This window comes from Bacillus cereus group sp. BfR-BA-01453 (assembly GCF_022662915.1).
GTDB classification, from domain to species: Bacteria; Bacillota; Bacilli; order Bacillales; family Bacillaceae_G; genus Bacillus_A; species Bacillus_A paranthracis.
In genome coordinates, this window is record NZ_JAKUEN010000012.1 from 1 (window position 1) to 57,671 (window position 57,671).

Below are 57,671 nucleotides of genomic sequence, written 5' to 3' on the forward strand. Positions count from 1 at the left end.
TTATTAGGCATGAGGCAAAGTCTCCTTTCATTTTAGGTTCTGGATAAACCTAGGGGGTACTTTGCCTTATTTTTTGCCTAAAAATGTTTACACATACTTTTATACATCATCATATATCGACCGTAACTCGAATTATATCAGCGATTTTTCAAATATATCGACTTACCGACACAAATCGACAAAACAAGGGCCCCTTATTCATATAGGGGCCCTTGTTTTATCCAGCTACAGCAGCTAGAATCTCCGGCCATTTCACACTCTCGGTCGAGCGTTCCAATGACCTGCGATTCTGAGCGAGCCGCTTCCGCTTTTACTACTATCCAGTTACGCCTCCTAGACCCTTGCGTCTAAGAACCTTCCCTGCCAAAAGGTAAAAAGCACCTTTTGCAGGAAAGAACCTTAGTCACCGGGTCTAAACAGTCGGCTTCCGCTTTTATTTCACCCAACCGAGCAGCATTTCCCGCACGAATTTGCTTGCTGCGACTGGTGTTTGATCACTATGGTCGTAGACAGGAGCTACTTCTACTAAGTCTGCTCCAACTACATTTATATTTGAATTTGCAATTGCTACGATGGAATCTAATAATTCTTTAGATGTGATACCACCAGCTTCTAACGTTCCTGTTCCTGGAGCGTGAGCTGGGTCTAATACATCAATGTCGATTGTGACATAGACTGGGCGTCCTGCAAGTTTCGGTAATACTTCTTTTAACGGTTCTAATACGTCAAATTTATATAAGTTCATACCTACTTCTTTCGCCCATTCAAATTCTTCCTTCATTCCAGAACGAATTCCGAAAGAATATACGTTTTCCGGACCAATTAAATCACACACTTTACGAATTGGTGTAGAGTGGGATAAAGGCTCCCCTTCATACGATTCACGTAAATCAGTATGAGCATCCATATGGATGATTGCTAAATCCGGATATTTTTTTGCCATTGCCTTAAAAATTGGCCAAGACACTAAGTGCTCACCCCCGAGACCTAGTGGAAACTTATCGGCATCTAAAAGTTTTGATACATATTCTTCAATCATGTCTAAGCTGCGCTGTGCGTTTCCGAATGGTAATGGGATATCACCCGCATCAAAATATTTTACCTCTTCTAGTTCACGATCTAAATACGGACTATATTCTTCAAGACCGATTGATACTTCACGAATACGTGCAGGGCCAAAACGAGATCCCGGACGGTAACTTACTGTCCAATCCATAGGCATCCCATAAATAACTACCTTTGACTCTTCAAAACTTGGATGACTTTTAATAAATACTTTACCTGAATAAGCTTCATCAAAACGCATATTCTTTTCCTCCTTATGTGGAACTTAAGGTATCCCAACCTTTCATTATTTCTCAAATTTGGAGCGAGTTGCTCCTCTTTCTCGATTTACCGGGTCTTCTATTTCATACAAAGAAGACAATTTTCTTTACAGAAGTGTAAATAGCTAGCATGTTCAAGTCTTCTGGACAAACACCTTAAATGAGCTATTTACACTTTATTTGTTCCGTGCGATTCTCTTACTTAATTAAATCGCCAACAAATTTCGGTAATGCGAATGCTGCATTGTGTAATTCTTTTGTGTAGTATTTCGTTTCAATTTCGTGGAAACGCTCTTCACTTACTTGTAATGGATCATGTTTTTTAGATCCGATTGTGAACGTCCAAAGACCGCTTGGGTAAGTTGGAATGTTCGCTGTGTATAAACGAGTAATTGGGAAAATCTCTTTTACATCTTTAAACACAGTTGTAATTAGTTCTGGCGTAAACCAAGGGTTGTCCGTTTGTGCAACGAAAATACCATCTTCTTTTAACGCTTTTGAAATTCCAGCGTAGAAGCCTTTTGTAAATAGGTTTACTGCTGGTCCTACTGGCTCAGTAGAATCTACCATAATTACGTCATATTCATTTTCGCTTTCTGCGATATGTAGGAAACCATCTCCTACTTTTACTTCTACACGCTCATTATCTAATGCACCTGCAATTGATGGTAAGTACTGTTTAGAGTACTCAATTACTTTTCCATCGATTTCAACAAGAGTTGCTTTCTTTACGCTTGGGTGTTTTAACACTTCACGAATAACACCGCCATCGCCGCCACCTACAACTAATACGTTTTCAGGGTTTGGGTGTGTAAATAAAGGTACGTGCGCTACCATTTCATGATAAACGAACTCATCTTTTTCTGTTGTCATAACCATGCCATCTAAAATAAGCATGTTTCCGAACTCTTCCGTTTCGACCATATCTAGTTTTTGGAATTCTGTTTGCTCCGTATGTAATGTGCGGTTAATACGCGCCGTAATCCCAAAATGTTTTGTTTGTTTTTCAGTGAACCATAGTTCCATCGTACAATCACGCCTTTCAATGCAAATTTATAATAGGGACATCATTAATGTCCCCTAACAAAAATAAAACAAAACATCCAAAATGTATAGTTAAAAGTACAAAAATACCGAAAATATATTTTAGTCAGAGGGTTCTAACATATGTGCAGGAAGGGTTTGCACCGTAAAAGGAAAGAAAACCCTTTCTTAAGAAAGGGCCTTTGTCTCTATTTCTACTGGTTTACGAATTGGAATTAGGATCATAATACAACCAACTAACACCACGATTCCACCTACTAAAAACGGACTTTGTGGTGAAACAGTATGACCGATAATTCCTGATAAAATCGGAGCAATTGCGCCACCTAACCAACGAACGAAGTTATAAACACCAGATGTAACAGATCTTTCATAAGGTGAAATATCCATTACATAACTTGTAAATAATGCATTATTTAATCCTGATGCTAATCCTGATAGAACAATTAATACAATTTGTAACCACATAATTTTCACGAAGAATAGTGCAATTAAGAACAGCGCAAATACGAGTAAACTGCCTTTCAACAATGCTTTCGGCTCATATTTCCCTTCTAGCTTATGTGCTAAAATTGCAGAACCGTAAGCTAACGCGAGTCCCCATCCACAAAATACAAAACCTAATTGAATAGCAGATAAATGCATAATAAGTGGTGAATATGCTAACACAACGAAAAATCCGTAGTAGTATAACATTCCTGAAATGGCGCCTTGCATAAACGGCTTATACTTCACCAGGTTAAGCAATTCCCCTACGCCTGCCGCTTTACGCTTCACTTTTCGCTCTGGTTCTTTCACAAAGAAGAAAACTAAAATAAATGCTAAGAAAATTAAAATACTCGTCGCAAAAAATGGGTAACGCCAAGAATGTCCACCTAATATCCCGCCTAATAATGGTCCACCTGCCATTCCTAAACCGATAGCTGCTTCATATAACCCTACTGCTTCATGAACTTCTTTACTTAATGCAATCAATAAAGTCATCGCCGTTGCGAAGAACATCGCATTCCCTAATCCCCATCCAGCGCGGAAAAGAGATAACTGAGCAATCGTTTGCGATATACCGCATATAAACGCAAATACAGTCACGATCGCAAGACCGATTGTCATCATTCGTTTATCACCAAATCTCGATGCAAATATTCCAGCTGGTAACATCATAATTGCCATCGTCAAAATATACGCTGTAAATAACATCTCTACTTGCCAATGCGATGCACCAATCTTTTCAGCAATAATTGGCAAAATTGGATCGACTACCCCTATACCTGAAAAGGCAAGGAAAGTAGCCAACACTGTAATCAATCTCCCTAGTTTTTGTTTGCTCTCCATTTTGATTACTCTCCTTTTGTATTCTCTAAAAATGTCACTGCACGATGTAAGCTGTCTTCAAGTTCTCCCTTTACACGCTGCATTTGCTCCATTTTCTCGTCTAGCGTTTGCACTTGTTTTTCAAGCATCTCTTTAATTTCTTGAATCACTTCACGATCACGGGGATTCTCACTATTTCTTCTTTGCTCCATTCTTTCTTTTAACGATAAAAAATGTTGCATTTCTTGAAGCGTAATCCCTAACACTTCTTTCGCTTCCACAATTCTTTTAATTCTAGCGATATCTTCATCTGTATACAGGCGAATGTTCCCCTCACTACGTTCTGGGGGATGAATTAAACCAATTTCCTCATAATAACGAAGTGTACGTTTTGTTAAACCAACTTGCTTTGTAACTTCATCAATCTTATACATGTTTATTCCTCCCTTCACTCGATTATTACATTTTACGTTAACGTTAACTTTTGTGCAACTGTTAGACTTTTGTAAATGTTTGTCATATTAAATTGTATTTTTTCAAAAGCAGTTTCATAATGAAAGAAAAGAAATGATAAGGAGAATTTCACATGAGTAAACCACTTATTTTCGCTCATCGCGGCGTAAAAGGAACACATCCAGAAAATACGATGATTGCCTTCCAAGAAGCTGAACGCATCGGCGCCCATGGCATTGAACTTGATGTCCACCTATCAAAAGATGGTGAACTTGTCGTAATTCACGATGAAACAGTCGATCGTACAACGAATGATGTAGGTCTTGTCTCTGAAAAAACGGTAGAAGAGTTACAAGCTTTAGATGCCGGCAGCCATAAAGATCCTTCTTTCCATGAAGCAAAAATCCCAACGTTACGCGAAGTATTCATTTGGTTATCTACAACAAAGTTACAGCTCAACATTGAGTTAAAGACAGATGTCATTCACTATCCAAACATTGAAGAAAAAGTTGTTGCTCTCGTTCGAGAATATCATCTTTCTAATCAAATTGTATTCTCTTCATTTAATCACGACTCTGTTTCATTATTAGCAGAAATTGCTCCTGAAATCCCAAGAGCAATTTTATATGATACACCACTTGCTGATCCTATCGCCGAAGCAAAAAATAGAGATGCGACTGGTTTACACCCAAACTTTCAACTACTAACAAAGGAATTTGTTCAACTCGCGCAAAAACAAGGGTATGTTTTCCGCCCTTATACAATTAACGAATACAAAGATTTACAAACTATGATTGATTATGGCGTAGATGTCATTATTACCGATTGGCCAGCACGTGCATTTGAGCTTCTTTCTTAATTGAAGGAGCTCTTTATTTTCGAAATTTCATTGTTTAAAATAATCAAAAACCCTCAATACTAATACAATAATGTTTGTATGAATGAGGGGCTGAAAAAGATGGATCAAACTATGAATCCAAAACTTAAAAAATATAAACGTCTTTTCTTCACCGTAATGTTTTCTTCTGTTCTTTTTTTCGTTTTTTCCTTTTTTGTTATTATTATAGTTGCAAAAATTATGGGACCTCCTCCTGTCGCTGTCCCGCAAACAAGTGTCTTTTATGCTAATGATGACACTGTTATAGGACAAAGTAATGAGATGCAAAAACGATACAATGTATCTCTCAATGAAATTTCTCCTTATGTAAAAGAGGCAACACTTTCTATCGAAGATCAAAGATTCTACAAACATCATGGCTTTGATATGAAGCGTATCGCTGGTGCCATTGTTGCTGATTTAAAAGCGATGGCAAAAGTCCAAGGCGCTAGTACGATTACACAACAGTATGCCCGTAACCTATACTTAGATCATGATAAAACGTGGAAACGTAAACTATTAGAAGCAATGTACACAATCCGTCTTGAAGTGAATTATAATAAAAATCATATTTTAGAAGGATATTTAAATACAATTTATTACGGGCATGGTGCTTATGGAATCGAAGCTGCGTCCCGTCTATATTTTGATAAAACAGCAAAAGAATTAACATTAGCGGAAGCTAGTATGCTCGCGGGTATACCAAAAGGACCTAGTGTCTACTCTCCCTTTTTAAAAAAAGAGCGTGCGAAAGAACGACAATCTCTTATATTAGATGAAATGGTAGAACAAGGCTATATTACGAAGAAACAAGCAGCTTCAGCAAAGAAAGAATCACTAACTTTCGCTTCATTAGATACGAAAAAAGTCGCAGAGGTTGCGCCTTATTTCCAAGATGCTGTACAAGCTTCTCTTCTTCGTGATATCGGATTAGATGAGCAAGCCTTACAAAAAGGCGGCTTGCGTATTTATACAACGCTAGACCCAAAATTACAATCAGTTGCAGAACAAGCTGTAAAAGACCACATACCTGACACGACAAACATACAAACTGCGCTCGTCTCTATGAATCCAAAGACAGGTGAAGTAGCTGCCCTTGTTGGTGGAACTGATTATAATACAAGTCAATTTAACAGGGCTACACAGGCCGCTCGCCAGCCTGGATCTACATTTAAGCCATTTCTATATTATGCGGCATTAGAACGAGGATTCACCCCTGCTACACGCTTAAAAAGCGAATACACCGTGTTCACTTTAGGTGACGGTGTTTCAAAGTATAAACCAAAAAACTATAAAGACTATTATGCAGACGATTTTGTAACAATGGCGCAAGCTCTTGCGGTCTCTGATAACGTATATGCCGTGAAGACCAATTTATTTTTAGGCGAAGACATTCTTACAAAAACGGCGAAGCAATTCGGCATTAAAAGTGCATTAAAAGATGTCCCTTCCCTCGCGCTCGGTACATCTCCTGTAAAACCAATTGAAATGGTTAACGCTTATAGCATGTTCGCAAACGGGGGAAAAGAAGTAAAACCTATTTTCATTCGCCGCATTATGGATCATGAAGGAAATATTTTATACGATGCTCATTTGGAGAGTAAACAAGTTCTTGATAAGAGCAAAGCATTTGTGATGGAAGAAATGATGACAGGCATGTTTAATAAAAAACTAAGCAGTTATGCTGCTGTAACTGGTCAATCAATATTATCTAAACTATCAAGAACCTATGCCGGAAAATCTGGTTCTACTGAAACAGATAGTTGGATGATTGGGTTTACCCCGCAACTCGTAACTGGCGTATGGGTTGGATATGATCAACCTAAATCAATTTCAAACGTAGCAGAACAAGGCTATGCGAAAAGAATATGGACTGATACGATGGAGAAAGGCTTAGATGGACAACCTAAAAAAGAGTTTAAACAACCAAGTGACGTCGTTGCAGTCGATATTAACCCTGAAAACGGGAAAATCGCTACAAAAAATTGTCCAATTTCAGTGAAAATGTATTTTGCAAAAGGTACAGAACCAACTGAATATTGTATGGATCACGTTGATGATAAAGAGGAATTTGAAAAGACAACTGAAGAAAAGAAAAAAACAAGTTGGTGGAAAAAATATCTTCCTTGGTAGAATATCCGGCTATTTCACTGAACGTGGAATAGCCTCCTTGTCGAATTGTTGATATATTTTCATACAACAAGCCAAAATAAAAAGGATGTCTCACTAGTCAACAATCGACTAGTGAGACATCCTTTTCTTTTATTCACTTAATAATGCACGGCGCAATTCTTCGCTAGACTCGTTCCAAATCGCTTCATTATGTTCTTTTAAGAATGTACCAAGTACTTTTTTAGATGATTCGTCCATATGTTCAACCATAATGTGACGCTTCAATGATTTATCCATTTTGTTTACGTGCTCTGGAAGTGACTTATATCCGCGGCGAATTTCACGGTCAACTGTCATTTCACAAGCTGTTACGCCTGCGTAATACGCACCTGTTGCTGTTCTTTCAATCGTTACCCATACAAGCCAGTATGGTTTTCCGTTTGGAACTTCATCTTTATTTGTTAAAAACTTAATACCTTTTTCTACTGTACTACGTGCATGCATCGCACCGATATCAACAAATGCTGTTTTCTCTAGTACATCGACAAATACAGGTGAAATGTTTTCTAGACTTAATGCCCCAACGCCAAAACCACCATGTCCATCTGTTGAATCATTTTTCACGATATTAAAACCGATTTTTTTCTTTTTCTCTGTCATATGTAAATTCCTCCTCACTTAATGATTATAAAAGGCCAAAGATAGGCGCAATAATACTGTTTAAAAATGCAAATACGTATGGAATGACAACATTAAAAATAGGTTGGATTGTGTAATTGCTAAGCGGTGTAATAACTAGAATTAATAAAGCAATTGCCCCATATTTTTCATACTGTGTCATTTTCGCACGAATATTTGTTGGTGCTAAATCCTCCACTACGCGATATCCATCAAGTGGCGGGATTGGTAATAAGTTAAAGACAAGTAAAACGATATTCAACATAATAAAAATCTGGAAAAATTGAGCTAGCGTATCTGCTACTGCAAATGGAATTGAGTCTAATACACCAAATGTTAATAAGCTATACCAAATAATTAAACCGATTGCGCTTAAAATTAAGTTACTAATCGGTCCTGCAATTGAAACTAATATACCTGCAAGACGAGGTCTTTTAAAGTTATATGGGTTAACAGGAACTGGTCTCGCCCAACCAAAACCAAGAATTAATACAGCAATCATCCCGATAGGATCTAAATGTGCCATCGGCGATAAAGTTAAGCGCCCTTGTCTCTTTGCTGTATCGTCTCCAAATTTATATGCTACATATGCATGCGCAAATTCATGCACTGATAATGCGATAATAATGGCCATTGCTACCAAAGGAATTTGGTGCAACGGGTATCTAAATAACTGATCCATATTTCATCTCCTCTTCCATATGTCAAAAAAGAAATTATTTGTTTTTTCGATTGTTCTTCCACATAATCCGCTATAATAAGAGTGTAACTTACATAAAAGGAGCGATTATATATGCCATACGTAACAGTGAAAATGCTAGAAGGACGCACAGAGGAACAAAAGAAAGCTCTTGCTGAGAAAGTAACAGCAGCAGTAAGCGAAACAACTGGTGCTCCTGAAGAAAACATCGTTGTTTTCATCGAAGAAATGTCTAAAAACCATTATGCAGTTGGCGGAAAACGCTTAAGCGACAAATAATTTCAAGTTTTTTCATAAGAAGCAGCCATTAGCTGCTTCTTATTTTTTTCCTTCTAGTAACTCGATGATTCTCTCTTTATATTTTCCTTTTCTTCCATCTTCATAGATTAAATCATGCGGGTAGAATAGCTTTTGATCCCTTCTCTTCTTACCAGTAATCGCCTCAACAATATCCGATTCCCGTGAGAGCTCTCTAAGCTCTCCATTTGGCATAAGAAGTAAGATTGGCAGACGTTCTTCTTCTTCACCAGCACGGTAAAAGTCGTACGGTAAGTCTGATGTTGAATCAACTACTAAATAGTATTCTGGATCGAGTCCAATCTTTTTAAATAAGCTACTTAATTCCATCCAATTATCTAAACCGTGCTTATCTGTAAACTCTACATATTTAAATAGGTTTCGATTCATAAAACGACGGCATAGATCGCTTAAAATTGGATCTTCTTCGTCTTGCCATACTTGGAAGTAATAATACATAACGTTCTCGTCTAACTTTAAATAATCCTCTACTGTTACTTCTTCTTCAAATAAAGAATAGAAATGAACAGGGTGATTTTTAAATGTATAGTACTTCTCGTGCAATGATTTTGCACGGTGTAAAATCTTCGTTAAAATAACTTCAGCACTGCGTGTTACTGGATGGAAATATACTTGCCAGTACATTTGATAACGACTCATAATATAATGTTCAACAGCATGCATACCACTATTTTTAATAACTACTTGATTTCCGTACGGACGCATAACGCGCAGTATACGTTCCATATCAAAGTTTCCATACTTTACGCCAGTGAAATACGCATCTCTTAATAAATAGTCCATGCGATCTGCATCAATCTGACTGGAAATCATGCTAATCGCTAATTTATTAGTAGATGTTTTTGCGATTACATCCGCTACCTTTTGCGGAAAGTCTTTATCCACACGACTTAATACGCGATTAATTTCTGTATCTCCAACGATAATCTTTTGCGTAAATTTCTCATGATCTAATGAAAATACTTTCTCAAACGAATGAGAAAATGGGCCGTGACCGACATCATGAAGTAATGCCGCACATAAGCATAACAATCTATCTTCAGCATTCCAGTTCGGTCTGCCATCAAACACATCATCAATCATACGACGAATAATTTCATATACACCTAACGAATGAGTAAAGCGACTATGCTCTGCACCGTGAAATGTAAAAAATGTCGTTCCAAGCTGCTTAATACGGCGCAAGCGTTGAAATTCTTTCGTTCCGATTAAATCCCAAATAACACGATCGCGCACGTGCACATATTTATGTACCGGGTCTTTAAACACTTTTGTTTCGCTGAGTTTGTCGTTTAAATATACCACCTTCCGACATCCCCCTTTCTTTACTGCATTCTTACTATATATTATAAACGAAATAGGAAACAGAAAGAAATGAAAGACTATATTAATTGCCCTTATATAAAGAAAAAACCACTTTTACCGGAGTAAAAGTGATTTTTTTACACATTATTTCCCTAAAACGAACTCAGCAACTTCATCTAAGATCATTTCTTTACCTAGCGGGAAGTAACCTTTGTTTAAGTCTTCGTTTTTAATTGTAAATACGTGGTTATTTTTAACAGCGTTCATATTTTTCCAAATTGATTCTTCTTGGAATTCTTTTAGACGCTGAGAACCGTCACCAGTCGTAAATACGAATAAGTAATCTGGGTTGTAATCGATTAAAGCTTCTTTTTGTACTTGTACTAAAGGTTTATCAGTTGGTGTACCTTTAACTGCTGGTAATTTTAAATCATTAAAGATTACGCTACCGTAACCGTAGTCACCGTATACGCGGAAAGCGTTTGGATATGCAGCCATTTTCATGAATTTAGCATCGCCAGTTTTCGCAACGATTTTATCATGTAATTTGCTTGCTTTTTCATCATACTGTTTGAACCATTCTTTTGTTTCTTTCTCTTTACCGAAGATTTGACCTACTTCTTCGAATTTTGGACGCCATTGGTCTAATGGAGTTTTTAACATAACTGTAGGTGCGATTTTAGATAATTGATCATAAATCTTTTCTTGACGATTATTTACAAGAATTAAGTCTGGTTTTGCAGCAGCTACTGCTTCGATATTAATTTTATCTCCCCAAGCAGAACCAACTGGTTTTACGTCTTTTAATTTCTTTTCAATATGTGCATCAATTTTTTCTTGAGATGTATTAGCAGTAATAATTGGTTTCATACCAAAGATTAATAATTCTTCTGTTGAACCACTAAGGTCAGCAATTTTCTTTGGATTTGCAGGGATTTTAATTTCCCCTTTTGCATGTTGTACAGTGCGCTCTTCAGTCTTCGCATCTTTCGCATCTGCTTTTTTCTCTTCTTTGTTAGAACAAGCTGCAAATAGTACAGAAGTAACGACTAGTACCATTGCTAATAACGCCATTTTAAAATTCTTCATGTTCCCACTCCTTCTAGCTGTATTTCTCTTATAAGTTACAGTGAACTATAAGAAACAAGGTTAACAATTAATAAATATATATTGATTAATTGTTGCTTATGCCCCGTTCTAACGGGTGTTCAACTTCCTATTTACGAATAAGAAATAAGAGGCTCAACGTCCATTAGAAGCCCCCCTCTTTACGAGGGGGATTCTACTTATGCTTTTTTACGCAATTGATTACTAATCATCGCTAAATCATACGTTAAACAAATTGGCTTACAGTTTACTGGACATGGAACAATTTGAGCTTCAATCTCAAATACACTGCGAAGCGTTTCACTTGTCATCACTTCGTCTGGCGTTCCTTGTTTCATTAACTTACCAGCCTTTAATGCAATCATATGATCTGAGAAACGAGAAGCATGGTTTAAGTCATGGATAACCATAACAATCGTTCTACCTTCTTCTTCATTTAACTTTTTCAATAAGTTTAATACTTCTAATTGATGAGCCATATCTAAGTACGTTGTCGGTTCATCTAATACGAGTAATTCTGTCCCTTGTGCAAGAGCCATCGCAATCCATACGCGTTGACGTTGTCCACCTGATAATGCCTCTGCTGGACGATTTGCGAATTCTGTCATTCCCGTCACTTCAAGTGCCCAATGAATGTAGCGATAATCCTCTTCTTTCAACGTTCCAAATCCTTTTTGATGAGGAAAGCGTCCATATGAAACGAGTTCAAACACAGTAAGGCCAGTTGGCACTTCTGCAGTCTGTGGTAAAATTGCCATTTTCTTTGCGATTTCTTTCGTTGGCTGTTTCTCGATTGCTTTTCCGTCAAGATAAACCGTACCCTTTTTCGCCTTCAAAATACGAGAAGCCGTTTTTAATAATGTGGACTTCCCACAACCATTCGGTCCAATAATTGTTGTAATTTTCCCTTCCGGAATTTCAACTGTTAATCCATCAATAATTAACCCTTCATTATAGCCAACAGATACCGCATCAACTGCTAAAGTTGCCATACAAAAAGCCTCCCTTTATTTTGTCCTCATAAGTAAGTATATGAAATACGGTGCACCAATTACAGAAATAACAAGACCGACCGGTATTTCTGAAGTTGTTAACACACTTCTTGAAATTACGTCTGCGAATAAAAGTAAAAACGTTCCTATTAGTGCAGCCGTAGGCAGCATAATTTGATGTTTACCACCAACAAGGCGCCTCGCTAAATGCGGAGCCATTAAACCGATAAAACCAATTCCTCCAGCAACAGCGACAGATGCACCAGCTAAACAAACTGCAATAAATAATAATTTACGTCTTTCTTTTTCTACATTTACACCAAGGCCAACTGCTGTGGAGTCACCTAGGTTCATTACGTTTAATATGTGAGCTTTACTAATGGCAAGTGGCATGAAAATAACCATCCATGGAAGTACACTTAGTACAAACTTCCAATCTGTGCCCCATAGACTTCCTGCTAACCAAATCGTAGCAAAACGGAAATCGTTAGATGTCATCTTCATAGAAAAAATTAAACTAACAGCACCAAACCCGGCTGCAACAGCGATACCAACCAGTATCAATCGAGTCGATGAAACACCATCTTTCCATGCTAGTAAATAAATAATAACAGCTGCTAATATCGCTCCAACTAGTGCGAAGAACGGAAGAATGAATACAGATAAAAATGTACCAGTTCCTACTTTCCCGAAGAAAAAGTAGACAAAGATAACAACTGTTAATCCCGCTCCAGCGTTAATACCGATAATACCTGGATCAGCAAGTGGATTTCGTGATAACCCTTGCAAAATCGCACCTGACATCGCTAAAGCAGATCCAACTAATATAGCAATGACCATACGCGGCATACGGAATTCAAATAAAATAACAGACTGATCTTCAGCCCCGAGTCCAACCAATGACTTTAATACGTCCATTGGCGGTATTTTAAATGTCCCTGTATTTAAACTCACTAAAAATACAGTAACGATTAATCCTACTAAAATTGTTAAAACCGAAATGTTCTTTTTTGTTAAGGCACTTGTCCTCACATTTTTCCTCTCCCTTCGTTACGTGCTAAGTAGAGGAAGAATGGAACCCCAATTAGCGCTGTAATTGCTCCAATTGGCGTTTCAAACGGCGGATTAATAACGCGAGATAACATATCTGCACATTCAATTAACAGCCCGCCTAAGACCGCAGAACATGGAATAACCCATCTATAGTCTGAGCCTACAAGGAAACGAGTCATATGTGGGATGACAAGGCCAACAAATCCAACCGATCCTGCCATAGAAACTGCCGAACCTGTTAACACAAGAACAAGTACTGTCCCAATAAATTTAATTAATGTCGTATTTTGACCAAGTCCAATCGCAATTTCTTCACCGAAGCTTAAAATTGTAATATACCTCGACATCATAATTGCAATGAAGAGACAAACTAGACCAATCGGTACTAACATATTAATACTTTCCCATTTCACTCCAGCAACTCCGCCTGCATTCCACATACTTACCTCTTGGGCAAGATTGAAATATAGCGCAATTCCAGATGAAATGGCCCCTAATAAAGCACTAATCGCGGCACCCGCTAAAGCTAATTTCACAGGCGTTAATCCACCTGGTGAAGAAGATCCAATTCCATATACAATGCTCGCTCCAAACGCAGCACCAATAAAAGATGCAATAACGAACATTAAATAAGGTGAATTAGGGAAGAATGCATACATAATTGCAATTCCAAATACAGCCCCATCTGTAATCCCCATTAACGATGGTGATGCAAGTGGATTTCGCGTCATACCTTGCATAATTGCTCCTGATACCGCTAAAAAGGCACCTGCTACTACGCCCCCTATTGCTCTAGGCATGCGAAGTTCTTGAATTACATTATGATGCGTAATAGAACCGTCAAACTGAAATACAGCTTGCCATACAGTCTTTAAACTAATATCTGCAGCACCAAACGAAATAGACAGTGCCATGCTTAAAGCTAACAAAATTGTACCTGCTACTAAAATAATAGAAGCAATGAGCGGCCTGCTCTTAATCTCTTTAACATTCACATCTTGCTGTTCTATACTCCTTGCGCTCGCTTCCATCCCTCAACCATCCTAACCAACAACATATGTTTAATTTAATGAAATGAAATTTATTCTCAAATAGCAATAAAAAAATTAAATGAATCAGCCCTTTTCTGATAATGATTCTCAGAATCAGACACCTTCTATTCTACCTATCGCTTCAAAAGACTGTCAACCATTATTTTGAAATACAAATTCATATAGGTCGAGACCTTAATAAATAGATAATGCCTATCTGTCATGAACTATTATCATCACCAGTTAAGCTTTCTCAGAATAGATTCTTCCTCTTATGGGCATAAAAAAAGAAGAGTAATCTGTTCACTCTTCTTTTCCTTACTTATTTAACTTTGCCTCAATTTTTACAATTAATTCGTCTTCTGTTGGCGCTGCAACTGGACGATTATTTACAAATGCGAATGATTTTTTACGGCCAGGGCCACAGTAAGACTGACATCCAACTTCAATCGTTGCACATGAATCTACTTTTTTTAGCTTTGGAATCAGCGTTTTAACGTTCGTTGCCTGACAATCATCACATACACGAAATTCGTTTCCCATTATATAACACTTCCTCTATTTTAAACTTTTCTCAAGTACATTTAAAAATAAACACTAAATGGTATTTTACCGCTCTTTGAAGCTCGTTGCAAGTTTCCTTTCGACGCTCTTTCCTCATATAATGCTACATATTTATATGTTTTCCTACAGCACCTTCCATCATTCTTGGCAAAATTTATCCCGCTTTAATGGGCAGTAAGATCCCCACCTTAAAATTCAGCGAAAGCAAAGAAGTTAGGTGGGGGATGAAGAACCTCCCCACTGATTAAAGTTTCACTTTATACCTCTCATCGAAATCTACCATATTTTTAAAAGCTTTGTATAAAAGCTCACTTTTTTGCCCATTATAAAAATAGGAAGTTCATAAAAAGAAAGGGAGTTGAATCTATGAAAGTAAGACAAGATGCTTGGACGGATGAGGATGATTTATTACTTGCTGAAACTGTACTTCGTCACGTTCGAGAAGGAAGTACCCAATTAAATGCATTTGAAGAAGTAGGAGACAGATTAAATCGTACATCGGCTGCCTGTGGTTTCCGTTGGAATGCTGTTGTTCGCTATAGCTATGAACAAGCTCTTCAACTAGCAAAAAAACATCGTAAAGATAAAATGCGTGCTGCAAGTGGTGAACAAGCGAAAAAACGTTTACTTTATACACCACCAGCTTCAGATTCGATAACTAATTATGAAGAGTTCGTACAAGAGGAATCAATTGTACAATATAAAGAAGCTACTCCATATCAAGAAACTACCGTTCCTACTGCAAAAGGCTCTATGACAATGCAAGATGTTATTTATTTTTTACAAACAGTCGGATCTTCAAATATAAAAGTGACAGCTCTTGAAAACGAGAATACGAGATTGAAACAAGAAATTAAATCACAAATCCTTCGAAATGAAGAACTAGAAAAGAAACTGGAAAAATTAGAAAAACAATCTCATACTGTACAAGAAGATTACGAAACACTTATGAACATTATGAACCGCGCTCGTAAGTTGGCAGTCATGGATGAAGAAGAACGTTCTCAAACATCTTTCCGAATGGATCGAAATGGTAATTTAGAAAAAATTGCAGAATAAAAAGGATGCATTACATGCATCCTTTTTATTATTTCACTTCAACCATATGTGCTTCTTCTACTTTAGAATCCCTCTTTATATCTGGGAAAATCTTTTCCTTTGGATTCTCTTTAAAGGATGCTAAACCAATTGTTTTTACCGGTTCACTTATTTTTGCATATTCTGCATCACTAACAACTGCATACATATCTGTATATTTACGCGCATCACCAATTACTACATTGCCTTCGTACTTCATTTTCTTTCCATCAATTACTACATCTTTTTGTTCCTCTTTAGCAAATACAATTCCAGCTTCATCAGAAATAGCCGGCAATGCTTTAATAGGTTCTACATCTTCTTTCACTACTTTTTTCAGCATGTTTTCCTTTACCATCTTCTCAGCCGTTGTTTTATTCATGATTAAAACCTTTTTCTCATTAACAGTACCTAGTTTAGCTTCAAATTTATTTTGAGATTCAATTTTATCTTTATATTGATCCATTGTTTGTTGAACGCCTGTTTCATCTCCGTACATAACAACACCCGTTGCTTGTGGTGCAATCATATCCATAATAGAACAGCCACTAAATACAGCAGCTGACATAATCGCTACGATTCCTAATTTAACATTTTTCATTTGTATGCCTCCTAAAATCAATAATTACATCTCTTAGTTTAGCCATCTTAGATCATTTAACCAATTCACTTTCCTTACAACAACCTTACAATTCAGGAAGGTTTTCTCTTAAAAACTACTTTCATTATTTTTTGCTATAATAGAGATTGTCATTTTAAAGATAAGGGGTTAGTTATATGAGCAATTCCCGTTCCATTTTATCTCAGCCAGAGTGGCGTATTGTAGATCAGTCTAGTTTGGGACCAACATTCCATGCATTGCAGTCATTCGCAATGGACGACACATTATGCACAAGTATCGGAAATGGTCAATCAGCTGCAACAATGCGTTCTTGGGTTCATCACAATACAATTGTTCTTGGCATTCAAGATTCACGCCTACCGCACTTGGAAGAAGGAATTTCCTTTTTAAAAGAAAACAACTTCAATGTTATCGTTCGTAATTCTGGCGGACTTGCAGTCGTACTTGATGAAGGTGTGTTAAACGTATCGCTTTTATTCCAAGAGACGGAAAAAGGTATCGATATTGATCTTGGATACGATACAATGTGGCATTTAATTCAGGAAATGTTAAAGGATTACGATGTTACAATTGAGGCAAAAGAAATCGTTGGTTCTTACTGCCCTGGTAGCTACGATTTAAGTATTCGCGATCAAAAATTTGCTGGTATTTCACAGCGCCGTATTCGCGGTGGTGTCGCTGTCCAAATTTATCTCTGTGCTACAGGAAGTGGCTCTGAACGTGCCGCACTCGTTCGTGATTTCTACAACCTAGCCATTCAAGGAGAAGAAACACGCTTTACTTATCCTGAAATTGTACCGAGTACGATGGCTTCACTTTCAGAATTACTTGGCGAAACCATTACAGTACAAGATTTAATGATGCGCCTTTTAAAAACATTGCAGCAATTCGCTCCAAAGTTAACACCATCTCAATTAACAATAGATGAAATACCTTTATATGAGACGAATTTACAACGTATTATTGATCGTAATAATAAAGCACTTGGCTTAGAAAAATAAAGACCGTCGCTATTTTAGCGACGGTCTTTATTTCAATTCGTTATAGAATTAAAGCGCTTGAGCTGCTGTAATTAAAGCTAACTTGTACACTTCTTCTTCGTTACATCCACGAGATAGGTCGTTTACAGGCATGTTTAAACCTTGTAAGATTGGTCCTACTGCTTCGAAGTTACCTAAACGTTGAGCGATTTTGTAGCCGATATTACCAGCTTCTAAGCTTGGGAATACGAATACGTTAGCATCACCTTTAATTGTAGAACCTGGAGCTTTTTTCTCAGCTACAGATGGTACGAATGCAGCATCGAATTGGAATTCTCCATCTAGAGCTAATTCTGGAGCCATTTCTTTTGCAATGCGAGTTGCTTCTACAACTTTTTCTGTTTCTGGAGATTTCGCAGAACCTTTTGTAGAGAAGCTTAACATAGCAACGCGTGGATCAATGCCGAATAGTTCAGCAGTTTTCGCACTTTCGATACCAATTTCAGCTAAATCTTGGCTATTTGGTGCAATGTTAATTGCACAATCAGCGAATACATATTTCTCTTCTTCACGTACCATGATGAATACGCCAGAAGTTTTTGTAACGCCTGGTTTTGTTTTAATGATTTGAAGTGCTGGACGAACTGTATCAGCTGTAGAGTGAGCTGCACCACTTACTAAACCGTGTGCTTTGCCCATGTATACAAGCATTGTACCGAAGTAGTTTTCGTCTTTAAGGATTTTGCGAGCGTCTTCTTCAGTTGCTTTACCTTTACGGCGTTCAACGAAAGATGCTACCATTGCATCCATTTCTTCGTATGTAGCTGGATCGTAAATATCAACGCCTGCTAATGTTAAATTCATGCTAGCAGCTTTTGCGCTAATTTCTTCTTTATTACCAACTAAGATTGGTTTTACTAACTCTTCTTTTGCTAAACGCTCTGCAGCGCCTAAAATTCTTTCATCAGTTCCTTCAGGAAGTACGATAGAAATGCCTTTTCCTTGAACTTTTTCTTTTACTGTTGTAAATAAGTTGCTCACGAATAAACCCTCCTACATATGTTAAAAAACTCTATCTTTAAGAATACTTCTTTTCCTCTATATTTTAAACTTATAGCTCCCAAAAAATAGATAAAATAAAAATGATTATATTTTCATAAAATTCAGCCGTTAAATTCACCTTGCTTAAACACTTAAATGTGACAATTTTATGCGCCAAGGTTTTATATAGATGATTTTAAAACTATATATGCTATAGTTAACGTGTAAAACTATCATTAACTGAGGTGAATAGAATGAGTGAAGCAACAACAACGTTAGATGGCTGGTATTGTTTACATGATTTACGTTCTATTGATTGGGCTGCATGGAAAACATTATCTAGCGACGAACGCGGACAAGCTGTGTCTGAATTTTTAAATGTCGTTGAAAAATGGAACGACGTAGCTGCTGCAAAAAAGGGCAGTCACGCAATGTATACAGTTGTTGGCCAAAAAGCTGATATTATGCTTATGATTTTACGTCCAACAATGGAAGAGTTAAATGAAATTGAGACAGAATTGAATAAAACAACTTTAGCTGAATATATGGTTCCTGCATACTCTTACGTATCTGTTGTTGAACTAAGCAACTACCTTCCAGCTGATGAAGATCCATACCAAAATCCACAAATCTTAGCTCGCTTATATCCTGAGTTACCGAAAGCAAATCATATTTGCTTCTATCCAATGGACAAGCGTCGCCAAGGTGATGACAACTGGTACATGCTTCCGATGGAGGAACGTAAGAAAATGATGTACAGTCATAGTAAAATTGGTCGCCAGTATGCAGGTAAAGTACGCCAAGTTATTTCAGGATCTGTTGGATTCGACGATTTTGAGTGGGGCGTAACATTATTCGCTGACGATGTTCTTCAATTTAAAAAGCTTATATATGAAATGCGCTTCGATGAAGTAAGTGCTCGTTATGGTGAATTCGGAACATTTTTCGTCGGAAACATTTTACCAGACGAAAAGGTAGAGAAATTTTTACACATATAAAGTGAAACTTTAATCAGTGGGGATTTTGTTCATTCCCACTGATTATTAGTTGAACCAATCGGGCTTTTACGGGCAGTTGATCGCCTACCTAACTTCCTTGCTTTTGCTTAATTTTGAGGTGGGGATCTTACTGCCCGTTAATGCGGGGTAAATCGTGAAAAAGGAACGAAATTCGTTCCTTTTTTTATTCCCCTCTATATTTCTCCTCAAAAAACTTCTTTTTTCCGCAAATTTGAACAAAAATCGACAAACCCCTTTTAAATACCTTACAAAATTGTAACCTTTCTATATCCAAATTTATGCTAAAATGGTACGAGCTATATGCTAATAACGATGCGAAGGTGATAATGTATATGAAGAAAATCTTGTCTATTTTACTAGCGTTTCTATTGTCAATTTCTTCCTTAGGAGTAACAACATCCCATGCGGAAGAAAAAATACACATTGAGGCAGCTGCTGCACTTCTATTTGATGCAGATACAGGAAAAATACTGCATGAACAAAATCCAGATGAATTACTAGCTATCGCTAGTATGTCAAAATTAATTGTTGTTTATGCCGTGTTAGAAGCAATTAAAGAAGGAAAAATCACTTGGGATACAAAGGTAAATATTTCCGATTACGCTTATGAAGTTTCACGTAATAATGAATTCTCTAACGTGCCGTTCGAGAAAGGACGTCAATATACTGTAAGAGAACTATATCATTCTATCGTTATCTTCTCTGCAAACGGATCTAGTATTGCCTTAGCAGAACTTCTTGCAGGAAGTGAGAAAAACTTCTTAAATCTTGCAAATGAACATGCAAAAAAACTAGGGTTAAAGAAATATAAATTTGTAAACGCTACTGGTTTAAATAACGCTGACTTAAAAGGAAAACATCCTGAGGGTACTGATCCAAATGCAGAAAACTCTATGTCAGCTCGCGATATGGGTATACTTTCAAAAGCAATGATTACAAAGTATCCAGAAATGCTAGAGGATACAAAACAAAGATTTAGAAACTTCCCAGATAATCATCCGAAACCAATTCGTATGGAAAACTGGAACTGGATGTTACCAGGAGCTGCTTTCGCTTATGAAGGTACTGATGGTTTAAAAACCGGAAGTTCTGATACAGCTGGGTACGGATTTACTATTACTGCTAAACGTGGTGATGTACGTCTTATTTCGGTTATTATTAAAACAAAATCAATGGACGAGCGCTTTACAGAATCTCGTGAGTTAATCGAATACGGGTTTAATAACTTCGAAAAACAAAAACTAAAGGTCGATAAAAACAATACACTCTCTGTAGTACAAGGGAAAGAAGACCAAGTCACTGTTGCACCGGAAAAAGAAATAACCGTAATTGCGAAAAAAGGTAGCAAAGATCCTTATAAAATTGGAACTGAAGTTGATAAATCTCTTGCTGAAGATGGTCATTTAGTTGCTCCTATTAAGAAAGGTGCCAAAGTAGGATCGATTACTTTAGAATCAACTGATAAATATGGTTTCTTAGACGGTAGTAAAAGTATGAAAGTTACCGCAAAAACGACAGAAGAAGTTGAAAAAGCAAACTGGTTTGTGTTATCAATGCGCTCTATTGGAGATTTCTTCTCAAACTTATGGTCTAAAGTATTTTAATGATGAAAAGCTAGCTCACGCTAGCTTTTTTTATATTCCCCTCTCAATGTAAAACTTCGTTTGGTTGTCATATCTGAGTCCTTTTTCTCATACGTATGAACTAGTAATTGTTACACACTTCATCTAGAGATAAACCTCTTTCCAAAAGGTATTCCAAAAAGAGAGGTGACACATAATGGGTGTTATTGCTTATAACGAAGAAGATGTTAAGTTATTAGCTAGATTGATGCGTGCTGAAGCTGAAGGAGAAGGACAACAGGGGATGTTAATGGTCGGAAATGTTGGGGTAAATCGTGTCCGCGGAAATTGTTTAGATTTTAAAAAAATACGTAATTTACGTCAAATGGTGTATCAAAACCCTGGTGGTTTTGAGGCAACGCAAAAAGGATATTTTTATCAACGAGCAAGGGAGCAAGATATCGCCTTAGCAAGGCGAACGATTCAAGGACAACGTTTCTGGCCTGCCAACTTTGCCTTATGGTTTTTTAGGCCTGAAGGTGCATGTCCACCAACTTGGTATAACCAGCAAAACTCTGGTCGCTTCAAGAAGCACTGCTTCTTCCAGCCAAATGCTGGGGATTGCCCTAGCATATATTAAGGAATGAAAACAAGGAGGGATTTTTAAATGGCACAGCAACAAAATCCGTATTACGGAACAGGTTTCTATCAACCATCTGGAACTTATGTACAACCGCAACAAATGACCCCACAGCAACAGCAACAACAAGCTGCGCAAGCTCAATATGCTGTTTCTCAAGGTATGTTACCTCTAGAACAGTCATATATTGAAAATATTCTCCGCTTGAACAAAGGCAAGCAAGCCACAGTTGTAATGACTTATGAACGTGGCAGCTCACTTGGTACACAATCGTACACGGGTATTATCGAAGCTGCTGGTCGTGATCATATTGTAATTAGTGAGCCACAATCAGGGAAACGTTATTTACTACTAATGATTTACTTAGATTATGTGGAATTCCCAGAAGAAATTACGTATTTACCTAGTCAACAAGCTACTTATGCTCCAAGACCATAAAAAAAAGCTGGCATATGCCAGCTTTTGTTTTTATAATCCTTTTACAACTGCAGTTCCGACTAAGATCCATGCCACAATAAACGCCACACCACCAAGAGGTGTAATTGGGCCAAAGAACTTAATACCCGTCGTACTTAATGCATACAAACTACCTGAAAACATAATAATCCCGGCTACCATAAGCCAGCCAGCAGTAGTTAAAAGTGATGATTGAATTTTATCCATCAATAAAGCAACTACAAATAGTCCACCTGCATGAAACATTTGATATGTAACACCTGTTTTCCAAACCTCTAACATTTTTGCAGAAACTTTATTTTCTAAACCGTGTGCTCCGAAGGCCCCTAACGCAACAGATAGCCCCGCTGCAATACAACCTAGTAAAAAGAAAATTTTCATCTTAATTCCCCTTTTTTACTTTTATCATAAGCAATTTTTTCATATAAGCCAAACGATTTATCCTCTAAAAATCAAATAAAGAATTACCGTTTGCATCACTTTCTTTTATATATACTGGCTCATTAGAAACCGGTACAATTGGTTGCATCGTGATTGGTTTTGATCCAATTATTTGTGATTGAACTTGTGGCTCTCTATACGTAGAAGATTCAACTTGCTCATCTAATAATAAATCACATAAAGCACGCACAACTAATACATGTTCTTTTGATTTTTGTCCTTCACTACTTTTTGCCTTTGCAATTTCATTCGCCATTTTATTTAAAATCTTATCGCTTGATATTTGCATCCCTTATCACCTCATACTTTGTAGTTCGTTCTCAAATTGTCCCAGCTTCTCTACTGAACCAAATACTATTATCATATCATGTTCTTGCAACTTTTCCTGCCCCGTTGGATTATGTATAACATTCCCATTTCTCAAAATCGCTAAAATTGTTACATCAAATTGATTTCTAACATCACTCTCTAATAATGATTTATTAGCTAAAATAGAGCCCTCACCGACTGCAATTTCTTCAATTACAAATGACTGCTCCACGCCATACAGTACTGTATCAATATAATGAACTGTTAGCGGATTCGCAATACCTTTTGCAATATGAATCCCTGCCATACTAGATGGATTAATCACCTTATTTGCACCAGCCCTCTTTAATTTGTCTTCGGTTTCTGGTTTTTCTGCTCTTGCCACAATTTTAATTGCATCGTTTAATCCTCTTGCAGTTAACGTAATAAATACATTTTCAGCGTCATTTGCTACGATAGCAACTAAACCAGCTGCCTTTGAAATCCCAGCATGATGTAACACTTGGTCTTCTGTTGCATCTCCATGTACATATAAAAGCTTTTCCTTCTCTAATATGCTTTCATCCTTATCCACGACGACAAATGGAATTTTCTTTTCTTGCAATTCATGTACAACTTGAAGCCCTACTCTACCGCAACCACATACGATAATATGATTTTGTAACTGTGCTATTTGTTTATCCATCTTCTTCCTCCGTACTGCATGAAATAGGTTCCCTTCAATAATCATAGCTGCCACTACACCGATTGCATACGTAACGATACCGACTCCAATCGGTATGATAAGGAGCGCAAAAACTTTTCCTGCCTGTGTTACAGGAATGGCATCTCCGTATCCAACAGTTAATACAGTAATCATCGTCATCCAAAATGCTTGAAACAAACTAATCTCTTCAATCGTCATAAATCCTAGCGTTCCTAAAATTACAACAAAAGTCATACATATAACTGCTATCCATAATTGCTTACGTGCATTCATATCATGTTTCAACTCTTTTCTCTATCTACAATCTTTGCCAGTGGAAATGAAATACATATATACTAGATACGGAATCTATGAAAGAGGTTGATATAATGAAAACATTTCTTTCCGCCTTACAATGGGCACTATTTATTTTAGCTGGGAGTCTTATTGTACCAATTAGCGTCGCAACTAGTTATGGTCTTGATGGCGCTGAAGCTATCGCATTCGTACAAAGAACATTATTTGTTCTAGGCTTTGCTGGTCTACTGCAAGCTATATTTGGGCATAAACTTCCTATTCAAGAAGGTCCTGCTGGCCTTTGGTGGGGAATTTTCTCCCTATATGCAAGTTTAGGTGTCGTATTATTTGGATCAAACAATGAGACACTTAAAGTTCTTCAATATGCTTTCTTATTAAGCGGTATCATTTGTATTATTCTTAGCGTTTTTGGACTTATCGATAAACTCGTTCGCTATTTTACACCGACAGTCATTGGAACGTACTTATTTCTTCTTGTTGCACAACTTAGTGGTTCCTTCTTAAAAGGAATGTTCGGCCTGGATGGAAAACATACAGAAGTACAACCTAACGTATTTATTCTTTCACTCATTGTTATTTTACTATCCTTTTTCATCATGAAGCTACCTATTATCGGACAATATTCTGTTCTTTTCAGTATCGTCTGTGGCTGGATATTATTCGCATGCTTCGGATTATCTAATCCAATAACACCAGTGACAGATATAATCCGTTTTCCATCCTTATTTGTTTTCGGAATGCCTCGTGTTGAATGGAACATGGTAATTACGGTCATTTTCGTTACACTCTTACTTCTAACAAATATGTTAGCAAGTATTCGCGTTGTACAAAAGGTTGTCTCTAAATATGAAGAAAATGCCGCATCAGATCGTTTTAAACAGGCCGGTATTATAACAGGAATCAATCAATTACTAGGCGGCCTGTTTTCGGCTATCGGACCTGTCGCTATTTCTGGATCAGCAGGTTTTATTGCAACGACTAATATTTATAAACGCCTCCCATTTATATTAGGGTCAAGCTTTATTATTGTCGTTAGTATATTCCCAAAGATCACTTCATTCTTTGCGGCAATCCCAGTTGCAGTTGGTTATGCTGCCATTTATCCTGTATTTGCAAGCATGATCGGTCTCGCCTTTCGAGAATACGAAACGGTACAGGATAAAGAACGATTATTTAAAGTAGCAGGTCTGTCAATCTTCACAGGAATTGGGGTTATGTTCGTTCCAGCAGGAGCATATTCCACGCTTCCACCATTTCTAGCTTCATTCCTAAGTAATGGTCTCGTTCTTGGGGCTGTAATGGCAATCTTACTAGAAATACTATTTTCTCGTTCGACAACAAAACAAGTATCGTAAATTGGAAAACTTCCATTATTGCACTCTATCTTTAGAGTTGTTACGATAATGGTAAAGTGAAAACTAATTAGGCATTAGCGGTATAAATTATCATGGGCAACACGTTCATGGTAATTTATACTATCAATATAGAACTTCTCCTAATTTCACATAAAGAAGTTCGATGTCTTACTATATATTCCCCAATATCTTCATAAAACTTTATTTCTATTTCAACAAAGAGAGGAATTTTCAATATGACTTATAAAATGATTGTTTTAGATTTAGATGATACTTTATTACGTGATGACCATACTATTTCACCTCGTACGAAAGAGGCACTAATGACTGCACAAGAACAAGGTGTAAAAGTTGTACTTGCTTCTGGGCGCCCAACGTTTGGTATGCGCAATGTAGCGAAAGAACTTCGTTTAGAAGAATACGGCAGTTTCATTCTATCTTTTAATGGCGCAAAAATTATTAACTGTAAAACAAACGAAGAAATCTTTAGTAGTACGCTATCTCCTGAAATCGTTCACAACCTATTTGAAATTAGTAAAACTGAAGATGTATGGATTCATACTTATATGGGCGATGATATCGTAACAGAAGAAAATAATCCTTATACTGAAATTGAGGGCGATATTACTGGTATGCCAATTGTTGTAGTAGATGACTTTAAAGCTGCTGTTAAAGAGCCTGTAGTAAAAGTATTAATGAACAAAGAAGCTGAACGCCTTGTTGAAGTAGAAAAGAAATTACAAAAACAACTAGAAGGACAATTAAGCGTTATGCGTTCTAAACCATTCTTCTTAGAATTTACTGAAGCCGGTGTTACAAAAGGAACGAGCTTAAACCAATTAATCCAAAAACTTGGCATTAAGCGCGAAGAAGTTATCGCAATGGGCGATAGCTATAACGACCAAGCGATGATCGAATTTGCTGGTCTTGGTGTTGCAATGGGCAATGCACCTGATGATATTAAAGAAATTGCAAACTACGTAACAGATACAAATATGAACGATGGCGTTGCAAAAGTTGTAGAGAAGTTCGTACTAAAACGAGAAGCGCTTGTTTAATATTTTCACTCATAAAACCTATTTGAAGTCAAATACTTCAAATAGGTTTTTATTTAAATTCTCATGCTTTTGTGACTATATTTTGAACTTTGCACTATTCTCGTAGTGTAAACTTTCTTTTTGTATATAATGAAACAAAATAGACTATTTTATTTTGAAAAAGAATACAAATTTACTATATACAAGCATACGTTAAAGGAGGTTGCTTTATGTTATCTACACCAATCGGACGATTAAGAGCAATTGGACTAGTTGAGGGTATTTCTTTCCTATTACTATTATTTGTAGCAATGCCATTGAAATATTTCGCAGGATTTGCAACAGCTGTTAAAATTACAGGCATGGCTCACGGTGTTTTATTTATTTTATTTATCTTCGCAGTAATTCAAGTAACCATCGTACACCGTAAATCAATTTTATGGGCACTTGGGGCATTCGTTTCATCAGTTATCCCATTTGGCACGTTTGTACTAGATGCAAAATTAAAGAACGAGCAACAATAATGAAAAGGTAGTTAACGACTGTTAACTACCTTTTTTATTTACAAATTTGGAATTTCCCAATCAATTTCCCTCTCGCCCATATTAGCTAAAATCGTATTTACTTTAGAGTATGGCTTACTTCCGAAGAAACCACGTCTTGCTGATAGTGGGCTTGGATGTACAGATTCGATAATGTGGTGCTTCGTATTTGTAATTAATTTTTTCTTCGCCTGTGCATGGCGTCCCCACAATATGAAAATAACTGGCTTTTCACGTTCATTTAATAGCTCAATTACGCGATCTGTGAAATGCTCCCATCCTTTTCCCTTATGAGAATTTGCTTCACCTTGTCGAACTGTTAATACAGTATTTAATAATAAAACGCCTTGCTCTGCCCACTTTACTAAATAACCGTTATTTGGAATATCATACCCATATTCATCTCGAAGTTCTTTATACATATTTAACAACGACGGTGGCGTTTTAATACCGGGTTGCACAGAAAAGCTTAAACCATGCGCTTGATTCGGTCCATGATATGGATCTTGTCCTAAAATAACGACCTTTGTATTTTCATAACTTGTATACTCTAGAGCGTTAAAAATATCTTCTTTCTTTGGGTAAACAACATGTGTACTGTACTCTTCTTTCAAAAAATCAGCTAGCTTACGATAATATTCTTTCTCAAATTCTGGTGCCAATAATGGCCCCCAATCATTTTTTAAAACATTTTCCATGCTTTCACTTCCCGTCTAATTAATTCACCATATCCTGTTTTGTAAATACTACAAATGAAATGATAAGGGAAACAACTGCCCAAACCGTTAAATTCATTAAAGAAAACTCCATCGATAAACCTTGTAATGCAGGTAGTTTTCCTGATAGATAATCTGTTAATGATAAATTCACACTAAAAATATATTTCGCACCTTCCCAAGATGTTGCGAACGAGCTTAAAATACCGCCTGCAATTAATGCAGCTAGCATAACGCCCATACCAGCTGGTGTATTACGAATTAAAACAGAGACCATAAATGATATAGTTCCGACAACGATAGCAACAAACCAGGCTAGTCCATACGCCATTAAGATGTATTGCCACTGCGGAATAAGGTGCACAAAGTTCGTATTTAACGTCTCCTTATCAATGACGAATCCTGTTAAAACAGGTAAATTCCATCCCGAGTACCCAAATACAAGCCCTGATAATATGTAAGCAAATACACCTACAAGGAGCAGTATGAGTGAAATGAAAAATAACATCGTTACGTATTTACTAAGAAGTATTTTCCAGCGCCGGATAGGCCGCGTAAGTAACATCTTCATCGTTCCATCACTTCGTTCCCCTGAAACAATATCAATAGCGACAATCATTACGAGAAGCGGGATAAACAATGTAATTCCTTGCTCAATAAACGCCCTTACAAAAGTCGGTGCACCCGGTGCCATCGGATTAATATCATGATCTAAATAATATTGTTGTTGCTCCACTCTTACCTTTAACCAATCACGCCATTCTTCTGGTAATCTAGAGTTGTTTAAGCGGTTTTGAGAATCGACAATTTGTTGTTGCAATGAAACCTTCCAATCCGTTGTACCGAGCCTTTTTTGTGTCGTTTCTATTTCACGATACTGCGCATACACGAAAAGCGGGATCAAGATTGCTAAAATAAGCATAACAACAAAAATACGCTTCTTACGATAAATCTTCTCCGATTCGTTTAAAACTAGATTCGCAAATTCACGCATGCTGCTCACCCCTTGTGAGTTCAATAAATAAATCTTCTAGCGTAAATACAAGTTCCTTAACACTATGTACATCTATCCCGTTTTCTACAAAATGTTTATTCCAATTACTTATAGATGCGATATTCATGCGGCATAGTAATCGATCACCTTCTATACTCACTTCTCTTACTTCCTCAGCATCTTCTAGCATATCTTTTGCCTTCCCAATCGGCGTAACAATCCATTCTACGCGGTCACTTGCTGTTTTAATTAATTCTTCAACCTTGGCAACTGTTATCATCTTTCCTTTATGAATAATAGCAACGCGATCGCATATCATTTGCACTTCACTTAGCAAATGACTTGAAATAAACACGCTCATATTTTCTTCTTTTACAAGCTTATGTATAAATTCCCTAAGTTCTCTAATCCCTGCTGGATCTAAACCATTCGTTGGCTCATCTAATATGAGCAATTTTGGATTCCCAAGGAGCGCCTGCGCAATTCCAAGTCGTTGTTTCATACCAAGTGAGTACGTTTTTACCTTGTCATGAATTCTTTCATCTAAATGAACCATTTCAGCAATTTCAATAATACGTTCATCTGATATATCACCTAACATACGAGCAAATTGCTTTAAATTTTCCCATCCCGTTAAATATGTATACAACTCTGGGTTTTCAACGATACTCCCAATTTGACGCATCGCTTCTCTAAAATTTTCCTTAATCGAATAACGACCGATAGAAATCGTACCTTCTGTCGCCTTAATCAATCCGACTAACATTCGAATGGTAGTCGTCTTTCCAGCACCATTTGGTCCTAAGAACCCGAACACTTCTCCTTGCTTTACATCAAAGGAAATATTCTCTACAAGAGTCTTCTTTCCAATTACCTTCTTCAAGTCTCGTACGGAAAGTATCGTCGTCATTTTATCCCTCCTTGTTCTAGTTTTAATTTACTTGCTACATTTTGAACTAATCGGTCCGCCATATATGTATACCCTACTTCATTCGGATGAAAATGATCGGAGTATAATAAATCTTTCCCACGGTTTTGGAATAAATCAAATGTCGGCGTAATATACACATTTTTATTATTTACCGCTAATTTTTCTAAAGATGCATTCCAGTCTACAACAATGGTTGAAGCCCCCTTTAAATCTTCTACATCTTCAAAAGGATTATATAAACCTAGCCAAAAAATAGGGCTATCTGTATTTAATTTACGAATTTCTTCTATAATTTTCTTCGCTTCATTTTGGAATGTTTCTGTATCAGGACGGTATGTTTCTAAATCTATCTTTCCAAGCGAGTCCCAACCTGGAAATAAATCATTTCCTCCAATCGTTAAAACGATTACATCTGCTTGCTTAATTGAATATTGAGCGCCACTACTCTCAATTTGTTTTAATAAGTCAGGCATTTTCGCACCACTAACCGCTAAGTTAGTTAAAGCAACCTTTTGCTTATAATCTTTTTGTAAATCTTCTTTCATCCGTCCAACATAACCAATTCCTTCTTTATCACCAACACCTCGTGTTAATGAATCACCTAAACTAACGATTTGTAATGTTCCCGTTTTCTTTTTCTCTTTTGCCACTACATCGGTCTTTTTAACTAAATTTGAAGCTTTCGGATTTAATACATCATTTACACCTGAAACAAAGCCATATGCAAATAAACAGAAAGATGCAATTGTAATGAGTAGAATTACTTTTACTACTTTTGATCTCATATCAAAACCCCTTTTAGCCCTCATAGATTGTCCATAATTATACCAAACGCAATTTTGAAAAGCGATTTTCATACCTTATCTATTATGTTGTTTCCCTTTGTACGAATTCTGGCAATAACTCTACGTGCTTTACATCTATTTGCTCATCATTAATCTTTTCATATAATAATTCAAATGCCTTCACGCCAACATTTTTACTAGAATATGAAATCGTCGTAATACCTAAAATGTCTGCTACATCTTGATCATCACAACCGATAATCGTAACATCTTCTGGAATACGAATTCTTTGTTTTTTCGCCTCCGTTACCATTCCCGCTGCAATATGGTTACAAGATACAAGAAACGCAGTTGGCTTTACTGACATAGAGGCCCACTCCCTAATTACATTACGCCCATCTTCCACCGTAAAACAGCCTTCAAACTTCCAAGTTCCTATCGGTTTTTCAGCAATCTGTTGAAGTGAATCCGCATATGCTTGTTTTCTTCTCTGGCTATTAATGCTATTACTTCTTCCAATGCAATACCCAATACGTGTATGACCAGCATCTATTAAGTTTTTCATCCCTTGTGAAAACACTTTATAGTAATCAACATGTACACTTGAAATGCATTTTGAATCTATTTCTTCACACATAACAATAGGGCCGAATTTCGTATATTCTTCAAGCTTCTCCTTACTATTTGCCCGAGAACATATAATAACCCCATCAAGCTTTTTCATTTTTAACATATTCAAAATTTCTAATTCTCTTTCCTCGCTATAATTCGTCTGACAAAGCATCATATTATAATTATTCTTTGCTGTTTCCTTTGATATTCCTTCAATAATAGCGCTATAATATTGATCATTTACGTGTGGTAATAAAACGCCAATTACATTCGTTTTTCCTTTCACTAAATGAATTGCATTCACATTTTGCGTATAATTTAACTCTTCTATAATCGCTAAAATTTCTTTTCGTTTCTGTTCATTCACATAAGGATGATTATTTAGTACACGTGAAACAGTTGAAATAGATACTCCAGCGAGTTCAGCAATCTTTCTTATATTCGTCATCTCATTTTCCCCTTCCCTGCAAAAATTCTCCCTTGACCTGGTAAGCTTTCCACAATATATCCTTTCCTAGCAAATACATTTTGAAAGGATATACAACTATGTTTCGATTCAAATTAGAATATATATTTTTCATTGGCGGTCTACTCATTCTCGCCATCGGTATTAATATGATGACGACCATTACTTCCTTTGGACTTAGCCCTTATGATTCCTTCTTTATTGCACTATATCAAAATTTCGGGATAAGTATCGGTTTTTGGATTTTCATGATTAACTTTGCTTTTACCCTTATCGTACTCTTTTGGAATAAAAAACAAATTACGATCGGTACAATTGTAACAATGGTTCTTATTTCTCTTTTTGTTGATTGGATCGGTTCCATTACAACTATTATGGACACTATCCGTTCTCTTCCAAAATATATAACACTTATTTGCGGAAATCTATTCGTTGGAGCTGGAATTGGTCTTTACGTCTCTACAAATCTTTGCGCAGCACCTCAAGAAGCCTTCGTTTTAACAGTTGCTGAGAAAAAGAAATGGACATTTAGAAGAACGGAAATTTCGTTAGCATTCTTATTTTTAACATTAAGTTTCTTATTAGATGGGCCCATTTATTTCGGTACAATCATCTTATCCTTTACAACTGGTTGGATTATTCAAGCATTTATTCAAGTCGGTACGCACATTTTAAATAGAAAAAAACCTATTAAGCAAGCCGCTTAATAGGTTCTTTATTAGTGGAGATACTACTTTGCATCTCCTTCAATTCGATAATTTGCTTTCAAACAATCTATTTCTTCATACGATTGCAATGTATGTAGAATATAATCATAATCAGCAAGAGAAGCACGATGCGTTACAATTACAATTTCAGCTTTTCCTTTCTCTTCAAGTGGCATTTGAATAATTTTTTCAAAGCTAACCCCACGCTCAGAGAATAACGAAGTAATTTTTGCAAATACACCAATTTCATCTTTCACATGAAGTCTTAAAAATTTCTTCACAACAATTTCGTCTGGCTCTTTTAATACTTTTTGATATTGCGGGACTACAGCACTATTTCCTGTTACCCCTAATCTAATATTTTGCATTACAGCTACTAAATCGGAAACAACAGCTGTTGCTGTCGGTAAACTTCCTGCACCTGGTCCATAAAACATCGTTTCTCCAACTGCTTCACCATACACATATACAGCGTTATATTCATTTTGCACGGCCGCAAGAGGATGTGTATTTGGAAGTAAAGTCGGTTCAACTGTAACCTCTAATTTTTCACCATCTCGCTTCGCAAGACCGATTAGTTTAATCGTGTAACCTAAACTCTTACTGTATTCGATATCTTCCTCTGTAATAGAAGTAATCCCTTTTACCTTGACATCTCCAAGCTCTACATTTGTAGAGAAACCAAGGGTAGCCAAAATTGTCATTTTTCTTGCTGCATCTAAACCTTCTACATCTGATGTTGGATCCGCTTCTGCAAATCCAAGTTGCTGGGCTTCTTTTAACACGTCGTTATATGCTCTCCCTTCATCTGACATTTTCGTCAAAATAAAATTTGTCGTTCCATTTACAATTCCCATTACTTTCGTAATAAGATCTGAAGAAAGTCCCTCTACAATACTTCGTAAAATCGGAATCCCTCCGGCTACACTTGCTTCATAAAACAAATCTGCTTTATTATCTTTTGCTACCGCTAATAGTTCCGCTCCATGTAACGCCATTAAATCTTTATTAGCAGTCACAACATGCTTCCCGCTTTGTAAAGCTTGCAAAATATATGCTTTTGCATCATCAATGCCACCCATTACTTCGATGACAACGTCGATGTTTGGATTGTCTAAAATTTCATTTGCATTTTGCGTTAATAGAGTAGAAGGTACCTCTACTTCTCTCTCTTTTTCAATATTTTGTACTAGCACTTTCGTTACTTTTACAGGACAACCTACTTGGTGTATAAGTCGCTCTTGGTGATCTGTAATGATACGAACTACACCGCTACCAACTGTCCCAAGACCTAATAAGCCAACTTGAATTTCTTTCATAATACTGTCCACCCCTCAAAAATTGTGTTTAGATGAAATTATATGAGCAAAAAATCTGAAAAACAATGTTTTTAGAACATTCGGAAAAATAAAAGTTAATCTTTACAAAGAAAACGTTGCCACGTGCGACACAATCTTTTTTTATAATACATAAGGGGTTTCTTGATACACGTAATAATTTAGCCAATTAGAGAATAATAGATTTCCATGGCTTCTCCACCTTACAAGCGGCTTCTCATTTGGATTATCATGCTTAAAATAGTTTTTCGGCACATCAATATTTAACCCTTTGTCACGATCTCGTTCGTATTCTTGCTTTAACGTATCACAACTATATTCACTATGACCGAGCGCAAACACTTGTCTTCCTTCTTGCCCAATAACAAGATGAACGCCCGCTTCCTCAGAGTTGGCTAATAACGTTAACTCCTTCACTTCTCTAATGTCACTCTCTCGTACTTCCGTATGACGAGAATGCGGGGCAAAAAATAACTCATCAAACCCTTGTAACAATTTCACATGTTGCTCACGAACTTCATGTTCAAATACACCAAACATTTTTTCCTTAAGAGGATACTTTTGAACGCCATAATGATGATACAAGCCAGCCTGTGCCCCCCAGCAAATATGAAGCGTAGATGTTACATTCGTTTTTGAATACTCCATAATACGTTTAAGCTCTTCCCAATAATCTACCTCTTCAAAAGAAAGGGTTTCAACTGGTGCTCCTGTAATAATGAGTCCATCAAATTTCTCATTCTCAATATCACGGAATGTTTTATAGAAACTCGTTAAATGTTCCTGTGCAACATTACGAGACAAATGCGATTCCATATGAAGTAAATGAACATCTAATTGCAACGGTGTATTTCCAATTAAACGAAGTAATTGCGCTTCTGTTTCTTGCTTTGTAGGCATTAAATTTAATATAGCAATTTTCAATGCCCGGATATCTTGTGTTTCTGCTCGCTCTTTTGTCATTACAAAAATATTTTCCTCCTGCAACACTTTGCGAGCTGGCAAATCTTTATCAATTATGATCGGCATGTTGTTTGCCTCCGACTAGCGCTGCTTCTAAATCTGCAATAATATCCGAAACATCTTCTATACCAACTGATAAACGAATTAAATCTGATGTGACGCCAGCTAAGCGCTGATCTTCGGCACTTAATTGTCTATGCGTTGTACTAGCAGGATGTATAACGCAAGTTCGCGCATCAGCCACATGTGTTACGAGAGTTGCTAGTTTTACATTTGAAATAAATTCTTTTGCTGCTTCTAATCCTCCCTTAATGCCGAATGTTAAAACACCACTAGCACCTTTTTTCAAATACTTTTGTGCTAACGAGTAATTTTCATTACTATTTAATCCCGGATAGTTCACCCATTCAATACGTTCATGATCAGCGAGCCACTTAGCAACTGCAAGAGCATTTTCACTATGACGCTCCATTCGTAAATGCAATGTTTCTAAGCCGATATTGCTAATATACGCATTAAATGGGCTCATACAGTTTCCGTAGTCTCTTAATAATTGAACACGTGCCTTCACAATATAAGCTGCTGCACCAAAATTTTGAACGTAACTTACGCCGTGATAACTTGGATCCGGTTCAACTAGTTCAGGATATTTCCCGTTTGTCCAATCGAAGTTCCCTCCGTCAATTACAATGCCACCTAACGAACTTGCATGACCATCAATATATTTCGTCGTAGAATGAACGATAATATTTGCTCCATGTTCAAATGCTTGGCATAAATAAGGAGTTGCTAATGTATTATCCACGATAAAAGGTACTTCCAACTCTTTCGCTGCATCTGAAAATTCTTTGAAATTTAAAACGTTCATCGCCGGATTTCCTAGCGATTCTGCATAAACGAGTTTCGTCTTATCATTAGCAAGGGCCACAATTTCATCAGCTGTTAAATTTGGATTAAAGAACGTAACATCAATGCCAAGCTTACGCAAACTCACCCCAAATAAATTAAACGTCCCGCCATAAACTGTGGAAGAACAAAGCAAGTGGTCTCCGCTACTACAAATATTTAAAACAGCAAGCATAATAGCAGCTTGCCCAGAAGCCGTTGCAACAGCACCTACACCACCCTCTAAATCCGCTAACTTTTGCTCAAATGCAGCTAAAGTAGGATTTCCAATACGCGTGTAGATATATCCTTCTGCCTCTAAATTAAATAGCGCTGCTAAATCATCCGAAGTATCGTATTTATACGTTGTACTTTGATAAAGCGGTAAAACACGCGGTTCTCCATTCTTTGGCGTATAGCCACCTTGCACACAAATCGTTCCTTTCCCCCATGATTCTCCCATTTCTCATTCTCCTTTCTTTTATACAAAATAAAAAACTGCCCCTTTCCTGAAAACAAGAAAGGAGCAGTTTGAAAACACGCTCTAAAGGCTCTTTCTTATCTCTCAGGATTATTACCTGCAGGATTTGGCACAATTCCGTTATACGGCTGTTGCCAAGGTTTCATCGGGCCTGTCCCTCCACCTTTTCTTGATAAGACTATGCAATTACCGTTGATTTTATAGCAATAATTTCCTAATGTCAATTAGTTTTTCTGAATGTTCTAAAATAAATGTTAACAGTTTCATATAAAGCAACAAAAGAAATATATTCTAGTCTATTTCAAAAAAGACCTTTAAAAACCTCAAATCAGTCTATAAAATTAAATAAGTAATTTAACCTATAATTCAAATTCCCCAAAAGTTAGTCTATATGTTGAATAGGCCATCTTCTCAAAAAGATACTATATATATTCAATCCATTTTCCACTAGTATATTTCACTTTTTCCCTACCAAGATTTACATAACGGAGGTATAACATGACAAATAAAAAAGATATGCAGTACATACTTGCTCTATATGGCATTCTTCTAGGATCTATAGTAGGAGCTACAGTCTGGTTATTTTTAGTCACAATAAATATTGGAATCCACTTTATTTGGGGATACTTGCCTGAAGTTCTCTCTTTTCCCTCTTATTACACCCTTTGCGTAACAATAATTGGTGGGATCCTTGTTGGTCTATCACAAAAACATTTCGGTACATACCCACGCCTTATGCCTGAAGTGATGGCTGAATATAAAAAAACTGGTCGAATCGAATATCGCTTTGTCCATCGAGCTACTTTAACAGCGATTATTGTTTTAATTTTTGGAGCTAGTCTTGGTCCAGAAGCCGCACTAGTTGGAATTATAGGTGGACTGTGCACATGGGTAGGGGATCGCTTTAAATTTGCCTTAAAGGGTATGAATGAGCTAACCGAGATCGGAGTTGGCGCTACTTTAAGTGTCATTTTTAACGCACCATTATTCGGTTATTTAGCACCGAATGAAAATGAGGGTGAACAAATTGCTGCTTTTTCTAAAGGAAAAAAAGCAATTGTATACTTAGCTACTACTTTCGCAGGTTTTTCTGTTTATTTACTACTGAGTAAACTCGATAATCGTGGATCCTTTATTGTTGATTTCGGGGAAGGTGCACTTTCTTTCAATGAATGGATCGCATTTCTTCCACTTGCTAGTATCGGTGCTATAGTTGGTTTCTTTTATTTCAAGTTAGAATTCAAATTAGAGAAATTCATTCACCCTTTTAGGGAATACAAACTGACACTCGGAATTATCGGTGGTATTTTATTAGGAATTGCGGGAACTTTTCTTCCTTACACATTATTTTCAGGGGAACATCAATTAAAAGAATTAGTTGTTGAATGGAGCCATTTATCTTTTTGGATACTACTTCTTTCAGGGATTTTAAAGTTGTGCGTTACTGCCGTTTGCTTAAACACAGGGTGGCGAGGTGGACATATCTTCCCAATTATATTTTCTGGGTCAAGTATCGGATATGCTGTAGCATCTATTCTTCCTATAGACCCAGTAGCATCTGTTGCCATCGTAACGACAGCAATTTCAAGCTATGCATTAAGAAAACCAATTGCTATAACATTACTATTACTCATGTTTTTCCCGCTCAATTTACTCTTACCGATGCTTGGAGCGGCAGCGATTGGCAATGCATTTCCACTTCCTAAAAACAACACAGCTACAAACGAATAAAAATAGGCAGTAGGGACAAAAGTTCCACTGCCTATTTTTATTACACATGTTGCTTCAATAGTGCGTGTAATTCCTCAAAATTTTGCACTTCATACGTTGGCACAATCTCGCTATGATTGGATTTTTTTTCTGGATTAAACCAACAAGTATCAATTCCCGCTACATATCCACCTTTCATATCAGCGCTTAACGAATCCCCAATAATGAGCCCTTCTTCAGGAGCAAAATTAGGAATCCTTTCAAAAACATAATCAAAATACTCTTTCATCGGCTTTTGATAACCTGTATCTTCAGAAACGAAAATATCTTGAAACAAGGCATGTAACCCTGCATTACGCAAACGTTTATCTTGCGTCTTAGAAATACCGTTTGTCACTATATATAAATCGTACTCACTTTGAATTTGATTTATAAATTGTAAAGCACCTTCCATGAGCTGATTTCCTTCTTCTAAGTAACTGCGATAATTATTTTCGAATAATATCCCATCTACTTCTTCCCCGTATTCTTTAAACAAAATTGAAAATCGTGTATTTACAACTTCATCACGATTTATTTCACCTTCTTCAAAAGCAGTCCAAAGACTTTTATTAATTTTTTTATATTGCGCTTCAATCTCGCTAGTTAGAGACATCCCTTTCTCTTCAAAAAGCATACGTAATGCCGATTTTTCTGCCTTTTGAAAATCCAACAATGTATCATCTACATCGAATAATAATGTTTTATATTTTTTCATAAGCCCTTCACACTCTCTTTTCTACAAAAACAAATTTACGTAAATCGTATCATTCTTTCTTGTAAAAATAATAGGAGATATCTCATACTAAACATGAGGTGAAAACATGAAAGTCAGCAGAAATAGCGAAGAAATCTCTCATTACATACAAACTTACAATTTCCATACTCTTTTTTCTTTTGATATCTTACCGTATGCTGAACTACATTCCTTTCAGAAGAGAGAAAAGATATGTAATGAAGGGGTCGATGTTCCTTATCTTTATTACTTAATTTCTGGGAAAGCAAAAATATATATGAGTCACAAAAACGGAAAGGTCTCCTTGATTAACTTTATTCAGGCACCTTCGTTCATTGGGGAATTAGGATTAATTGGCGTAGAATCTGTTACGAAAACGGTGGAAGTAATTGAAGATTGTATATGCTTAGCGCTTCCTCTTAAAGATTGTCAGCATCTTTTGTTACAAGATGCTACCTTTCTACAGAAACTATGCAAATTTATCGGTGAGAAAACCATTACCCGAACAGAAAGTTATGCTAAAAATAATAGTTATCCGTTCGAAAATCGATTAGCGGCGTTTATTCTATTAACAGAACAAAATAACAGTTATATAGAAAAACATACTGAGGTTTCGGAATACTTAAATGTTAGCTACCGTCACCTTTTATATGTATTAAACCAATTTTGCCAACAAAATTACTTAAAGAAAGATGGAAGAACCTATTACATACAAGATCGAATTCAGTTAGAAAAACTAGCTGACGAACTTAAAATATAAAAAAGTAGCATTAACGTTTATCTGTTAATGCTACTCTTTTGAGTGACGATTCTATTTTCAATTAAAATTTACTTGCTACTTTAGCTGCTTCTTCAAGACCAGCTGTAATGATTTCTTCTGCTTTATCTGGGAATTGGTTATGTCCTTCAATAACTACTGTTTCCATGTTTGTTGCGCCGAAGAAGCCCATCATGCTTGCTACATATTTAACAGCCATTTCTACTTCTGCTGCTGGACCTTCAGAATATACACCGCCGCGCGCGTTTAATAATGCAATCTTCTTATCTCCAATTAGACCAACTGGACCTTCTGGCGTATATTTAAACGTTTTACCAGCACGATTTAAATAATCAATATATGTGTGTAGTACCGCTGGAATCGTTAAGTTCCATAATGGGAAACCGAAAACGACTTTATCAGCTTCTAGGAATTGATTTAAATACTTATCAGCAACTGCTACTGCTTTTGCTTCTTCCTCTGTTAAATCAAATCCTTTACCTGCTTTGAATGTACCATTAATCATGTCTACGCCTACGTATGGTAATTCTTCTTTATATAAATCAAGTTCTACTACTGTATCGTTTGGATGCGCTTCTTTGTAACTTGCTAAAAACGCTTCATATAATTTTACACTAACTGCTTGTTCCGCTGGACGGTTGTTTGCTTTTACGAATAAAACTTTTGTCATTATGTTTTCCTCCTAGTACTAACTCTTCTGTTGTTATATGCTTTCAAAAAGGTATCCCTTGTAATTGTTGTTTTGTTGCTTACAAACATATTTTATCTTTATATCAAGACAATTTCGTCCTCACATAGACGTATTTTTCCATAAAAAAAGTCCACCTTCTAAAGGCGAACTAGGTCTTACGACTTTCGTCTTATACAATTCCATTTTTTACTGCATATAATGCTGCTTGCGTACGATCAGATAAATTCAACTTACTCAAAATACTACTTACATGAGCTTTTACCGTTTTTTCCGTAATAACTAAAACAGAAGCGATTTCTTTATTACTCATCCCTTTCGCTAATAGCTGCAATACTTCATTTTCTCTCGCTGTTAACACATCCACTTGAATAGAAGGCTCTTCTTCCTTTTCTTCTACAGGTAATGTTTGAGAGAGAAGAGCATTTGCTATATCAGGATGTAATTGAATATTACCTTTATATGCACTTCGAATAGCCTCAACAAGCTGATCCGGTTCTACATCTTTTAAAATATACCCGCTTGCTCCAGCCCTTAATGCTGGTAACACATGCGCCTGATCAGAAAAGCTAGTTAATACAATTACTTTCACATCCGGATATTCTTTTTTAATACACGCTGTCGCCTCAACACCATCCATTTCGGGCATATATAAATCCATTAGTACAACATCAGGATTCGTCTCCCCTACTTTCATTAGTGCCTCTTTCCCATTACTTGCTTCTCCAACTAACTCTATATCTTCCTGTGTACTTAAGAAAAATGCTAATCCTTTTAAAACGACTGTATGATCATCAACTAACAATACTTTTATTTTCACAAACTTCCCTCATTTTCACATCATAATGGTACGTTTACTTTTACACTTGTCCTTTTCTTATCACTTACAATTTTAATTGTTCCACCGACTAATTCTACTCTTTCTCGCATCGTAGTCATGCCAAGTGATTTCTTCTCTTTTATATTCTTTTCTACGAAGCCGGTTCCTTGATCGACTATTTCTAATGATACATTCTTCTCCGTCACTTTGAAATAAATCGTCGCTTCTCTAACATTTGCATGCTTACTTACATTATTTAAAGCTTCTTGTCCAATTCTCCATAGCGCTTCCTCTACTACGCGTGGCAAATCACGGACACCTGTAACTTGTTCTCGAATTTTCAATCCCAAACTTTCACCATATTGCTTTAAAGCTGGTAATAATCCTTTCTCCAAACCCGCTGGACGTAATTGCCAAATTAACGTCCTCATTTCTTTTAAAGCTCCTTGCGCTAGTTCACGCATGTCATGCAAAGATCGATCCACTTTTTCGTTTTGACCTTTTAAAACCGCCTCAGCGCCTTTTGTCATAAAGGTTAACGAAAATAACTTTTGTGAAACAGAGTCATGTAAGTCCCTTGCTAATCGATTTCTTTCTTCCATTCGTACGAGTTCACGTCGTTGCTCATTTAACCTTAAATTTTCTATCACGAAAGAAATATGATTTGTTATTGCTTGAAGTACATCTAACGTATTTACATCAAATTCACCATTATTTGAACTAACACATAAAACACCAAATATGTGAGTTTGAATCTGTATTGGGGTGGCGATAACCGTCCTATTAGAGGCAATCTTATGACTGATTTGATCGTTTAATAAAATAGGTTCACCTTTTTCTAACGCTTCTTTCGCCGCTTCTTTTATATCCTCCTGCCATTCTTCCTGGCAATAAGATGCCCGCAAGGATAATTCTTTCTCTTCCCTAATAAAGAATGCGACTTGATTCCACTGAAACACTTCACCTAATTGATCTACAACTTTTTCAGGCAATATATTAAATTGATGAATCGTTCTTAAAACTTGAATGAACCGTTCTAATTTCACATAATAATGCGCTCTTCGCTTTTCATTTTCATATAACTTTGCTCGTTTTAAAGCTGTTCCAATTTGGAAGGCAACTGATTGAAGCAATACTAATTCTTCTTCTGAAAAATGTGTTTTACCTGGGCTTGCCACATTTAACAAACCAAATTTCTCTCCCCCAGCCTTTAAAGGAACAGTAGCATGATGAAGAACTCCTTCTGTATCTCCCCAATTATATTCAATTGCATTATTAATTCTTTTACATTCAATAATATTAACAGCTCGCTCTAGTTTTCCTTCCACAAAGCCACGTAAACACCAACATTCCCCTTCACACATCGGACGTTTGTTTTCATATGTAAGTGCCTCTGGTAATTGATAATCAATTAATTTTGTATACCTACCATTTTCATCCGCAAGAAATATCCATCCTGTCGTTAAACCTGTTACACTAAGTAATTTTTCTAGCACTGCTTGCAATACATGGTATGTATCATTTGATGTATTTAGCGTTTCTGCAATTTCTTTTAATATAACTAATTCATTTGTACGATTCTCTTGAAACATAATTCGTCTCCTACATACAAGATTTTACATAGCCTCTAACATAAATCATCTACTTTTCACTTTGTACTTATTCGTAACATTGATATAATGGTGAAAACATAGTTTTCACCATTATATCACCTGAGGGGGCTTTCATAATGACATTAAATAAAGCACTTACTATCGCTGGTTCTGACACAAGTGGCGGTGCTGGTATACAAGCAGATTTAAAAACATTCCAAGAACTTGGTGTATACGGAATGACATCTCTTACGACAATCGTAACGATGGATCCACATAACGGTTGGGCACATAACGTATTCCCAATCCCAGCTTCTACATTAAAACCACAATTAGAAACGACAATTGAAGGTGTTGGAGTAGATGCTTTAAAAACAGGTATGCTCGGATCAGTAGAAATTATTGAAATGGTTGCAGAAACAATCGAAAAACATAATTTCAAAAATGTAGTAGTGGACCCTGTTATGGTATGTAAAGGTGCTGATGAAGCATTACATCCTGAAACGAATGATTGCTTACGTGACGTTCTAGTTCCAAAAGCATTAGTTGTAACACCAAACTTATTTGAAGCTTACCAATTAAGTGGCGTAAAGATTAATTCTCTTGAAGACATGAAAGAAGCAGCGAAAAAAATCCACGCTTTAGGTGCGAAATACGTCCTAATTAAAGGCGGTAGCAAGCTTGGTACCGAAACTGCTATCGACGTCCTATATGACGGAGAAACATTCGATCTTCTAGAATCAGAAAAGATTGATACGACAAATACACATGGCGCAGGTTGTACATATTCTGCGGCAATTACAGCAGAACTTGCAAAAGGAAAACCTGTGAAAGAAGCAGTAAAAACTGCTAAAGAATTTATTACAGCTGCTATCCGTTATTCATTCAAGATTAACGAATACGTAGGTCCAACACATCACGGTGCATATCGTAAATTCGTTGTATCAAAAGAACTTGTCTAACCTGTAAATGAAAACACCCACAGAGTGAATATATTTCCTCTCTGTGGGTGTTTTTTATAAGCTCTTCGGGTCATCTTACCTTTAAGAGGCAGAACTAACCTGATTTCTACCATTTCTTTTGGAATAATATAATGCATCATCAGCAGCTTGAATAAATTGCTCTGGAGATTCTTCATACACTGAAATGCCTACTGAAACTGTAATATTTATTTTTGTTCCATTTAACAACTGAAATGAATGGTTTTCAACAGCTGTACGAACTTGTTCTCCCGTACGCATTCCATAAGCTATTCCCTTTTTTGGTATTAAAAGCGCGAACTCCTCTCCACCTTTTCGAAAGGCCAAATTTGGGAACGGTGAAACTTCTCTTAAAATATAACCTATTTGTTTTAATACTTCATCTCCTGCAGGATGTCCATACGTATCATTTATATACTTAAAATGATCAATATCTATAAGTAGTAAACAAAGTGAATCATTTGTCATACGCTTATTACCAATATGACGATTCATCTCTAAATCAAATTGTCTTACGTTTCCTAAACCTGTCAATGCATCTATCGTTGCATATTGCTTCATCGTTTGAAATAACTCATTGGATTGCAATACATAATTTGCACTTATAAATGTGATATATGCTGCAACACTACTACAAACTAAATATAGTGCTACTATAGACATATCCTCAAATAAAATAGAAAGCGGCACTGCTAAAATAAATAAACTGTATACATTAAACCAAACCCACTTTGTAAATATAGAGGCTTTCATCCGCCAAATGAAAGTAATCCCAACACCTATCAATATAATCGTATAACAAGCCAATTCAGAGGCTAAAGAATACTCAGTTAAAAATAATCGGGTAATCAAAATAATCGTAACTGTTATACTACTAGCTATCGGACCTCCGATTATAATTGCCAAAATAACCGCTAAATAGCGTAGATCCAACATAATATTTTCAATATGTACACCAAAATACATCAACAGTACACTTAATATTCCAGTAAGAATACCTACTACACATTTCTGCCAAAAAGAGAACCCTTCTTCTAACGGTTTATCTCTTAAAAGCTGACCTCCAATAAAAATAAAGGAAAGAATAATGGTTGTGTTTACAAATAAGTCCCTTAACATAAAATAATCTCCCTACTTTTCTATCTATCCCTTTCCTTATTTTATTGTATACGAAATACCTATAATTCCCAAAGCTTTTTATTTATTTTTTGCTGTTCCACGTGAAACAGCAAAAAATAAAAAGGACGAAAATTCGTCCTTTTCACTAACAACAGCGCGAGATTTTTCCGCCCTTTGCATTAAATCTTGCTTCTTGCGCTTCTGCAAAAAATTGTTTTTGACATACAACTTCTTCTTCTGGATGATGCTTTTTCATATGCTCTACATATGTTTCATAGCTTGGTACCCCAACAAGTAAGCTAATAAAGTGTTTCCTTTGTCCCCATACTTGCCGTAGTCTTTTAAGCATAGTTCCTCGACTCACTTTCATCTTTAGGGATATATGGTGCCTCTTTTAGCGGCATCGGCTTATTTCTTAATACTTGAATCCAAATTCGAATTGCAGAAATTAATACAGCGATTACAACGATCATAAAAATTCCACAAAGTGCCGCATCAATATAATCATTGAAAATAATTTGCTTCATTTGGGCAACATTTTTAGCTGGCGCTAACACTTTCCCTTCATCTAACGCTCCTTGAAACACCTTTGCGTGGGATAGAAATCCTATTTTTGGGTTTTCATGAAATAGCTTTTGATACCCCGCTGTCATCGTTACAATAAGCAATCCGATAGTTGGAATAAGCGTCACCCAAACATATGCCTTTTTTCCCATTTTGAATAAAATTGTCGTTCCAAGTAATAATGCAATACCTGCTAACATTTGATTTGCAATACCGAAAAGTGGCCATAATGTATTAATTCCACCAAGCGGATCAACTACCCCTTGATATAAGAAATAACCCCATCCTAATACACATAACGTTGTAGCTATTACATTCGCTAATGTAGAATCCGTTTTCCCAAATGGCTTATATACATGCCCTAAAATATCTTGAATCATAAATCGGCCGACACGCGTTCCAGCATCAATTGTTGTTAAAATGAATAGTGCTTCAAAGAGAATCGCAAAATGATACCAAAATGCCATCATTGCCGTTCCACCTATTACTTGTGAGAAAATATATGCCATACCTATCGCTAACGTTGGCGCACCACCTGTACGTGATAAAATCGTTTGCTCTCCAACGTTTACGGCGAGATCTTTTAGTTCATTTGGTGTAATAGCAAATCCCCATGAGGAAATAACTTGAGCTGCCTGCGAGACATCTGTACCGATAAGTGCTGCAGGACTATTAATTGCAAAATACGTTCCCGGTGTTAATACACAAGCTGCAATCATCGCCATGGCTGCTACAAACGACTCCATTAACATTGCTCCATAACCGATTGGCTGTGCGTGTCCCTCTTGCTCAATCATCTTCGGCGTCGTACCTGATGAAACGAGAGCATGGAATCCAGACACTGCACCACAAGCAATAGTAATAAATAAGAACGGGAATAAGTTTCCGGAGAACACAGGACCAGTTCCATCAATAAATTTTGAAACTGCTGGCATTTGTAAATCTGGTGCTACAATTAAAATACCGATTGCTAATCCTACAATTGTTCCGACTTTTAAAAATGTACTTAAATAATCACGTGGTGCTAAAAGCATCCAAACTGGTAATGCCGATGCGATAAATCCATATACAATAAGCATTATAGCAATTGTTTCTCCGCTAAACGTGAACATGCTTGCAAGCGCTGGATTTTCCGCTACATACTGCCCTCCAATAAGAGACAGTATAAGTAGGATAATTCCGATTACTGACCCTTCACCAACCCGTCCGGGCCTAATGTAGCGCATATATACTCCCATTAAAATAGCAATAGGAATCGTTGCTGCTATCGTAAACATTCCCCAAGGGCTTCCGACAAGCGCCTTTACTACTACTAATGCTAATACTGCTAATAAAATAATCATAATGCCTAAAATACCAATCATTGCAATAAGTCCTGTAACAGGACCAATCTCATCTTTAATCATTTCACCGAGAGATTTACCATTACGTCTCATCGAAGCAAATAAAATGACAAAATCTTGCACAGCTCCAGCGACAACTACCCCTACAATAATCCATATTGTCCCTGGCAAATATCCCATTTGTGCCGCCAAAATCGGTCCTACTAAAGGACCAGCCCCAGCGATTGCTGCAAAATGATGCCCAAATAATACCCATTTATTTGTCGGAACATAATCTTTTCCATCATTTAATGTATGAGCTGGCGTTTGTCGATTATTATCTAAACCGAATACCTTTCTCGCTATAAATCTACTATAAAAGCGATAAGCAACTGCATACACACATACCGCAGCAACTAAGAGCCATACAGCATTAATAGTTTCACCTTGTGATAAAGCTATTACACCAAAAGCCCCGGCTCCTACTGCTGCAATAACTCCCCAAAGTAAAATCGACTTCAATGTTCTCACATACAATCCCCCCAATACTATTTCTTAGTGGGATTGTACTAAATTTTCTGAATATTTAACTTGAATCCTCCCTATCATGAAGGATTTTTAGTTTATCATGTTAAAAAATTCGCATTATCTGCTATAATTCAATTTTATTTCGAAGTCGTTTCACATAATTACGACTTACTGGAATCGGTTGCTCATCATATTTATCTAAATACAGATTATATGTGCCATTATAGTAAGGCTTTAACTCTTGTACATATGACATATTAATTAAATAACTTTTATGCACACGTAAAAAATCATATGCATTTAGCTTATTTTCTAGCTCCTGGAGTGTATATGTTGAAATATACTGATTATTTGTTGTATAAATTGAAACTGTTTTGTTTTCCTTATTTTTGCTTACATATACAATATCTTCAGGGAAAATATACCGAATCCCCTCTTGACCTTCTATCGGTAGTTTACGCAAATAGCTCTTTGCTTTCTCACCTTGCTCTTTAGCCATTCTATATAAAAGGAATTGCAAATCTTCCTCGCGAAATGGACGTAGTAAATAATAAACTGCTTGAAAACGAAATGCTGTAATGGACTCTTCTATATCTTCACCCATAAAAATAAATTTCGTATAACAATTTACTTCCCGTAATAAACTCGCATATTCAAAACCCGTTCCATCTAGTAATTTTGAATTTAAAAAAACAAAATCTGGTGTATGCTTCTTCATCATAAATAATGATTCTGTTCCTGTATTTGCTTCAAAACATTCTACATTCCTTATATTTTCAGTAAATTTTTCAACTAAACTTCTTCGCTCTTCTGCATCTTCCATGATCAGTAAAATTTTCATTTCTTCAACCACCTAATTCTTTTGTCCGTATGTCCTGTTGTATACATTCGCTTTTATAAGGAACATTCCCTTTTTCTTACTATACCATTATTTATCTAAAAAAACAGAAAAAAGGGAACCATCATGGTTCCCCTGCCCTTTTTTCCGTTATTTGTAGGCAGTAAAACCCACTGAATGAGAAAACATGGGCTCTTAGTTTTACTACTCTAAAACATAATTGGTACGGACCAATAATTGAGATCACTTACCGATTAAAGTTTTACCTTATACTAATTCTCGTTGTTTCGTTTCTTGCCCAAGTATAATTACAGCAAATACGCCTATTAAAATTGATCCACAGAAAATCGTAAATATTAGTGATAGTGAAGCCTGTAAAGCAACTAAATATCCTACTAATAGCGGTCCAAGAATACCACCAATACGACCGAATGCTGCCGCCATCCCTGCACCTGTACCACGAATAACTGTTGGGTATTGTTCAGGTGTATAAGCATATAATGCACCCCAAGCACCTAAATTAAAGAATGATAGTAACATGCCTGCTACGATTAATACCGTTAATGACTCTGCCACTCCAAATAAGTAAGCACTGCAAGCTGTACCAATTAAATACGTAACTAAAACAAACTTACGACCAAGACGTTCAATAAACCAAGCAGCTGTGAAATAACCTGGTAATTGAGCTAACGTCATAATAAGTACGTATTGGAAACTTTTTATTAAACTAAATCCTTTTAATACCATTACACTAGGTAACCAAAGGAACATGCCATAATAGGAGAAGACAACAGAAAACCATAAAATCCATAACATAATTGTTGCCTTACGATATTCCCCAGACCAAACTGACTTTATATTTTCAATAACGGATGGCCTTTTTTCAACCTTTTGGAATCTTGGAGAATCCGGTAAATTCCATCTTAAATATAAAGCATATAGTGCCGGAACCGCACTCAATATCATCGCAACTTCCCAACCATATTTCGGTATAACAAAATACGAGATAAGAGCTGCGATTAGCCATCCACCTGCCCAAAAACTTTCTAATAGCACAACTATTTTGCCACGTTCATGTGCTTCAACACTCTCCGATACTAATGTAGAAGCAACTGGAAGTTCTCCACCAAGCCCCATACCAATTAAAAATCGTAAAACAAGGAACATAGCAAGTGTCGTCGTTAAAGCCGTTAAACCACTACCGATAGAAAATAATAATAATGTAATAATAAAGACTGATTTCCGCCCTATTTTATCTGATAGGATTCCAAAAACGAGCGCCCCGACCGCCATACCAATTGAATTAATGCTGCCTATCCAGCCCATTTCTTGGGTACTTAATCCCCAATCTTTTTGCAGCGCTACCATTACAAATGAAAGCATTCCAACATCCATTGCATCAAATAACCATCCAAGCCCCGCTATACCAAGTAGCTTTCGCTTCGAAATTTCTTTCACCTTGCCCACAAGAAGTCCTCCTTACACAGCTGTCTTTACACATCATTTTACATGTGTGAATTGTATAAGTAAAATACTTTCGTGTAAAAAAATTCTCCTTCATCATTCCCAAAAAGTAAAATACTTATCCGACTATTTGAGGGCAGTAAAACCCCTCACCTCAAAATTCAGCTGAAGCAAAGAGAGATAGATAAGAAAACATGGCCATTAAACGCCCGATTAGTGAGTGTCCACAATCGGTAGTAGATGAATAAAAACGCAATTTATTAAAAATGGACAAATAAAAAAGTAGCGATAGAACGCTACTTTTTTGAACGCATGACTTCTTTTAAAAATTCCGCTAATACTAACTGACGACGCCAACGCGTTGGATTGCTACACAATCTATAAAACCACTCTAAATGGATCGCTTGAATCCATTTTGGTGCACGTTTTACCTCTCCAGCCCATACATCTAAACTTCCGCCTACTCCAACGGCCATTTTCGTTTCTAAACGATGCTTATTCGTTTGGATAAAGTTCTCTTGTCTCGGGAAACCAAGTGCAACAAGCAATAAGTCTGGTTTTGCCTTTTGAATACGAGAAACAATATTCTCTTCTTCTTCTTGTTTAAAATACCCATCTTGTATACCCACAATAGATACAGCTGAATACGTCTTCGTTAAATGATCTGCTGCAGCTTGTACAACATGCGGTTTTGCACCTAATAAGAAAACTGATACTGGTTTATTGTCTTCTGATAACGCCGCAAGTAAATTACACATTAAATCAAAACCTGCTACACGTTCCTTTACAGGTGTACCTAACATACCACTTGCTTTTACGACTCCAATACCATCAGGTGTAATTAAATCTGCATTTAATAATGTTTGATGGAATGCTTCATCCTTTTTTGCACACATAACAATTTCAGGATTTGCTGTTACTACCTGAAAAGTATGTGTTCGCTCCACTTCTAGTTGTTCTTTTAAATATTGGACCGTTTCATCCATTGTCATTGTAGAAAAAGGAACGCCTAGAATATCAACTGTTTGTACTGCCATAGTTAACTATCCTCTCTATCATTACAAGTTTTTCGCTATTAATTGCTTATATGTTTCCTTTGTATCTTCATATAGTTTTTGAAGTGAGAAGTTCATAATAGCATGCTCATAAATATGTTTCCCCATTGCTGCTAATTCTCCAGTTTTCCACTTATCATACGCTTCTTCTAAAGCTAATGCTAATGCCCTTCCATCATCTGTTGGCACAATCCATCCGTACGTTTCATCTACAATTAATGGTTCAATCTCTCCAGCCCTAGTCACAATTGATGGTACGCGTTGATTTGCCGCTTCTAATAAAACTAGTGGGAACCCTTCACTATGGGAGGTTAATAAATTCACATGTGACGACGCAAATAATTGTTTTACATCTTGACGATGCCCTAAAAACTCAACTTTATTATTAATCCCTTTTTCAGTAGCCAATGACTTTAGATTTTCTTCTAACGGGCCATCGCCAACTAACAATACTTTAATTTTCTCTAATTTTGTTCGTTGTAACGCATCAAATAGAACTTCATGTCCTTTCACAGGATGCAATCGTGCTACTTGGATTGCCGTAAATACATCTTCATCAATATTGAACATTTCTTTTTTATTATAGCCTTCTGCTTTTTCCTTATCGTATTCAATTCCATTATAAATAACATGCATCTTTTCATTAGAAATACCTAAAGCAGCTAAACTTTTCTTTAATCTATTTGTTACAACAAAAAATAAATCTATATTTTTTAAGGCTTTCAAATTCAATTTCGTAAAAATCCAACCTTTTAAGCCTTGTTTAGTAAAGTCTTCAAATGGATCACTATGAATAGTCGTTACCCATTTTGCCGTTATTCTCTTTTTCATTAAAGAAACATAGAAATTAGCCCTAGGACCATGCGTATGAACTATATCAAATTTTTCATTATTAATGAATTCGCTTATATTCTTTAAAATAGATAAATCATAGCGGGATTTTTGTGAAAACACATGGACTTTTATCCCTAACTCTCTTGCTTCTTTCGCAACAATTCCATCTTCAAATACCGCTAATTCTACTTCACCAGTTGGAAACTGATCGAGAAGTGAAATAATATGTGTTTTCCCTCCCCCATCTTCTGCTCCTGCATTCATATGCAATATCCTCATATTTTTTCCTCCTTTAAATCCTCGCCACATTTCCATCTATCTTTATTTTACTGTACTAAAAAATAAAAGCTAACAAAAGTTAGCTTTTATTTTAATCATTCAATTTCTAAGTCTACAATTAGATAAGCTAACACCACTACAAAGTAGATCCCAACTCCTGGTGCTGTTAAAATATGTCCTGCAATATAAGCAATACCTAATGCTAACAATAAGCTTGCTGCAATCATTCCATATTTTATATTAAATATCTCTTTAAACCTTGTAATAAATACTAGTAGGATTCTTAAGCCGTAATAAATAAATGGAATCATTAGTAATGCAAAACCAATAATCCCAAAGTCATAAAACCAATCATGGAAGTCCATTTCAATTAGCTTTGGATCTGGCTGCTTTTGTTCATTATATTTAAAATTACCTGCATAACCCATTCCTAATAACTTTTGTGACGTTGGCGCTTCTTTAAAGAACTGCTTATGTCTTTCTTCATATACTTGACGTCCGCTGAAAATAAGATTTTCTTGATTTTCTTTCTTTTGCTCTTTCTCAAGCTCTTTCTTAACTTCCTCTTCTATCTTTGCCTTTTCTTCTGGCTTTTCAACTTTATGATGTTTTTCTTCTTTTGCTTTAAGTTCTTGCTCTTTTTTCAGCTTCTCTTTAATTTCTTTTTCTTTTTGACCTTGCTGTGCCACATTTTGCTCTGATAAATAGTTATTGTGAATGCCCATATTTTGTGCTAATGGCGTTTGTTTAAACGTTCCAACTACACCAGCTAATAGGACAATAGCAATTACTGCATTAAGCGCAAGGGATTTTTTGTTCGGATTTTTTCTATCAAATAATAATTGTAGTACAATGATCCCGATTGCTGCCGCTAACGTAGCACCAATTGAGCCCATTCCTACTTTCGTACCGACCTGAATTAATGAGTAAATCATTAAAAGCGATGGAATCCAATATAAAACGTGTTTCCAGCTCTTTGTTTTTTGAATAGAATATAGTACCACAATAGGGAAAATAATAGCTAAGATTGAACCTAGTTCATTCCCTGCATAGAACCAACCTCGAGAACCTACCTTCATCCATTCATAACTACCAAAGTCAGTAGATGTTGAAATAGAAATAACCATAATTGCGTTAATGATTAATGTAGAATATACAATACTATTTCGAACCTTATCACTAATATTAACTTTCTTTTTCAATGATTTTAAAGCTAAAATGTATGACCCCAGCATGATATATATATATAATGCTTTCGCAACGAATTTAACTTCTTCACCAAGTACAATAGGATTCTTAACTAGTTTGTTATTAATAAATCCTACCCCTAAAACTCCGGCTAATAATATAAGATAAATTAAAAACTTTCTATTTTCCTTCTCTTTTGCCTGAATTAAAATATAAATACCACCAACAGCCATAATAAGGAATCTTACTAAAATTCCAACGGTAGCACTTGACTTTAATAAAGTGATGCTAAGAGACGTTAATAAATCTAAAACAGGCTGTAAAATAATAAAAAAGAGCAAAAACCGCTCAAATCTAACCCTAGCTTGATTTGCTAACATTCCAAGACCTCCATACAAAATCTTAACATTATCTTTTAATCATAATTTTTTATCATTCAAACATACCTAGCAATTATAACATAACTCATATTCAAATCGAGAACTATTTTTCCAGCTAAAACTAGCCAGGACAAGTATTAATCAGTAATAGAAATTACTGTCCTTTCGCTATACTCCCTATTTTTACAAAAACTATCTAACAACCATCCCCTTATTTTTGTCAGTATATACATATTTTTTTATCATTTTATACAGATGTAAACAACATACCTAACATTGTAACATTTTACCAACTAGGTAACACCAAAAAAATGTAAAATTAATCTTTTCATATCTTTTTCAAATTACTTTATAGCTATTTTCCAAACATTTTCAAACGCTTTCTTTATGAATTTTATCCGTTTTTCTACATGTAGCGAAAAGTAATTGTTATTTCCAATACTTTAGTGTATATTTTTTCTCTGGAACATCTTTAAGAGGAAGGGATTAAGGCCATGTTATTAATCGATATATTTACGTTTCTTGGCATTATCGCCGCTGCCATTTCTGGTACATTAGTTGGTTTAAAAAAAGATTTAGATTTATTCGGTGTCCTTTGTTTAGCTGTAGCTACTGCGCTCGGCGGCGGTATTATTCGTGATATTATGATCGGTAACCTGCCTCCCGTCGCATTTGTTAAACCCATTTACTTTTTCGTAAGCGTATTATCAGCATTATTTACTTGTATGTTTTTTGAGCGTATCAATAAACTTCAAGTTGTTATTATGCTTTCTGACGCTGTTGGCTTAGGCGTTTTTACAGCTATTGGTGCAAATGCGGCAATGTCACATCATGTTGACGCCTCATTTTTAGTTGTTTCAATGGGAGTCATTACAGGTATTGGAGGCGGTATTTTGCGTGACATTTGCGCTCAAGATATCCCCTACGTCTTCCGAAAAGAAATTTACGCCATCGCTTCTATTTTAGGGGCAATTAGTTTCCTAATCACATATGCAATGGGGGCACACGTATTGGCTTTCTATGTTTGTTTATTAGTAACATTCATTATTCGTGTTGTCACTGTCATATATAATGTACATTTCCCAGTTTTCTTTAAAACACATGCTAAAATTAATAAAGGTCATTAAGAGAATTCTATATGGAATTCTCTTAATTTATATACTATTCTACACACTAGCATAGAGTAATTGCATATAAAAATATATAATTATATTAGAACCAAAAAATGAAAACGCTTTACAAACAGGGGGAAGAACGATGCTTGGGGTTTTTAAAAAACATAACAATAAAACAAACGTAAGTATACTTGAATTAAGTAAGAATCAACAAATCACTTTTAACGTTCCTACTAATTCTGAACTGAAAATTCAAATGGATATGCTACATATTTCAAAAGAAGATTTACAAATCGTAAAGGTACTACAGCCTTTTATTTATGAAGAAATTGATTGGATTACTGAAAAATTCTATTCCAATATTACAAAACAGCCTAATTTAATTACGATTATCGAACGTTATAGCTCTATTCCAAAACTAAAGCAAACTTTAAAAACACATATAAAAGAATTATTTAGTGGAGATATGCATGAAGACTTTATTGAACAACGTGTTAGAATTGCAAAAAGACATGTACAAATTGGGTTACATAGAAAATGGTATACTGCCGCTTATCAAGAATTATTCCGCTCTATCATGAAGATTTTAAAAACGAAAATTACAACAATTGACGATTTTTCTTATTCTATAAACGTAATAAACAAATTACTTACTCTTGAACAAGAACTCGTTATTGCGTCTTATGAATCTGAATATGAAAGAATGCAAAAAGAACTTGAAAAAGAAAAAGAAATAACAGCTATGACCATTACACACATTGCAACAGAACTAGCATCTGTATCTGAAAAAACAAGCGCTTCTATTCAGCAGTTAACCGCTAAATCTGAAACGATTGTAGAAATTGCTAAAACAGGTACGTCATTAGCTACAACATCAGAAGAAAAAGCAAATAAAGGTAAAGAACAATTAAATGAGCAAAATAAACGAATGGAATACATTCAAACGAACATGGAAACGATTATTACAGATACACATGAACTTCTAGATATTTCCAACAAAATTAACGAAATTATAGATATTGTAAAATCAATTGCCGAGCAAACAAATTTACTTGCACTAAACGCTGCAATTGAATCTGCGCGTGCTGGGGAATTTGGCAAAGGCTTTTCTGTTGTAGCTGGAGAAATTAGAAAGTTATCAGAGCAAACGAAAGAATCTATATTTAACGTTACAAAGCTCGTTGAAAAAACAAATGAACAGATTGTTCGTGTCTCTTCTTCCGTGAAACAAATTAGCTCTCTCGTATCTGAAGGAACTGATAGTATGTCTGCAACGGATCAATACTTCCAAGAAATCGTAAAAGACATGTCTAACTCAAAAGAACAGAATAAAAAAATTGAAAATGAGTTAGAAACCATTTCACAAGTAATGAAAGGAATTCAAGATGATTCCTCAAAAATGGCTCTAACAGCTGATAGTTTACAACTAGAACTGAACCGATAGAGCGATTATGTCAGTAGAGATTCTTTATCTCTACTAGCTCTTAGTATTCATCTTCCATCAAAAAAAGAATCCAAATTGGATTCTTTTTATTTTCTAAAGAATATTTTTTGACAATACACATAACTCATATAAACACCAAAGCTTTGCAAAATAAACAATGCTGGCACAATAAGATTGTAATAGGTCATATCTACTTGGAAAAGTCTTAACAATACGTATCCGCTAATTAACAATAAGAACAACATATATCCCTCATTTTGTTGTTTCTTAATAAGAAAGTGTAATAGAGCTATAGTCATAAACAATGTTACCGCTATATATATCAGTTTTTCACATTTGAAAAGAGTAGAATTTATCCCCTCATCTGAAAACTGATTTATCACCGGTTCTAAAAGTTTAAATCTTTCTCCCTCAATCTCTTTTAACTTCTGATCAATATGCTCTGTTACACTTTGATTTTTCGATACTTTTTCCTCACGTTGCGCTTTTCCAATTAAGACAGATTGAACATACGTCTCATTCGAAATCGTATATTGGGACAGTCCCATTGTCTGAATTCCATAATTCACACTAAAATGAGCACTATAAAATAGAATAAGTATCCCTATCATCTTTAGTAACACTTTTTGTTTCGTTGCTGATTGAAACACTTCAATTAATAATACATATATCGTGATAAAAATAGGAAGAAATAGTCCCATTGGGAAAATCATATTACTACATGCAAATAAAACCGCTGAAAACACCCACATATAAGGATGATCTAATCCTTTATATAAAAGTATGTAGCAAGCAAAATAAAATAAAAATATTGCAAGTGACTCAGGAGTTAATACGGAACTCATGAATATATTTGGAATATACAGAGCATAAAATGTGGAAGCAATACGACCGCATTCTTCTCCAAAAACCATTGCCGCAATACGATAAATAAAAAATGCAGTTCCTGCGCAAAATAACACATTAAATAGTTGTAAAGCGAATAATGAATCACCAAATATACGAATAATTACCGACTCATATATAAGAAAAGGCAAATGAGTTACAGTCCCTATATTATTACCAATTGCAATCTGCTTTGCAGACTCATACATCACTTTCATATCACCAATTATTGGAGCATCTACAAATAACAGCATACTAAGTCTCACAACTATAGATATACTTATAAGAAAAATAAGAAATTGTTTGTCTGTAAAACGATATTGTAGAATTGATGCCACTAACAAAATGAGTATGACGAAAATTGCCAATATGATTGTTACACTTGTTGTACTTCCTCCAAAAAATTGCTTACTTGTCTCAAATGCTGTCCAACAACTATAAACAAAAAATGCAAGCATCGCACCAATCGTAATTTTATTGAAGAAAGATGAAAAATTTGTTTGTATATGATTCATATGTCCATTGCACCTCTATTTCCATTCATAACAAAACGATTCTATCATGAATGGGTACACGGCTGATAGGGAATTTCTATGACAAATACATAGTCATTACTTTTTGCTTGCAATGTAAGCGAATCCTCTTTTACACTACATTTTAGATAAAATAAATTTTCTTTCAGTTACATGAATACAAATACAAAAGTTTAAATAATCCTCTTTTGGAATACGCTTTACTTTATTAAATATCTAATATGAGTAATCCACTTACACATATTATTCTGATTGAAAACAGACTATAGGGGCTGAATATATGGAAAAGAAATTCATGCGAGAATCAAAAGCAATTAAAACAACACGTGTTTTTCCTAACGATTTAAATAATCACCAAACACTTTTTGGAGGGAAATTATTAGCAGAAATTGATAGTATTGCTTCAATTGCGGCTGCAAGACATAGTCGTAAACATTGCGTAACAGCATCTATTGATTCAGTTGATTTTTTAACTCCAATTCACCAAGCTGATTCTGTTTGTTATGAAGCATTTGTATGTTATACAGGGAAATCTTCAATGGAAGTTTTCGTAAAAGTAATCGCAGAAAATTTATTAGCAGGCGAGCGTAGAATTGCCGCCACTTGCTTCATTACATTTGTGGCAATAAAAGATGGAAAACCTTCGTCCGTACCACAAGTACTTCCTGAAACTGAAGAAGAACATTGGTTACACACAACCGGTTCAGAACGCGCGGAAAATAGAAAAAAAGGACGTTTAAAAAGTAAAGAAATGGCTGAGGTTTTAACTTTAAATAAACCTTGGAATATTTAATACGATACTCTTCCATATACATGCATAGGTTCTTTCTTCCTTGCATGTATTTTTTATGCAAAATATTCCCTCTTATCCTTTTATTCTCAATCTGTCCTCTTAAATCATGCACCAGCTTTTCCTTTATTTTGTTATACTGTTAATGGTATATTAAAG

At 36.0% G+C, this 57,671-nt stretch carries 57 protein-coding genes, 1 pseudogene and 1 riboswitch; of the genes and pseudogenes, 20 read left to right on the forward strand and 38 right to left on the reverse strand.

The annotated features are described in order from the left end of the window. Nucleotides 1-433: 433 nt before the first annotated feature. The 4 genes from speB to MR070_RS20235 form a co-directional block, all read right to left on the reverse strand. The gene (gene speB, locus MR070_RS20220) at nucleotides 434-1,306 is read right to left on the reverse strand and encodes an agmatinase (protein WP_001209831.1); all 873 of its coding nucleotides are present in this window, start codon (nucleotides 1,304-1,306) and stop codon (nucleotides 434-436) included. A 217-nt stretch (nucleotides 1,307-1,523) separates the two neighbouring features. Further along, nucleotides 1,524-2,351, reverse strand: coding sequence for a polyamine aminopropyltransferase (gene speE, locus MR070_RS20225; RefSeq protein ID WP_000424698.1), 828 nt, complete (start codon nucleotides 2,349-2,351; stop codon nucleotides 1,524-1,526). 186 nt (nucleotides 2,352-2,537) lie between these two features. Beyond that, nucleotides 2,538-3,701, reverse strand: a complete 1,164-nt coding sequence (locus MR070_RS20230) for an MFS transporter (RefSeq protein ID WP_074608057.1) — start codon at nucleotides 3,699-3,701, stop codon at nucleotides 2,538-2,540. A gap of 5 nt (nucleotides 3,702-3,706) precedes the next feature. After that, complete coding sequence (locus MR070_RS20235) at nucleotides 3,707-4,114, reverse strand: MerR family transcriptional regulator (RefSeq protein WP_000276568.1); 408 nt, start codon at nucleotides 4,112-4,114, stop codon at nucleotides 3,707-3,709. 152 nt (nucleotides 4,115-4,266) lie between these two features. Here MR070_RS20235 and MR070_RS20240 point away from each other — a divergent pair, with 152 nt between their 5' ends. Together MR070_RS20240 and MR070_RS20245 are read left to right on the forward strand one after the other, a co-directional pair. After that, nucleotides 4,267-4,992 (forward strand): glycerophosphodiester phosphodiesterase, encoded by a 726-nt coding sequence (locus tag MR070_RS20240; protein ID WP_000042760.1) that lies wholly within the window; start codon nucleotides 4,267-4,269, stop codon nucleotides 4,990-4,992. Nucleotides 4,993-5,091: 99 nt separating this feature from the next. Further along, the gene (locus tag MR070_RS20245; RefSeq protein WP_044791901.1) at nucleotides 5,092-7,143 is read left to right on the forward strand and encodes a transglycosylase domain-containing protein; all 2,052 of its coding nucleotides are present in this window, start codon (nucleotides 5,092-5,094) and stop codon (nucleotides 7,141-7,143) included. Between the two features lie 129 nt (nucleotides 7,144-7,272). On the opposite strand, the gene MR070_RS20250 is transcribed toward MR070_RS20245, so the two are convergent. Beyond that, nucleotides 7,273-7,782, reverse strand: a complete 510-nt coding sequence (locus tag MR070_RS20250) for a YwhD family protein (RefSeq protein ID WP_000136688.1) — start codon at nucleotides 7,780-7,782, stop codon at nucleotides 7,273-7,275. Nucleotides 7,783-7,807: 25 nt separating this feature from the next. Then, nucleotides 7,808-8,482 carry a site-2 protease family protein gene (locus tag MR070_RS20255; RefSeq protein WP_000372461.1) on the reverse strand — a complete coding sequence of 225 codons (675 nt, stop codon included), beginning with the start codon at nucleotides 8,480-8,482 and terminating at the stop codon, nucleotides 7,808-7,810. 111 nt (nucleotides 8,483-8,593) lie between these two features. On the opposite strand from MR070_RS20255, the gene MR070_RS20260 reads away from it, so the two are divergent. Then, nucleotides 8,594-8,779, forward strand: coding sequence for a 2-hydroxymuconate tautomerase (locus MR070_RS20260; protein ID WP_001147171.1), 186 nt, complete (start codon nucleotides 8,594-8,596; stop codon nucleotides 8,777-8,779). A 39-nt stretch (nucleotides 8,780-8,818) separates the two neighbouring features. Here MR070_RS20260 and MR070_RS20265 read toward each other — a convergent pair whose 3' ends face one another. From MR070_RS20265 to MR070_RS20290, 6 genes are all read right to left on the reverse strand, one after another. Continuing rightward, nucleotides 8,819-10,123: an HD domain-containing protein gene (locus MR070_RS20265; RefSeq protein WP_000262739.1), complete on the reverse strand. Its 1,305-nt coding sequence runs from the start codon at nucleotides 10,121-10,123 to the stop codon at nucleotides 8,819-8,821. A 144-nt stretch (nucleotides 10,124-10,267) separates the two neighbouring features. Then, nucleotides 10,268-11,212 (reverse strand): ABC transporter substrate-binding protein, encoded by a 945-nt coding sequence (locus MR070_RS20270; protein WP_000787739.1) that lies wholly within the window; start codon nucleotides 11,210-11,212, stop codon nucleotides 10,268-10,270. A gap of 197 nt (nucleotides 11,213-11,409) precedes the next feature. Next, nucleotides 11,410-12,222, reverse strand: a complete 813-nt coding sequence (locus MR070_RS20275; RefSeq protein WP_000212064.1) for an ABC transporter ATP-binding protein — start codon at nucleotides 12,220-12,222, stop codon at nucleotides 11,410-11,412. A gap of 15 nt (nucleotides 12,223-12,237) precedes the next feature. Next, entirely contained in the window at nucleotides 12,238-13,254 is a 1,017-nt protein-coding gene (locus MR070_RS20280) for a FecCD family ABC transporter permease (protein ID WP_001260491.1), read from the reverse strand. Further along, nucleotides 13,251-14,306 carry a FecCD family ABC transporter permease gene (locus tag MR070_RS20285; RefSeq protein WP_000388276.1) on the reverse strand — a complete coding sequence of 352 codons (1,056 nt, stop codon included), beginning with the start codon at nucleotides 14,304-14,306 and terminating at the stop codon, nucleotides 13,251-13,253. Before MR070_RS20285 ends, MR070_RS20280 begins: the two co-directional genes overlap by 4 nt. A gap of 318 nt (nucleotides 14,307-14,624) precedes the next feature. Then, nucleotides 14,625-14,849: a YuzB family protein gene (locus MR070_RS20290; protein WP_000526077.1), complete on the reverse strand. Its 225-nt coding sequence runs from the start codon at nucleotides 14,847-14,849 to the stop codon at nucleotides 14,625-14,627. A 387-nt stretch (nucleotides 14,850-15,236) separates the two neighbouring features. Here MR070_RS20290 and MR070_RS20295 point away from each other — a divergent pair, with 387 nt between their 5' ends. Continuing rightward, complete coding sequence (locus tag MR070_RS20295; RefSeq protein WP_000868375.1) at nucleotides 15,237-15,929, forward strand: RsfA family transcriptional regulator; 693 nt, start codon at nucleotides 15,237-15,239, stop codon at nucleotides 15,927-15,929. A gap of 28 nt (nucleotides 15,930-15,957) precedes the next feature. Here MR070_RS20295 and MR070_RS20300 read toward each other — a convergent pair whose 3' ends face one another. Beyond that, a complete protein-coding gene (locus tag MR070_RS20300) occupies nucleotides 15,958-16,548 on the reverse strand; it encodes a lipoprotein BA_5634 family protein (RefSeq protein ID WP_000800129.1) in 591 nt (196 codons plus the stop codon). A 176-nt stretch (nucleotides 16,549-16,724) separates the two neighbouring features. Between MR070_RS20300 and lipL the strand changes: the two genes are divergently transcribed. Then, nucleotides 16,725-17,570, forward strand: coding sequence for an octanoyl-[GcvH]:protein N-octanoyltransferase (gene lipL, locus MR070_RS20305; protein ID WP_000071956.1), 846 nt, complete (start codon nucleotides 16,725-16,727; stop codon nucleotides 17,568-17,570). A gap of 48 nt (nucleotides 17,571-17,618) precedes the next feature. Here lipL and pta read toward each other — a convergent pair whose 3' ends face one another. Then, nucleotides 17,619-18,590, reverse strand: coding sequence for a phosphate acetyltransferase (gene pta / locus MR070_RS20310; RefSeq protein WP_000067214.1), 972 nt, complete (start codon nucleotides 18,588-18,590; stop codon nucleotides 17,619-17,621). 254 nt (nucleotides 18,591-18,844) lie between these two features. Here pta and hemQ point away from each other — a divergent pair, with 254 nt between their 5' ends. From hemQ to gerQ, 4 genes are all read left to right on the forward strand, one after another. Further along, nucleotides 18,845-19,588: a hydrogen peroxide-dependent heme synthase gene (gene hemQ, locus MR070_RS20315; RefSeq protein ID WP_001287585.1), complete on the forward strand. Its 744-nt coding sequence runs from the start codon at nucleotides 18,845-18,847 to the stop codon at nucleotides 19,586-19,588. 347 nt (nucleotides 19,589-19,935) lie between these two features. Continuing rightward, complete coding sequence (locus MR070_RS20320) at nucleotides 19,936-21,213, forward strand: serine hydrolase (protein ID WP_197225600.1); 1,278 nt, start codon at nucleotides 19,936-19,938, stop codon at nucleotides 21,211-21,213. Nucleotides 21,214-21,388: 175 nt separating this feature from the next. Continuing rightward, nucleotides 21,389-21,811 (forward strand): cell wall hydrolase CwlJ, encoded by a 423-nt coding sequence (gene cwlJ, locus MR070_RS20325; RefSeq protein WP_000538156.1) that lies wholly within the window; start codon nucleotides 21,389-21,391, stop codon nucleotides 21,809-21,811. 27 nt (nucleotides 21,812-21,838) lie between these two features. Continuing rightward, complete coding sequence (gene gerQ, locus MR070_RS20330; protein WP_242261918.1) at nucleotides 21,839-22,249, forward strand: spore coat protein GerQ; 411 nt, start codon at nucleotides 21,839-21,841, stop codon at nucleotides 22,247-22,249. A gap of 30 nt (nucleotides 22,250-22,279) precedes the next feature. Here gerQ and MR070_RS20335 read toward each other — a convergent pair whose 3' ends face one another. The 3 genes from MR070_RS20335 to MR070_RS20345 form a co-directional block, all read right to left on the reverse strand. Continuing rightward, nucleotides 22,280-22,648 (reverse strand): DUF423 domain-containing protein, encoded by a 369-nt coding sequence (locus MR070_RS20335; RefSeq protein ID WP_000688322.1) that lies wholly within the window; start codon nucleotides 22,646-22,648, stop codon nucleotides 22,280-22,282. Between the two features lie 64 nt (nucleotides 22,649-22,712). After that, nucleotides 22,713-22,997 (reverse strand): YwdI family protein, encoded by a 285-nt coding sequence (locus tag MR070_RS20340; protein ID WP_242261919.1) that lies wholly within the window; start codon nucleotides 22,995-22,997, stop codon nucleotides 22,713-22,715. Nucleotides 22,998-23,003: 6 nt separating this feature from the next. After that, complete coding sequence (locus tag MR070_RS20345; RefSeq protein ID WP_242261944.1) at nucleotides 23,004-23,996, reverse strand: potassium channel family protein; 993 nt, start codon at nucleotides 23,994-23,996, stop codon at nucleotides 23,004-23,006. A 95-nt stretch (nucleotides 23,997-24,091) separates the two neighbouring features. Between MR070_RS20345 and MR070_RS20350 the strand changes: the two genes are divergently transcribed. From MR070_RS20350 to MR070_RS20360, 3 genes are all read left to right on the forward strand, one after another. Then, nucleotides 24,092-25,375, forward strand: coding sequence for a purine/pyrimidine permease (locus tag MR070_RS20350; RefSeq protein WP_000847024.1), 1,284 nt, complete (start codon nucleotides 24,092-24,094; stop codon nucleotides 25,373-25,375). A 236-nt stretch (nucleotides 25,376-25,611) separates the two neighbouring features. Continuing rightward, a complete protein-coding gene (locus tag MR070_RS20355; RefSeq protein WP_000221385.1) occupies nucleotides 25,612-26,433 on the forward strand; it encodes a Cof-type HAD-IIB family hydrolase in 822 nt (273 codons plus the stop codon). A gap of 209 nt (nucleotides 26,434-26,642) precedes the next feature. Beyond that, nucleotides 26,643-26,936, forward strand: a complete 294-nt coding sequence (locus MR070_RS20360) for a DUF3817 domain-containing protein (protein WP_000953396.1) — start codon at nucleotides 26,643-26,645, stop codon at nucleotides 26,934-26,936. Nucleotides 26,937-26,974: 38 nt separating this feature from the next. Here MR070_RS20360 and MR070_RS20365 read toward each other — a convergent pair whose 3' ends face one another. Genes MR070_RS20365 through MR070_RS20385 form a run of 5 tightly spaced genes read right to left on the reverse strand, consistent with a single transcriptional unit; the run spans nucleotide 26,975 to nucleotide 31,440 of the window. After that, the gene (locus tag MR070_RS20365) at nucleotides 26,975-27,652 is read right to left on the reverse strand and encodes a uracil-DNA glycosylase (RefSeq protein WP_000432535.1); all 678 of its coding nucleotides are present in this window, start codon (nucleotides 27,650-27,652) and stop codon (nucleotides 26,975-26,977) included. 19 nt (nucleotides 27,653-27,671) lie between these two features. Continuing rightward, complete coding sequence (locus tag MR070_RS20370; protein WP_001206492.1) at nucleotides 27,672-28,664, reverse strand: ABC transporter permease subunit; 993 nt, start codon at nucleotides 28,662-28,664, stop codon at nucleotides 27,672-27,674. After that, the gene (locus tag MR070_RS20375; RefSeq protein ID WP_242261920.1) at nucleotides 28,657-29,574 is read right to left on the reverse strand and encodes an ABC transporter ATP-binding protein; all 918 of its coding nucleotides are present in this window, start codon (nucleotides 29,572-29,574) and stop codon (nucleotides 28,657-28,659) included. The genes MR070_RS20370 and MR070_RS20375 overlap by 8 nt, the downstream gene beginning before the upstream one ends. Beyond that, the gene (locus tag MR070_RS20380) at nucleotides 29,571-30,452 is read right to left on the reverse strand and encodes an SGNH/GDSL hydrolase family protein (protein WP_242261921.1); all 882 of its coding nucleotides are present in this window, start codon (nucleotides 30,450-30,452) and stop codon (nucleotides 29,571-29,573) included. Before MR070_RS20380 ends, MR070_RS20375 begins: the two co-directional genes overlap by 4 nt. A gap of 10 nt (nucleotides 30,453-30,462) precedes the next feature. Next, complete coding sequence (locus MR070_RS20385) at nucleotides 30,463-31,440, reverse strand: LacI family DNA-binding transcriptional regulator (RefSeq protein WP_242261922.1); 978 nt, start codon at nucleotides 31,438-31,440, stop codon at nucleotides 30,463-30,465. Nucleotides 31,441-31,538: 98 nt separating this feature from the next. On the opposite strand from MR070_RS20385, the gene MR070_RS20390 reads away from it, so the two are divergent. Then, nucleotides 31,539-32,165 carry a YczE/YyaS/YitT family protein gene (locus MR070_RS20390; RefSeq protein ID WP_242261923.1) on the forward strand — a complete coding sequence of 209 codons (627 nt, stop codon included), beginning with the start codon at nucleotides 31,539-31,541 and terminating at the stop codon, nucleotides 32,163-32,165. 23 nt (nucleotides 32,166-32,188) lie between these two features. On the opposite strand, the gene MR070_RS20395 is transcribed toward MR070_RS20390, so the two are convergent. From MR070_RS20395 to MR070_RS20405, 3 genes are all read right to left on the reverse strand, one after another. Beyond that, nucleotides 32,189-33,484 carry a homoserine dehydrogenase gene (locus MR070_RS20395; protein WP_044791889.1) on the reverse strand — a complete coding sequence of 432 codons (1,296 nt, stop codon included), beginning with the start codon at nucleotides 33,482-33,484 and terminating at the stop codon, nucleotides 32,189-32,191. 141 nt (nucleotides 33,485-33,625) lie between these two features. After that, the gene (gene metA, locus MR070_RS20400; protein ID WP_001121522.1) at nucleotides 33,626-34,531 is read right to left on the reverse strand and encodes a homoserine O-acetyltransferase MetA; all 906 of its coding nucleotides are present in this window, start codon (nucleotides 34,529-34,531) and stop codon (nucleotides 33,626-33,628) included. After that, on the reverse strand, nucleotides 34,515-35,813 hold the full coding sequence (locus MR070_RS20405) for a bifunctional O-acetylhomoserine aminocarboxypropyltransferase/cysteine synthase (RefSeq protein ID WP_242261924.1): 1,299 nt from the start codon (nucleotides 35,811-35,813) through the stop codon (nucleotides 34,515-34,517). The genes metA and MR070_RS20405 overlap by 17 nt, the downstream gene beginning before the upstream one ends. A 92-nt stretch (nucleotides 35,814-35,905) precedes the next feature. Continuing rightward, a riboswitch (SAM riboswitch) is annotated at nucleotides 35,906-36,010 on the reverse strand. A 319-nt stretch (nucleotides 36,011-36,329) separates the two neighbouring features. Between MR070_RS20405 and MR070_RS20410 the strand changes: the two genes are divergently transcribed. Further along, nucleotides 36,330-37,562, forward strand: coding sequence for a chloride channel protein (locus MR070_RS20410; RefSeq protein WP_242261925.1), 1,233 nt, complete (start codon nucleotides 36,330-36,332; stop codon nucleotides 37,560-37,562). A 40-nt stretch (nucleotides 37,563-37,602) separates the two neighbouring features. Here MR070_RS20410 and MR070_RS20415 read toward each other — a convergent pair whose 3' ends face one another. Then, nucleotides 37,603-38,298, reverse strand: a complete 696-nt coding sequence (locus MR070_RS20415; RefSeq protein ID WP_070807249.1) for a YjjG family noncanonical pyrimidine nucleotidase — start codon at nucleotides 38,296-38,298, stop codon at nucleotides 37,603-37,605. Nucleotides 38,299-38,404: 106 nt separating this feature from the next. Between MR070_RS20415 and MR070_RS20420 the strand changes: the two genes are divergently transcribed. Next, entirely contained in the window at nucleotides 38,405-39,076 is a 672-nt protein-coding gene (locus MR070_RS20420; RefSeq protein WP_074608032.1) for a transcriptional regulator YeiL, read from the forward strand. A 61-nt stretch (nucleotides 39,077-39,137) separates the two neighbouring features. On the opposite strand, the gene MR070_RS20425 is transcribed toward MR070_RS20420, so the two are convergent. The 3 genes from MR070_RS20425 to MR070_RS20435 form a co-directional block, all read right to left on the reverse strand. Then, a complete protein-coding gene (locus tag MR070_RS20425) occupies nucleotides 39,138-39,764 on the reverse strand; it encodes an FMN-dependent NADH-azoreductase (protein WP_000170050.1) in 627 nt (208 codons plus the stop codon). A 190-nt stretch (nucleotides 39,765-39,954) separates the two neighbouring features. Continuing rightward, a complete protein-coding gene (locus tag MR070_RS20430; protein WP_000695784.1) occupies nucleotides 39,955-40,602 on the reverse strand; it encodes a response regulator in 648 nt (215 codons plus the stop codon). 20 nt (nucleotides 40,603-40,622) lie between these two features. Continuing rightward, nucleotides 40,623-42,194, reverse strand: coding sequence for a GAF domain-containing sensor histidine kinase (locus MR070_RS20435; protein ID WP_242261926.1), 1,572 nt, complete (start codon nucleotides 42,192-42,194; stop codon nucleotides 40,623-40,625). A 137-nt stretch (nucleotides 42,195-42,331) separates the two neighbouring features. Between MR070_RS20435 and pdxK the strand changes: the two genes are divergently transcribed. After that, a complete protein-coding gene (gene pdxK / locus MR070_RS20440; RefSeq protein ID WP_000174252.1) occupies nucleotides 42,332-43,156 on the forward strand; it encodes a pyridoxine/pyridoxal/pyridoxamine kinase in 825 nt (274 codons plus the stop codon). A gap of 81 nt (nucleotides 43,157-43,237) precedes the next feature. On the opposite strand, the gene MR070_RS20445 is transcribed toward pdxK, so the two are convergent. The 8 genes from MR070_RS20445 to MR070_RS20480 all read right to left on the reverse strand — a co-directional run bounded on the left by MR070_RS20445 (nucleotide 43,238) and on the right by MR070_RS20480 (nucleotide 52,745). Further along, nucleotides 43,238-44,293 carry a GGDEF domain-containing protein gene (locus MR070_RS20445; RefSeq protein ID WP_242261927.1) on the reverse strand — a complete coding sequence of 352 codons (1,056 nt, stop codon included), beginning with the start codon at nucleotides 44,291-44,293 and terminating at the stop codon, nucleotides 43,238-43,240. Nucleotides 44,294-44,438: 145 nt separating this feature from the next. Beyond that, complete coding sequence (locus MR070_RS20450) at nucleotides 44,439-44,642, reverse strand: YbdD/YjiX family protein (protein ID WP_000919824.1); 204 nt, start codon at nucleotides 44,640-44,642, stop codon at nucleotides 44,439-44,441. Next, on the reverse strand, nucleotides 44,635-46,710 hold the full coding sequence (gene cstA, locus MR070_RS20455; RefSeq protein WP_044791881.1) for a carbon starvation protein CstA: 2,076 nt from the start codon (nucleotides 46,708-46,710) through the stop codon (nucleotides 44,635-44,637). Before cstA ends, MR070_RS20450 begins: the two co-directional genes overlap by 8 nt. 121 nt (nucleotides 46,711-46,831) lie before the next feature. After that, nucleotides 46,832-47,548, reverse strand: coding sequence for a LytR/AlgR family response regulator transcription factor (locus MR070_RS20460; protein WP_000698252.1), 717 nt, complete (start codon nucleotides 47,546-47,548; stop codon nucleotides 46,832-46,834). Nucleotides 47,549-47,812: 264 nt separating this feature from the next. Beyond that, nucleotides 47,813-49,012, reverse strand: a complete 1,200-nt coding sequence (locus MR070_RS20465; RefSeq protein WP_000521096.1) for an MFS transporter — start codon at nucleotides 49,010-49,012, stop codon at nucleotides 47,813-47,815. Between the two features lie 293 nt (nucleotides 49,013-49,305). After that, complete coding sequence (locus tag MR070_RS20470; RefSeq protein WP_000290759.1) at nucleotides 49,306-50,046, reverse strand: WecB/TagA/CpsF family glycosyltransferase; 741 nt, start codon at nucleotides 50,044-50,046, stop codon at nucleotides 49,306-49,308. 21 nt (nucleotides 50,047-50,067) lie between these two features. After that, a complete protein-coding gene (locus MR070_RS20475) occupies nucleotides 50,068-51,177 on the reverse strand; it encodes a glycosyltransferase family 4 protein (RefSeq protein ID WP_001221233.1) in 1,110 nt (369 codons plus the stop codon). A gap of 95 nt (nucleotides 51,178-51,272) precedes the next feature. Then, nucleotides 51,273-52,745 (reverse strand): O-antigen ligase family protein, encoded by a 1,473-nt coding sequence (locus MR070_RS20480; protein ID WP_000880770.1) that lies wholly within the window; start codon nucleotides 52,743-52,745, stop codon nucleotides 51,273-51,275. Nucleotides 52,746-53,239: 494 nt separating this feature from the next. On the opposite strand from MR070_RS20480, the gene MR070_RS20485 reads away from it, so the two are divergent. From MR070_RS20485 to MR070_RS27255, 3 genes and pseudogenes are all read left to right on the forward strand, one after another. After that, entirely contained in the window at nucleotides 53,240-53,872 is a 633-nt protein-coding gene (locus MR070_RS20485) for a trimeric intracellular cation channel family protein (RefSeq protein ID WP_000924376.1), read from the forward strand. Between the two features lie 250 nt (nucleotides 53,873-54,122). Beyond that, a pseudogene (locus MR070_RS27250) lies at nucleotides 54,123-54,500 on the forward strand (protoglobin family protein); the annotation flags it as partial. Beyond that, nucleotides 54,498-55,304 carry a methyl-accepting chemotaxis protein gene (locus tag MR070_RS27255; protein ID WP_369805093.1) on the forward strand — a complete coding sequence of 269 codons (807 nt, stop codon included), beginning with the start codon at nucleotides 54,498-54,500 and terminating at the stop codon, nucleotides 55,302-55,304. The pseudogene MR070_RS27250 and the gene MR070_RS27255, both read left to right, overlap by 3 nt. 86 nt (nucleotides 55,305-55,390) lie before the next feature. On the opposite strand, the gene MR070_RS20495 is transcribed toward MR070_RS27255, so the two are convergent. Next, a complete protein-coding gene (locus MR070_RS20495) occupies nucleotides 55,391-56,704 on the reverse strand; it encodes an ArnT family glycosyltransferase (protein ID WP_242261928.1) in 1,314 nt (437 codons plus the stop codon). Nucleotides 56,705-57,002: 298 nt separating this feature from the next. Here MR070_RS20495 and MR070_RS20500 point away from each other — a divergent pair, with 298 nt between their 5' ends. Then, nucleotides 57,003-57,515 carry an acyl-CoA thioesterase gene (locus MR070_RS20500; RefSeq protein WP_000412121.1) on the forward strand — a complete coding sequence of 171 codons (513 nt, stop codon included), beginning with the start codon at nucleotides 57,003-57,005 and terminating at the stop codon, nucleotides 57,513-57,515. Nucleotides 57,516-57,671: the final 156 nt, after the last annotated feature.

Excerpts from the sequence above, each read along its gene's own strand:
- speB (WP_001209831.1), bottom strand. The coding sequence starts at position 1,306 with ATGCGTTTTGATGAAGCTTATTCAGGTAAAGTATTTATTAAAAGTCAT.
- speE (WP_000424698.1), bottom strand. The coding sequence starts at position 2,351 with ATGGAACTATGGTTCACTGAAAAACAAACAAAACATTTTGGGATTACG.
- MR070_RS20230 (WP_074608057.1), bottom strand. The coding sequence starts at position 3,701 with ATGGAGAGCAAACAAAAACTAGGGAGATTGATTACAGTGTTGGCTACT.
- MR070_RS20235 (WP_000276568.1), bottom strand. The coding sequence starts at position 4,114 with ATGTATAAGATTGATGAAGTTACAAAGCAAGTTGGTTTAACAAAACGT.
- MR070_RS20240 (WP_000042760.1), top strand. The coding sequence starts at position 4,267 with ATGAGTAAACCACTTATTTTCGCTCATCGCGGCGTAAAAGGAACACAT.
- MR070_RS20245 (WP_044791901.1), top strand. The coding sequence starts at position 5,092 with ATGGATCAAACTATGAATCCAAAACTTAAAAAATATAAACGTCTTTTC.
- MR070_RS20250 (WP_000136688.1), bottom strand. The coding sequence starts at position 7,782 with ATGACAGAGAAAAAGAAAAAAATCGGTTTTAATATCGTGAAAAATGAT.
- MR070_RS20255 (WP_000372461.1), bottom strand. The coding sequence starts at position 8,482 with ATGGATCAGTTATTTAGATACCCGTTGCACCAAATTCCTTTGGTAGCA.
- MR070_RS20260 (WP_001147171.1), top strand. The coding sequence starts at position 8,594 with ATGCCATACGTAACAGTGAAAATGCTAGAAGGACGCACAGAGGAACAA.
- MR070_RS20270 (WP_000787739.1), bottom strand. The coding sequence starts at position 11,212 with ATGAAGAATTTTAAAATGGCGTTATTAGCAATGGTACTAGTCGTTACT.
- MR070_RS20275 (WP_000212064.1), bottom strand. The coding sequence starts at position 12,222 with ATGGCAACTTTAGCAGTTGATGCGGTATCTGTTGGCTATAATGAAGGG.
- MR070_RS20285 (WP_000388276.1), bottom strand. The coding sequence starts at position 14,306 with ATGGAAGCGAGCGCAAGGAGTATAGAACAGCAAGATGTGAATGTTAAA.
- MR070_RS20290 (WP_000526077.1), bottom strand. The coding sequence starts at position 14,849 with ATGGGAAACGAATTTCGTGTATGTGATGATTGTCAGGCAACGAACGTT.
- MR070_RS20295 (WP_000868375.1), top strand. The coding sequence starts at position 15,237 with ATGAAAGTAAGACAAGATGCTTGGACGGATGAGGATGATTTATTACTT.
- MR070_RS20300 (WP_000800129.1), bottom strand. The coding sequence starts at position 16,548 with ATGAAAAATGTTAAATTAGGAATCGTAGCGATTATGTCAGCTGCTGTA.
- lipL (WP_000071956.1), top strand. The coding sequence starts at position 16,725 with ATGAGCAATTCCCGTTCCATTTTATCTCAGCCAGAGTGGCGTATTGTA.
- hemQ (WP_001287585.1), top strand. The coding sequence starts at position 18,845 with ATGAGTGAAGCAACAACAACGTTAGATGGCTGGTATTGTTTACATGAT.
- MR070_RS20320 (WP_197225600.1), top strand. The coding sequence starts at position 19,936 with ATGTATATGAAGAAAATCTTGTCTATTTTACTAGCGTTTCTATTGTCA.
- cwlJ (WP_000538156.1), top strand. The coding sequence starts at position 21,389 with ATGGGTGTTATTGCTTATAACGAAGAAGATGTTAAGTTATTAGCTAGA.
- gerQ (WP_242261918.1), top strand. The coding sequence starts at position 21,839 with ATGGCACAGCAACAAAATCCGTATTACGGAACAGGTTTCTATCAACCA.
- MR070_RS20335 (WP_000688322.1), bottom strand. The coding sequence starts at position 22,648 with ATGAAAATTTTCTTTTTACTAGGTTGTATTGCAGCGGGGCTATCTGTT.
- MR070_RS20340 (WP_242261919.1), bottom strand. The coding sequence starts at position 22,997 with ATGCAAATATCAAGCGATAAGATTTTAAATAAAATGGCGAATGAAATT.
- MR070_RS20345 (WP_242261944.1), bottom strand. The coding sequence starts at position 23,996 with ATGAATGCACGTAAGCAATTATGGATAGCAGTTATATGTATGACTTTT.
- MR070_RS20350 (WP_000847024.1), top strand. The coding sequence starts at position 24,092 with ATGAAAACATTTCTTTCCGCCTTACAATGGGCACTATTTATTTTAGCT.
- MR070_RS20355 (WP_000221385.1), top strand. The coding sequence starts at position 25,612 with ATGACTTATAAAATGATTGTTTTAGATTTAGATGATACTTTATTACGT.
- MR070_RS20360 (WP_000953396.1), top strand. The coding sequence starts at position 26,643 with ATGTTATCTACACCAATCGGACGATTAAGAGCAATTGGACTAGTTGAG.
- MR070_RS20365 (WP_000432535.1), bottom strand. The coding sequence starts at position 27,652 with ATGGAAAATGTTTTAAAAAATGATTGGGGGCCATTATTGGCACCAGAA.
- MR070_RS20370 (WP_001206492.1), bottom strand. The coding sequence starts at position 28,664 with ATGCGTGAATTTGCGAATCTAGTTTTAAACGAATCGGAGAAGATTTAT.
- MR070_RS20375 (WP_242261920.1), bottom strand. The coding sequence starts at position 29,574 with ATGACGACGATACTTTCCGTACGAGACTTGAAGAAGGTAATTGGAAAG.
- MR070_RS20380 (WP_242261921.1), bottom strand. The coding sequence starts at position 30,452 with ATGAAAATCGCTTTTCAAAATTGCGTTTGGTATAATTATGGACAATCT.
- MR070_RS20385 (WP_242261922.1), bottom strand. The coding sequence starts at position 31,440 with ATGACGAATATAAGAAAGATTGCTGAACTCGCTGGAGTATCTATTTCA.
- MR070_RS20390 (WP_242261923.1), top strand. The coding sequence starts at position 31,539 with ATGTTTCGATTCAAATTAGAATATATATTTTTCATTGGCGGTCTACTC.
- MR070_RS20395 (WP_044791889.1), bottom strand. The coding sequence starts at position 33,484 with ATGAAAGAAATTCAAGTTGGCTTATTAGGTCTTGGGACAGTTGGTAGC.
- metA (WP_001121522.1), bottom strand. The coding sequence starts at position 34,531 with ATGCCGATCATAATTGATAAAGATTTGCCAGCTCGCAAAGTGTTGCAG.
- MR070_RS20405 (WP_242261924.1), bottom strand. The coding sequence starts at position 35,813 with ATGGGAGAATCATGGGGGAAAGGAACGATTTGTGTGCAAGGTGGCTAT.
- MR070_RS20410 (WP_242261925.1), top strand. The coding sequence starts at position 36,330 with ATGACAAATAAAAAAGATATGCAGTACATACTTGCTCTATATGGCATT.
- MR070_RS20415 (WP_070807249.1), bottom strand. The coding sequence starts at position 38,298 with ATGAAAAAATATAAAACATTATTATTCGATGTAGATGATACATTGTTG.
- MR070_RS20420 (WP_074608032.1), top strand. The coding sequence starts at position 38,405 with ATGAAAGTCAGCAGAAATAGCGAAGAAATCTCTCATTACATACAAACT.
- MR070_RS20425 (WP_000170050.1), bottom strand. The coding sequence starts at position 39,764 with ATGACAAAAGTTTTATTCGTAAAAGCAAACAACCGTCCAGCGGAACAA.
- MR070_RS20435 (WP_242261926.1), bottom strand. The coding sequence starts at position 42,194 with ATGTTTCAAGAGAATCGTACAAATGAATTAGTTATATTAAAAGAAATT.
- pdxK (WP_000174252.1), top strand. The coding sequence starts at position 42,332 with ATGACATTAAATAAAGCACTTACTATCGCTGGTTCTGACACAAGTGGC.
- MR070_RS20445 (WP_242261927.1), bottom strand. The coding sequence starts at position 44,293 with ATGTTAAGGGACTTATTTGTAAACACAACCATTATTCTTTCCTTTATT.
- MR070_RS20450 (WP_000919824.1), bottom strand. The coding sequence starts at position 44,642 with ATGCTTAAAAGACTACGGCAAGTATGGGGACAAAGGAAACACTTTATT.
- MR070_RS20460 (WP_000698252.1), bottom strand. The coding sequence starts at position 47,548 with ATGAAAATTTTACTGATCATGGAAGATGCAGAAGAGCGAAGAAGTTTA.
- MR070_RS20470 (WP_000290759.1), bottom strand. The coding sequence starts at position 50,046 with ATGGCAGTACAAACAGTTGATATTCTAGGCGTTCCTTTTTCTACAATG.
- MR070_RS20475 (WP_001221233.1), bottom strand. The coding sequence starts at position 51,177 with ATGAGGATATTGCATATGAATGCAGGAGCAGAAGATGGGGGAGGGAAA.
- MR070_RS20480 (WP_000880770.1), bottom strand. The coding sequence starts at position 52,745 with ATGTTAGCAAATCAAGCTAGGGTTAGATTTGAGCGGTTTTTGCTCTTT.
- MR070_RS20485 (WP_000924376.1), top strand. The coding sequence starts at position 53,240 with ATGTTATTAATCGATATATTTACGTTTCTTGGCATTATCGCCGCTGCC.
- MR070_RS20495 (WP_242261928.1), bottom strand. The coding sequence starts at position 56,704 with ATGAATCATATACAAACAAATTTTTCATCTTTCTTCAATAAAATTACG.
- MR070_RS20500 (WP_000412121.1), top strand. The coding sequence starts at position 57,003 with ATGGAAAAGAAATTCATGCGAGAATCAAAAGCAATTAAAACAACACGT.